General features: G+C 71.7%; 35 protein-coding genes and 6 pseudogenes. 27 read left to right on the forward strand and 14 right to left on the reverse strand.

Annotated features, from left to right (window positions below; genetic code table 11):
* Window positions 1–94: 94 nt before the first annotated feature.
* From ACFU5F_RS31940 to ACFU5F_RS31950, 3 genes and pseudogenes are all read left to right on the forward strand, one after another.
* Window positions 95–229 (forward strand): annotated as a pseudogene (locus ACFU5F_RS31940) (GntR family transcriptional regulator); the annotation flags it as partial.
* A gap of 193 nt (window positions 230–422) precedes the next feature.
* The gene (locus tag ACFU5F_RS31945) at window positions 423–551 is read left to right on the forward strand and encodes a hypothetical protein (RefSeq protein ID WP_383894870.1); all 129 of its coding nucleotides are present in this window, start codon (window positions 423–425) and stop codon (window positions 549–551) included.
* Window positions 552–743: a hypothetical protein gene (locus ACFU5F_RS31950; protein ID WP_383894782.1), complete on the forward strand. Its 192-nt coding sequence runs from the start codon at window positions 552–554 to the stop codon at window positions 741–743.
* A gap of 210 nt (window positions 744–953) precedes the next feature.
* Here the strand turns inward: ACFU5F_RS31950 and ACFU5F_RS31955 are convergent, their stop codons facing one another.
* Entirely contained in the window at window positions 954–2,594 is a 1,641-nt protein-coding gene (locus tag ACFU5F_RS31955; RefSeq protein ID WP_383894785.1) for an AMP-binding protein, read from the reverse strand.
* A gap of 373 nt (window positions 2,595–2,967) precedes the next feature.
* Between ACFU5F_RS31955 and ACFU5F_RS31960 the strand changes: the two genes are divergently transcribed.
* The 3 genes from ACFU5F_RS31960 to ACFU5F_RS31970 all read left to right on the forward strand — a co-directional run bounded on the left by ACFU5F_RS31960 (window position 2,968) and on the right by ACFU5F_RS31970 (window position 6,310).
* Window positions 2,968–4,623: an ATP-binding protein gene (locus ACFU5F_RS31960; RefSeq protein WP_383894788.1), complete on the forward strand. Its 1,656-nt coding sequence runs from the start codon at window positions 2,968–2,970 to the stop codon at window positions 4,621–4,623.
* A gap of 17 nt (window positions 4,624–4,640) precedes the next feature.
* Entirely contained in the window at window positions 4,641–5,258 is a 618-nt protein-coding gene (locus ACFU5F_RS31965) for a response regulator (RefSeq protein WP_383894791.1), read from the forward strand.
* 161 nt (window positions 5,259–5,419) lie between these two features.
* The gene (locus ACFU5F_RS31970) at window positions 5,420–6,310 is read left to right on the forward strand and encodes an SDR family NAD(P)-dependent oxidoreductase (protein WP_383894861.1); all 891 of its coding nucleotides are present in this window, start codon (window positions 5,420–5,422) and stop codon (window positions 6,308–6,310) included.
* A gap of 53 nt (window positions 6,311–6,363) precedes the next feature.
* On the opposite strand, the gene ACFU5F_RS31975 is transcribed toward ACFU5F_RS31970, so the two are convergent.
* Window positions 6,364–6,702, reverse strand: a complete 339-nt coding sequence (locus ACFU5F_RS31975; protein ID WP_383894793.1) for an IclR family transcriptional regulator C-terminal domain-containing protein — start codon at window positions 6,700–6,702, stop codon at window positions 6,364–6,366.
* On the opposite strand from ACFU5F_RS31975, the gene ACFU5F_RS31980 reads away from it, so the two are divergent.
* Window positions 6,588–7,988, forward strand: coding sequence for an aldehyde dehydrogenase family protein (locus ACFU5F_RS31980; RefSeq protein ID WP_383894796.1), 1,401 nt, complete (start codon window positions 6,588–6,590; stop codon window positions 7,986–7,988). The two genes, ACFU5F_RS31975 and ACFU5F_RS31980, sit on opposite strands and share 115 nt — an antisense overlap.
* Before the next feature lie 129 nt (window positions 7,989–8,117).
* On the opposite strand, the gene ACFU5F_RS31985 is transcribed toward ACFU5F_RS31980, so the two are convergent.
* Window positions 8,118–9,062: a superoxide dismutase gene (locus ACFU5F_RS31985; RefSeq protein WP_383894799.1), complete on the reverse strand. Its 945-nt coding sequence runs from the start codon at window positions 9,060–9,062 to the stop codon at window positions 8,118–8,120.
* Window positions 9,063–9,431: 369 nt separating this feature from the next.
* Here ACFU5F_RS31985 and ACFU5F_RS31990 point away from each other — a divergent pair, with 369 nt between their 5' ends.
* Both ACFU5F_RS31990 and ACFU5F_RS31995 read left to right on the forward strand, forming a co-directional pair.
* Complete coding sequence (locus tag ACFU5F_RS31990; protein ID WP_383894864.1) at window positions 9,432–10,892, forward strand: aldehyde dehydrogenase family protein; 1,461 nt, start codon at window positions 9,432–9,434, stop codon at window positions 10,890–10,892.
* 525 nt (window positions 10,893–11,417) lie between these two features.
* Window positions 11,418–12,224, forward strand: a complete 807-nt coding sequence (locus ACFU5F_RS31995; protein WP_383894802.1) for an SGNH/GDSL hydrolase family protein — start codon at window positions 11,418–11,420, stop codon at window positions 12,222–12,224.
* A 684-nt stretch (window positions 12,225–12,908) separates the two neighbouring features.
* Here ACFU5F_RS31995 and ACFU5F_RS32000 read toward each other — a convergent pair.
* A complete protein-coding gene (locus ACFU5F_RS32000; RefSeq protein ID WP_383894805.1) occupies window positions 12,909–13,484 on the reverse strand; it encodes a PadR family transcriptional regulator in 576 nt (191 codons plus the stop codon).
* 125 nt (window positions 13,485–13,609) lie between these two features.
* Here ACFU5F_RS32000 and ACFU5F_RS32005 point away from each other — a divergent pair.
* Together ACFU5F_RS32005 and ACFU5F_RS32010 are read left to right on the forward strand one after the other, a co-directional pair.
* A pseudogene (locus tag ACFU5F_RS32005) lies at window positions 13,610–13,849 on the forward strand (nuclear transport factor 2 family protein); the annotation flags it as partial.
* A gap of 59 nt (window positions 13,850–13,908) precedes the next feature.
* Window positions 13,909–14,457 (forward strand): hypothetical protein, encoded by a 549-nt coding sequence (locus ACFU5F_RS32010; RefSeq protein WP_383894808.1) that lies wholly within the window; start codon window positions 13,909–13,911, stop codon window positions 14,455–14,457.
* A gap of 58 nt (window positions 14,458–14,515) precedes the next feature.
* Here ACFU5F_RS32010 and ACFU5F_RS32015 read toward each other — a convergent pair.
* Window positions 14,516–14,780 (reverse strand): annotated as a pseudogene (locus tag ACFU5F_RS32015) (IS5/IS1182 family transposase); the annotation flags it as partial.
* Between the two features lie 45 nt (window positions 14,781–14,825).
* Here ACFU5F_RS32015 and ACFU5F_RS32020 point away from each other — a divergent pair.
* Window positions 14,826–16,460, forward strand: a complete 1,635-nt coding sequence (locus tag ACFU5F_RS32020; RefSeq protein ID WP_383894811.1) for a phytoene desaturase family protein — start codon at window positions 14,826–14,828, stop codon at window positions 16,458–16,460.
* A gap of 91 nt (window positions 16,461–16,551) precedes the next feature.
* On the opposite strand, the gene ACFU5F_RS32025 is transcribed toward ACFU5F_RS32020, so the two are convergent.
* Window positions 16,552–18,342 carry a serine hydrolase gene (locus ACFU5F_RS32025; RefSeq protein ID WP_383894814.1) on the reverse strand — a complete coding sequence of 597 codons (1,791 nt, stop codon included), beginning with the start codon at window positions 18,340–18,342 and terminating at the stop codon, window positions 16,552–16,554.
* A gap of 129 nt (window positions 18,343–18,471) precedes the next feature.
* On the opposite strand from ACFU5F_RS32025, the gene ACFU5F_RS32030 reads away from it, so the two are divergent.
* Entirely contained in the window at window positions 18,472–19,584 is a 1,113-nt protein-coding gene (locus tag ACFU5F_RS32030) for an NAD(P)H-dependent flavin oxidoreductase (protein WP_383894817.1), read from the forward strand.
* A gap of 17 nt (window positions 19,585–19,601) precedes the next feature.
* On the opposite strand, the pseudogene ACFU5F_RS32035 reads toward ACFU5F_RS32030, so the two are convergent.
* Window positions 19,602–19,922 (reverse strand): annotated as a pseudogene (locus ACFU5F_RS32035) (pentapeptide repeat-containing protein); the annotation flags it as partial.
* Between ACFU5F_RS32035 and ACFU5F_RS32040 the strand changes: the two are divergent.
* Window positions 19,803–21,344, forward strand: a pseudogene (locus ACFU5F_RS32040) (acyl-CoA synthetase); the annotation flags it as partial. The pseudogenes ACFU5F_RS32035 and ACFU5F_RS32040 overlap by 120 nt on opposite strands.
* Window positions 21,345–21,446: 102 nt before the next feature.
* On the opposite strand, the gene ACFU5F_RS32045 reads toward ACFU5F_RS32040, so the two are convergent.
* Complete coding sequence (locus ACFU5F_RS32045; protein ID WP_383894820.1) at window positions 21,447–22,220, reverse strand: SAM-dependent methyltransferase; 774 nt, start codon at window positions 22,218–22,220, stop codon at window positions 21,447–21,449.
* Window positions 22,221–22,361: 141 nt separating this feature from the next.
* Window positions 22,362–24,768, reverse strand: a pseudogene (locus ACFU5F_RS32050) (penicillin acylase family protein).
* Between the two features lie 250 nt (window positions 24,769–25,018).
* Here ACFU5F_RS32050 and ACFU5F_RS32055 point away from each other — a divergent pair.
* The 4 genes from ACFU5F_RS32055 (at window position 25,019) to ACFU5F_RS32070 (ending at window position 32,546) form a co-directional block, all read left to right on the forward strand.
* Complete coding sequence (locus ACFU5F_RS32055; protein ID WP_383894823.1) at window positions 25,019–26,518, forward strand: acyl-CoA synthetase; 1,500 nt, start codon at window positions 25,019–25,021, stop codon at window positions 26,516–26,518.
* A 60-nt stretch (window positions 26,519–26,578) separates the two neighbouring features.
* The gene (locus ACFU5F_RS32060; RefSeq protein ID WP_383894867.1) at window positions 26,579–27,418 is read left to right on the forward strand and encodes an alpha/beta fold hydrolase; all 840 of its coding nucleotides are present in this window, start codon (window positions 26,579–26,581) and stop codon (window positions 27,416–27,418) included.
* Window positions 27,419–27,650: 232 nt separating this feature from the next.
* Window positions 27,651–28,823 (forward strand): hypothetical protein, encoded by a 1,173-nt coding sequence (locus ACFU5F_RS32065; RefSeq protein ID WP_383894826.1) that lies wholly within the window; start codon window positions 27,651–27,653, stop codon window positions 28,821–28,823.
* A 234-nt stretch (window positions 28,824–29,057) separates the two neighbouring features.
* On the forward strand, window positions 29,058–32,546 hold the full coding sequence (locus tag ACFU5F_RS32070) for a BTAD domain-containing putative transcriptional regulator (RefSeq protein ID WP_383894829.1): 3,489 nt from the start codon (window positions 29,058–29,060) through the stop codon (window positions 32,544–32,546).
* A 25-nt stretch (window positions 32,547–32,571) separates the two neighbouring features.
* Here ACFU5F_RS32070 and ACFU5F_RS32075 read toward each other — a convergent pair whose 3' ends face one another.
* Window positions 32,572–34,191 (reverse strand): acyl-CoA synthetase, encoded by a 1,620-nt coding sequence (locus tag ACFU5F_RS32075; RefSeq protein WP_383894832.1) that lies wholly within the window; start codon window positions 34,189–34,191, stop codon window positions 32,572–32,574.
* Window positions 34,192–34,358: 167 nt separating this feature from the next.
* Between ACFU5F_RS32075 and ACFU5F_RS32080 the strand changes: the two genes are divergently transcribed.
* The 7 genes from ACFU5F_RS32080 (at window position 34,359) to ACFU5F_RS32110 (ending at window position 40,879) form a co-directional block, all read left to right on the forward strand.
* A complete protein-coding gene (locus tag ACFU5F_RS32080; protein ID WP_059083074.1) occupies window positions 34,359–35,159 on the forward strand; it encodes a crotonase/enoyl-CoA hydratase family protein in 801 nt (266 codons plus the stop codon).
* A 119-nt stretch (window positions 35,160–35,278) separates the two neighbouring features.
* Window positions 35,279–36,220: a Zn-ribbon domain-containing OB-fold protein gene (locus tag ACFU5F_RS32085; RefSeq protein WP_383894834.1), complete on the forward strand. Its 942-nt coding sequence runs from the start codon at window positions 35,279–35,281 to the stop codon at window positions 36,218–36,220.
* Complete coding sequence (locus ACFU5F_RS32090) at window positions 36,217–37,293, forward strand: thiolase domain-containing protein (protein ID WP_383894836.1); 1,077 nt, start codon at window positions 36,217–36,219, stop codon at window positions 37,291–37,293. The genes ACFU5F_RS32085 and ACFU5F_RS32090 overlap by 4 nt, the downstream gene beginning before the upstream one ends.
* Window positions 37,290–38,456 carry a thiolase domain-containing protein gene (locus ACFU5F_RS32095; protein ID WP_383894839.1) on the forward strand — a complete coding sequence of 389 codons (1,167 nt, stop codon included), beginning with the start codon at window positions 37,290–37,292 and terminating at the stop codon, window positions 38,454–38,456. The genes ACFU5F_RS32090 and ACFU5F_RS32095 overlap by 4 nt, the downstream gene beginning before the upstream one ends.
* Before the next feature lie 83 nt (window positions 38,457–38,539).
* Window positions 38,540–38,785: a DUF397 domain-containing protein gene (locus ACFU5F_RS32100; protein ID WP_383894842.1), complete on the forward strand. Its 246-nt coding sequence runs from the start codon at window positions 38,540–38,542 to the stop codon at window positions 38,783–38,785.
* A 171-nt stretch (window positions 38,786–38,956) separates the two neighbouring features.
* On the forward strand, window positions 38,957–40,207 hold the full coding sequence (locus ACFU5F_RS32105; RefSeq protein WP_383894845.1) for an MFS transporter: 1,251 nt from the start codon (window positions 38,957–38,959) through the stop codon (window positions 40,205–40,207).
* 174 nt (window positions 40,208–40,381) lie between these two features.
* A complete protein-coding gene (locus tag ACFU5F_RS32110) occupies window positions 40,382–40,879 on the forward strand; it encodes a hypothetical protein (RefSeq protein ID WP_318810263.1) in 498 nt (165 codons plus the stop codon).
* A gap of 69 nt (window positions 40,880–40,948) precedes the next feature.
* Here the strand turns inward: ACFU5F_RS32110 and ACFU5F_RS32115 are convergent, their stop codons facing one another.
* Together ACFU5F_RS32115 and ACFU5F_RS32120 are read right to left on the reverse strand one after the other, a co-directional pair.
* Window positions 40,949–42,925, reverse strand: a complete 1,977-nt coding sequence (locus tag ACFU5F_RS32115) for an N-acetylmuramoyl-L-alanine amidase (RefSeq protein WP_383894848.1) — start codon at window positions 42,923–42,925, stop codon at window positions 40,949–40,951.
* 250 nt (window positions 42,926–43,175) lie between these two features.
* Window positions 43,176–44,315 (reverse strand): aminoglycoside phosphotransferase family protein, encoded by a 1,140-nt coding sequence (locus ACFU5F_RS32120; RefSeq protein WP_383894850.1) that lies wholly within the window; start codon window positions 44,313–44,315, stop codon window positions 43,176–43,178.
* Window positions 44,316–44,549: 234 nt separating this feature from the next.
* Here ACFU5F_RS32120 and ACFU5F_RS32125 point away from each other — a divergent pair, with 234 nt between their 5' ends.
* Window positions 44,550–46,046 (forward strand): hypothetical protein, encoded by a 1,497-nt coding sequence (locus ACFU5F_RS32125; protein ID WP_383894852.1) that lies wholly within the window; start codon window positions 44,550–44,552, stop codon window positions 46,044–46,046.
* 48 nt (window positions 46,047–46,094) lie between these two features.
* Here the strand turns inward: ACFU5F_RS32125 and ACFU5F_RS32130 are convergent, their stop codons facing one another.
* The gene (locus ACFU5F_RS32130) at window positions 46,095–47,513 is read right to left on the reverse strand and encodes a PP2C family protein-serine/threonine phosphatase (RefSeq protein ID WP_383894855.1); all 1,419 of its coding nucleotides are present in this window, start codon (window positions 47,511–47,513) and stop codon (window positions 46,095–46,097) included.
* A gap of 419 nt (window positions 47,514–47,932) precedes the next feature.
* Between ACFU5F_RS32130 and ACFU5F_RS32135 the strand changes: the two genes are divergently transcribed.
* Complete coding sequence (locus ACFU5F_RS32135) at window positions 47,933–48,346, forward strand: SsgA family sporulation/cell division regulator (protein WP_383894858.1); 414 nt, start codon at window positions 47,933–47,935, stop codon at window positions 48,344–48,346.
* A 70-nt stretch (window positions 48,347–48,416) separates the two neighbouring features.
* Here ACFU5F_RS32135 and ACFU5F_RS32140 read toward each other — a convergent pair whose 3' ends face one another.
* Window positions 48,417–49,541 (reverse strand): chemotaxis protein, encoded by a 1,125-nt coding sequence (locus ACFU5F_RS32140; RefSeq protein WP_383894859.1) that lies wholly within the window; start codon window positions 49,539–49,541, stop codon window positions 48,417–48,419.
* Between the last annotated feature and the right edge of the window lie 102 nt (window positions 49,542–49,643).

Below are 49,643 nucleotides of genomic sequence, written 5' to 3' on the forward strand. Positions count from 1 at the left end.
GCCGGCGGCACAGCGCCGGCAGCGCGATGGACACGCGGCCGCTTCGGACCCGGACTTCCTGCCGTGAACCTGCTGAGAACGGCGAAGGAGCACCGTGAGCACGCCTGTTGAAACCGACGTCACCGGTGCGATCCGGGATGCGCTGCCGCAGGGTGAGTACGCACCGCGTCAGCGCCCGGTCGAGGCGGACCTCTGCGAACGGTTCGGCGCCGGCCGCGCCGACGTCAGGTCGGCTCTGCGGCGGGGGGCGGCGGAGGACCCGGTGGAGATCCGGCGCAACCGCGGCGCACGCGCCCGGGGCAGCGGCTTCGCCGAGGCCGTCCGGATCACCGAGGTGCGGATGGTCGTGGAAGACCTGATGGCCGCTCGTGCAGAGGGCCAGCCGAGCGCAGGCCGAGGAACTGCGCGGCATCGGCACGGACATGGCAAAGGCAGTCGCCGACGGCGAACCGATGACGTACAGCGACATCGACGCCCGTCCGCACGGCCGTGTGCGCGACATCGCCGGCGATGACACGGCCGAGCAGGTCCTCGAACGGCTGCGGGCGTAGATGGCCCGACACCGTTTCGTGCTCTCCCTGGTGCCGGGGCGGGCCCATGTGCCGTTGCCCCAGCACCAGCGGATCATCGCGGCGATCGTCACCGAGGACCCGGCGGTGGCCGAAGCCGCCGTGCGGGACCATGTGGACGGGGTGGTGGAGGCACTGCGGACGCGCGAAGCCCGCCAGGAACGCGCGAGCTGAGCCCGGCCGTGGCAGCAGACCACGGCGGACCCGCGGCACCCCCAGTGCCTTCCGCCTTCCGGGAGCGGGAACGAGGCCCTTCCGCCCATCGGCTCGGGACCGGGGCCGTACGCCTCCTGCGGACCGACGCTGCCGCTGGAACGCCGCGTGGACCGCCGTACGGGCCGCGCGGCGGCGTGATGGTCGGCCATGGCTGCTCGCACCCGACTGTCACACCCTGTCGCCCGCGTCGGACTCCTGGACGGTCTTCTTGGCCCAGGCGACTTCGAGCTTGCCGGTGGGGGTTCGGGGCAGGACGTCCGTCAGGACCACGGAGCGCGGCACCTTGTAGCCGGCGAGGCTCTGCCGAGCCCAGTCGCGCAGCTCCTCCCCGGTGACGGTCGTGTCCGCCCGGACCGCCACGACGGCGGCGACCCGCTCGCCCCAGGTCTCGTCAGGGACGCCGACGACGACACAGTCGGTCACACCGGGGTGGGAGAGCAGGGCATTCTCCACTTCCTGCGGGTGCACCTTCTCGCCGCCCGTGTTGATCACGCCCGAGCCGCGTCCGAGGAACCGGATCGCGCCGTCGGCCTCAAGACGGGCGAGGTCACCGGGGATGGCGTACCGGACTCCGTCGATGGTGCGGAACGTCGTCGCGCTCTTCTCGGTGTCCTTGTAGTAACCGAGCGGCATGGGCCCGCAGTAGGCGAGCATCCCGACGTCGTCACTGCCGGGTTCGACGAACCGGTCGTTGTCGCCGATCACCCTCGTCGCGGGCACGGGGAAGAATCGGGCGGGCAGGTCTTTGAGGGAGGAGGTGATCGCGAAGGCGAAAGGCCCCCCTTCGCTCGACGCGACGGCATCGATGACCGTGATCTCGGCTCGCTCGTGCAGTCGCCGCTTGAGTACGTCGCTGAGAGCCGTGCCGGAGCTGAGGACCCTGCGCACAGAGCGCAGAGCGTGCGGCGTCCCCGCCTGCTCCGCCCGCACGAGCTCGTCGACGAGCGGTCGGCACACGGCATTGCCCGCGACGATGACCGTCGCGACCCGCTGCTCGGCGACCGTGCGCCAGACGTGCTCCGGGTCGAGCCCGCCCTGCCGCGCGGTGACCGCCCTGCCGCCCACCATCAAAGCGCCCATGGTGTTGAACAGTCCGGTGGCGTGCATCAGCGGCACGACGGGCATCGTCGTCGGCGCGCTGCCTTCGCGGTGTGCCTCGACCGCGATGGCCACGGCCTCGTCTAGCGTCGCCGGCAGCTCGGTGACACCGAGCGGATGGAAGATCGGGACCACCAGGGAGTGCAGCAGATCGCTCTGTCGCCACACCACGCCCTTCGGCTTGCCGGTGGTCCCGCCGGTGTACATGAAGAGCCGGTCGGATCCGGGGCGTGGCTGCGGCTTACGCGGTTCATGCGCCGCCAGCAGTTCTTCCAGCTCGGGTACGACAGGCCCGGCCGGGCCGTCGGCAGGCTCAGCGCCGTCCCTCACGAGCAGCTTCAGCGTGCTCACATGGTCGGCGGCATGCGTGACCCGGGCGGCCAGGGCGCCGCTGAAGACGACCACTGCCGCGTCGGCGTCGGTCAGGAGTTCGGAGAGCTCCTCGCCGGTGTAGCGGTAGTTGGCGTTCACCGGTACGGCACCGAGCTTGAAGGCGGCGAAGACCGTCTCCAGGTAAGTGGCGCCGTTGTACAGGTAGCAGGCCACGGTGTCGCCCTCGCCGACCCCGGCCTCTTCCATCGCCGTGGCCAGCCGTGACGCCCGCTCGTCGAACTCACGGTAAGTGATCTCGCGCCCGGGCTCCGTGATGGCGACGGCATGGGGCAGCGCATGGCACACCGCCTCCCAGATCGTGCCGATGGACACGTCCACGTCTCGGACCTCCTCGTCCTCGATGGCTCGCGCGGACCACATGATCGAGCAGGCCGCTCGTGCGGCCCCGCGGACCTTTCGGGGGAGTGAAACGGTCTGCGGGGCGCTCTTCCAACCTAGGCAGCCGCCCTCAGCAGGGGGAACGCGAGCATTGACTGAACCTGATCGGCGCTTCGTCCCGCCGATGAACAGGTCGAATGACGTAGGACCGCCCGGAATCCGCCGGGCTACGATGCGGTGACCGGCCCTGAGTCGGCTTCGTCCCCAGGCCGACCGACGCCTCCCCCGGAGGCACCCGGTTCCACGCCGCGTCCGCCTGGCACAGCGGGCTTCCGGGCAGGTTCATCGTTCGTCGACCATGAGGAGATCGGTCATGTCCGCGTCGCCGCTCGTGGGCTGGGACGACATCGCCGCCGCCGCGCCGGACGGCCTCGCCGTTCTGGACTGCGTGGGCCGCTTCGTACGGCTGAACCCGGCGGCCGCCGCGCTGCTCGAGGCGGACTCGGAGGGTGAGCTGATCGGTGGGCCGTCTCCGTTCACGTCGGCGGAGGGGGTCGACGCATGCCGGGCCGGGCTGCTGGAAGCTCGATCGGACGAGCAGGTGGCCCACTGGGAGCCCGCATCCGGACCCCGCCGCGAGTTTGCCTACCGGAGCCGCAGTCTGCGGACCGACCCGAAGTTCACGGTGGTGTCGTTCCGCGACGTCACCGACGAATGGCATCGGCAGCGCAGGATCGCGGCGATCGCCCAGACGTCCATAGCGCTGGCTTCGGAAGGCTCGCTCGGCTCGACACTGGACGCCGTGGCCCAGCAGATCGTCCAGGCGGACGGCCTGGCCGGTGTGCAGATCCTCACCCTCGACAGCACCGGCCGAGAACTGAGGCTGATGGGTTCTGCAGGGCTGCGGCACTGGGACGGGTTCCTCGACCGTCTCCTGGAGTGTCGTGACCGGGGCGCCCGGCTGTGCATGCTGGACACCCTGAAGGAGCGCAAGCCGATCGTCGTGCCGCACCGATGGGCGCAGATCCTCGAGGACCCCGCCTGGGAACCGCTGCACGCGTACCTCGGGGAGCTGAACTGGGACTCTTTCGTCAGTGTGCCGCTGATGGCGCGCGGCCGTCCCGAAGGGGTGCTGAACGCCTACTTCGCCCCCGGCCAGGAGATCGGCAGCCGGACACTGGAGTTCCTCGCCGCCATGGCGGAACAGGCCGCCCTCGCCGTCGACCACGCCACCCTGCTCCAGACGGAGCGTGAGGGTGCCCGCCGCAACGAGCGTCAGCGCCTCGCCCGCGACCTGCACGACTCGATCGTGCAGCAGGTGTTCTCCATCGGCATGCAGGCCAACGCCGTGGGGGTGCTGGGTGCGCGGGGCGAAGCGGTTTCCGCGGTGGCGGTCCGGAACTTCGCGGACGAAGTCGGGTCCCTGTCGCGGACCGTCCTCGCCGATCTCCGGGCCATGGTGCACGAACTCCGTCCCTCCGCCTCCCTCCGGCTCGGGCTGGAGGACGCGGTGACCACGCTCGTCAAGAGCACCGAGAACCGGACGGGTCTCAGCATCCGGCTGGAGTGCGGGCAGGAAGTGGACGCGGTCGAATCCGAACTGGCCGAGGACATGTACCGGATCGTCGCCGAGGCCCTCCACAACGTGGTCAAGCATGCGGAGGCCACCGCCGTCACCATCCGCCTCGGCATACGCGACCACACACTGACCGCCATGATCCGCGATGACGGCTGCGGATTCGCGGACTCCGGCGGACGACGGGACGCGCCGGACGGCGAAGGGGGCCGAAGGACCGGTCCCCACCGGCACCACGGCTATGGACTGACGACCATGCGCGAAAGGGCGGAGCGATGGGGCGGCACCATGAGGATCAGATCCGGCGCGAGGAGCGGCACGACCGTACGGGTCGTCGTACCCCTTCCGGTACGAGTGCCCCAGACGCCGCCCGCGGACTCGGAGCGCGGCCGGAACGCTCCGACGGCAGTCCCGCTCAGGGAGGCGGAGCACTCCGCCCGGTCCGGGTCCTGATCGTCGACGACCACGCCGTGGTACGCCGCGGAATCCGCGCCTACCTCGAGGTCCTGGACGACATGGAGGTGGCTGCGGAGGCCGCGGACGGCCAGGAGGCGCTCACCAGACTGGACGCGATGGCCGCGCACCGGGAACTGCCGGACGTGGTGCTGATCGACCTGCTCATGCCCAGGATGGACGGGGCCACGGCGATCGGAGCGATCAAGCAGCGTCACCCCGGTGTCCGGGTCGTGGTGCTCACCAGCTTCGGCGAAATGGAACGCGTCCACACGGCGCTCGCCCAGGGAGCCGCCGGCTACCTGCTCAAGGACGCCGAAGCGGGTGAGGTGGTAGCCGCGATCCGCGCGGCCGCCCGGGGCGAGGTCTTCCTCGACCCCGCGGTGGCCAGGGGACTCACCCAGGAGATCGTTTCGCCACCGACCGGGCTCGCCTCGCTCACCGGGCGGGAACGCGACGTGCTCGTCCTGGTCGCCGAGGGGCGGTCGAACCAGGAGATCGCCGACGAGTTGGTGATCAGCGAGCGCACCGCCCGCACCCACGTGAGCAACGTCCTGCGCAAACTCCGGCTCACCTCCCGGACCCAGGCCGCGCTGCTCGCGGTGCGGCAAGGGCTGGTGCCCCCGAAGGGCTGACCGCTCCGCCGACCGCGACGGATGTCCCGGACCGGACGGGACGGAGGTCGGCCACAGGTGCCGTCATCAGCGGGATCCTCACGGGCCCCGGCGTTCCTACGATCGGAAGGACGCCGTGTCGACCAGCCCGGGAGGACATCACACTCGACGGCAAAGCCGCCATCGTCACAGGTGCGGGCCGAGGCCTGGGACGTGCCTACGCCCGTGCCATGGCGGCGGCGGGTGCCTCCGTCGTCGTGAACGACCTGGACGCCGACGTGGCCGAGGAGACGGTCGACCTGATCACGGACGCGGGCGGAGCGGCTGTCGCGCATGTCGGGGCGGTCGGCGGTTCCGAGTTCGCCGACGGGCTGGTGCGGCGCGCGGTCGACGCGTTCGGCCGGCTCGATGTGATGGTCACCAACGCCGGTGCGCTGCGTGACAGGACCCTGCGCAACACCACCGACGACGACTTCGACGTCGTCGTCAACAGCCGTCTGCGCGGTACGTTCACCTGTGGCCGCGCGGCGGCGGCCCACTTCCGGGAACAGGGCGAGGGCGGTCGGCTCATCCTGGTGGGATCGCCGGCGGGGCAGCGCGCCAGCTTCGGCCAGACCGCGTACTCGGCCTCCAAGGGCGCGATCGCCGCGATGACACGCACCTGGGCGCTCGAACTCGCGAAGATCGATGTCACCGTCAACGCCATCGTGCCCATCGCGCTGACCCGCATGGTGGCGACCATGCCCCGGGTCGGTGACCTCGTGGCGAAGGTCGACGCGGGGGAGCCCGTTCCCGACGCCGTCCGGCGGCAGGGGCTGGGATCGCCGGACGACGTGGCACCGGTCATCGTGTATCTGGCGTCGAAGGAGTCGGCCCACATCACCGGACAGGCCATCGCGGCGGGGGGCGACCGGATCGCTCTGTGGACGCACCCCGGCGAGGTCGAGGAGCGGTTCCGGCAGGACGGCTGGACCGCCGGATCAGTCGCGGAACTCTTCTCCGGCACCTATGCGGACCGGCTTCAGGACTTCAGGCCCACGCCCCTCGATCTGGCGGCCTTCGAGGAGGCGTGACGCGCACGCGCCCCCTCGGCGGCCCTCAGGTCCGTGCAGGGGGCAGTGGCTCCTCAGGCCTGCGGCACCGCGGCGACGCGGGCGAAATCCGCGCTGATGTCTCCCGCCGTCTGCAACAGCGGTGGCAGATGCTCCTCGACGAGTCGCTCGACCGATGTCTCGGCCGCGTGACAGTTGACATTGAGCGCCGCGATGACCTGGCCGGAACCGTCACGCAGCGGGGCCGCGACCGACCGGATACCGGGCGCCAACTGCTGGTCCGTCAGCGCCCATCCCCGTGCTCGCACCTCGCGCAGGACCGCGTCACGTTCGCCGAGGTCGGGCTGCCGGCACGGCGTCAGCCCCGAGCGGGAAGGCTCGGCGAGCACCTGCTTCAGCTCATCGGTCGGCAAGGCTGCCAGCAGTACCTTTCCCAGAGAGGTCGGCAGAGCCGGAAACCGTGTCCGGCCAGGCGCTCACCCTCCTCGACGGCAGTGAGGCCGAGCGGGCGGCCCTGATGACCAGGGAGAACGGCAAGGTCTCCTTCGAGAGCCAGGTGGAGATGGGGGTTTTCGTCGCACGCACCCGGGCGGCGATCGACCTGGCCGACTCCCTCGACCAGGTACGACGCCTCGACGGCCCGCCGCTGACCTCGCACATCCATCGGCTCCCCACGGGCGTGGTCACGATCATCGTGCCGTTCAACTGGCCGATCGCCATCCTCGGGGCGAGCCTGCCGTACGCGCTGCTCGCCGGGAACACGGCCGTGGTCAAGCCCCTGCCCATTGTGCCGCTGGCCATGGTGCGCACGCTGGAGCTGTTCGCCGCGGGGCTCCCGGCGAGGGTGCTGAACGTCGTGACGGGCAGCAACGACGCGGTCGCCCCACTGCTCACCGACCCTCGTGTCCGAAAGATCGTCTTCACTGGTAGCACGGCCGCCGGCAAGCACATCATGGCGGCCGCCGCACAGAACCTCGCCTCGGTGACGCTCGAACTCGGCGGCAACGACCCCGCGATCGTCCTCGACGACGCCGTACTCGACCAGGAGCACATCGGACGGCTCGTCCAGGGCGCTTTTCTGACCAGCGGCCAGGTCTGCATGGCGGTCAAACGGGTGTATGTCCATCGCTCCCGCTACGACGAGCTCGTCGACGCGCTGACCTCCGCCCTCGACACCCATTGCGTGGGCGCGGGAACCGATCCCGCCTCGACCATGGGCCCGCTCAACAGCGCCGCCCAGCGCGACAAAGTCACCGCCATGCTGGCCGAGGCCGCCGACGCCGGAGCCGAGGTGCGCGAACGGGGCACCCTGGCCCCCGGCGCCGCCACCTCCGCCGGCCACTTCCTGCGTCCCGCACTCGTCCTCGACCCCGACCCCCGCTTGCAGATCGTCACCGAGGAGCAGTTCGGCCCCGCCCTGCCGATCCTGCCTTTCGACGACGTCGATTCCGTGGTGGACCGGGTCAACAACGACTGGTCGGGACTGTGCTCCTCGGTCTGGAGCGGCGATCCCGCCCACGCGGGCAGGATCGCCGAAAGGCTGCGTACCGGCACCACCTGGATCAACCACGCCAACGCCGTCGCGTGCGACGACCGGGCTCCCTTCGGCGGCTTCCGCCAGAGTGGCATCGGACGGGAGATGGGCTCGGAGGGCCTGCTCTCCTTCACCGAAGCGCACACCATCACGACGCACGAATAGAAACGGCGCGTGTGGCTGCACCCCGCCGGCCTTGAGCGGGCGGGGCACAGCCGCACTCCGGCCGTACGTCAGAGCAACGGACCCCGGCCGCTTCGAGCGGACGGGGTTCAGCCGTACTCCGGCCGTACGTCACGCCAACGGCACGGACACCGCGTTGTAAGGGGTGTTCTCGTCCCGGCCCGGGGTGGTGAAGCGGGAGTTGGGCAGGTATAGCCGACCCTTGTACGCGGCGGCCGTGGTGGGCAGGTCGAAGCGGTCGTCCCTGATCACCCCGATCGCGGTGCCCCTTGTGCCGGACCGGTTGAGGCGGATCACGTCCACCTGGTTGGGGTTGGGCTGGACCACGTAGAGAGTGCGGCCGATGAGCACCAGCCCGTCGCCGCTGGGCAGCGCCGTGTCACCCAGGTCCACCTTGCGGGCCACGCCGGTGCGGGGGTTGACGCGCATCAGCGATCCGCCGTCCGCGGCCGCGTTGGTGACGAGCAGTGCGCTGCCGTCGGGGGTGAGCGAGATGCCGTTGGACGTGAAACCGGACTGCACCCAGTCACCGCTCAGCGTGAGGCTCTCCGGGGCGCCGATGCGGCCCTGCCTGCCCAGGGGCAGCTTGAACAGCTGTGCGCTGAACGACTCGGTGAACCAGGCGGCGTCGCGGGTGAGCAGGACGTCGTTGACGAAACTGTTCTCTCCGGCGACCACGTGGTTGGCGAGGAGCGCACCACTGTGGGCGTCGACGACCCGCAGTTCGCCACTGCTGCCGCCGGCCAGGAACAGTCGGCCCCAGGAGTCGACCTTCAGGCCGACCGTCATGCGCCCCAGGCCGCGGTGGACGACCTTGCCCTTGCCACTCGCGAGGTTCACCCGGTACACGCCGCCGGTGGCGATCGATCCGAAGTAGGCGTACGGCGCGGAGCCGATCGCGACTCCCTCCGGCCCCCAGCCGTTGGGCAGCGAGAACTCCCCGGGCCAGGATCCGGCCGTGCCCGGGGCGGCCTGTGCCGTACCACTGATCAGGGCCGTCGCTCCCAGGGCGATGCCCGCGCCGAGAAGCTGCCTGCGTGCGAGAGAACTTGTCATCGATCGTCCTTCCACGGAAAACAAGACGGGCCGTGCCGGTCCGGCTGGGCTCCTGGATCAATTCTTGAGAGTTCAAGTACCCATGCACAGCGACGAATGTCCTGACTCTCCTCGGCCCATCGGACGGCAAGCTGCCGGGCCGGTGGGAGCACGGACCGCGAAGGGGCGCCACTCGACAGCAGGCCGACCTGACAAGGCTGAACGTCGCGCACGAGATACGTCATTCGTCCTCACTTCCAGCGCTCGCCTCCCGGCTCTCTGTCCAGGCCGCCACCGCTGGGCCATCATCCGAAAACCTGCCGGCCGCAGTGGCGCGACCGGCGTGAGCACGGTGACGGCTGCGTGCCGCACCGGGAGGGCGAGCGGGCCATGGGCGTGCAGCGACCGCACATCGAACCGGGCAGGCTGTTCATCGGCGGAGAGTGGCGGGACGCGGAGTCCAAGGAGCGGCGCGACGTCATCGACCCGTCCACCGGCAAAGTCGTCACCACGGTCGCGGAGGCCGACGGGACCGATCTCGCCGTCGCGGTGGCCGCCGCCCGCGAGGCCTTCGACGCGGGGCCGTGGCCCCGGACGCCGGCCCGCGAGCGCGCCCGCGTGCTGCACCGGGTGGCCGATCTGGTGCGCGAACGGGCGGACGAGCTCGCCGCCGTCGAGAGCCTCGACGTCGGCAAGCCCGTCTCGCTCAGCCGAGCGGTCGACGTGGAGACCGTGGCCGAGACGTACGAGTACTACTCGGCGCTGGCACAGTCGGTCGACGGGGCCACGCGAGAAATCCCCATACCCTCCCACGCCTACACCCGCAGGGAGCCCATCGGCGTGGTGGGAGCGATCACCCCGTTCAATTTCCCGTTGATCCTGAGCACGTCGAAGTTCGCCCCCGCCCTGGCGGCCGGCAACACCATCGTCCACAAACCGGCCGACGAGACCCCTCTCAGCGCGCTGCTGATGGCGGAGATCCTCGCCGACGCCGGCGTTCCCGCGGGTGTGGTGAACGTCGTCACCGGCAGCGGCCCCGTCCTGGGTGAGGCACTGGTGCGTCACCCAGGCGTCGACAAGATCGCCTTCACCGGGTCGACGAGGGTCGGTCGCCTGGCGGCGAGCACGGCCGGCGAACAACTCAAGCCCGTCACCATGGAGTTGGGCGGCAACGCGCCGCACATCGTCTTCGAGGACGCCGACGTCGGGAAGGCGATCGGCGCGATCATCAAGGCCTTCGTCTTCAACACCGGACAGTTCTGCATGGGCGGGCCCCGGCTCCTGGTCCACCGGTCCCTGTACGACACCATCCTGGGCATCCTCGCCGACGCGGTTCCGGCCGTCCCCGTCGGCGACCCCTTCGACCCGGCCACCGTCGTCGGGCCGATGGCCGGCGAGCGGCACGTGGAGAACGTAGAGCGCTTCGTGAGAGCGGCCGTCGAGGACGGCGGCCGCGTCGTCGTCGGCGGCGAGCGCCTGGAACTCAACGGCGGCTACTACTACAAGCCCACCGTCATCGCCGGCCTGGACAACGACGCCCGCACCGTCCAGGAGGAGATCTTCGGCCCGGTACTGACCGTCCAGCCCTTCGGCACCGAGGAAGAGGCGATCGCGCTGGCGAACAGCACGCCGTACGGACTCGCCGCCGGTCTGCAGACCTCCGACCTGGCGCGCGCCCATCGGGTCGCCGCGCGACTGGACGCCGGCATCGTCTGGGTCAACGACTGGGCCATGCTCGATCCCGCCGTGCCCTTCGGCGGCGTCAAGCAGTCCGGCTACGGGCGCGAATCCGGGCCGGAGGCGCTGCAGGCGTACACGAGGACCAAGTCGGTCGTTATTTCCCTTGTCTGACCCCTCGTCTGACCCCTTGTCTGCCCCCTCGACAGGGCCCGCTACGAGCGACCGGCTGCCGTCGGCGGGCCCTCCCGGCCGGATCGGCCGGGAGAACTCCGGTCCCCGGCTCTTAAGAGCCGGGGGCATGGCGGCCTGGCAGTAGGCGTTGCCGCCCGGGCCGTGGACGCCCCATTGAAGGTGACCCGGTACGGGCGGTTCGACACGAAACGGCGGGCGGTGGTGGAGCCGACCGCGTCCTCTTGTGCATGCCGTTGATGACCCGGGCGCTCAGGTGCCGGCTCAGACCGTGGTCGGTGTGCAGGTCTGAGGAGGGAATGGGCCGTGAGGTCGGCGCGGCCAAGGCGGTGGACTGCGGCGGTGGACCGCCCTTGACGGCCTCGGCTCCTGCCTGAGCGGCGTCACTTTGCAGGAAGGTGAGCCCGCAGCTATCGTCATATTCAACAATGCGACTAGGTGTCTAGTTGTTGAGCGATGGCCGTGCGCCACTTCCATCAGCAGCGTTGACGAGAGGCGGTCGGCCCCGTGTCGAGCAGTGGGTATCTGCGCTATGTCGCCCTGGGCGACAGCCATACGGAGGGGCTCGGGGACGGCGACGACGTCCGTGGTTTTCGGGGCTGGGCGGACCGGCTCGCCGAGCAGGTCGCCCGCCACAGCCCCGGCCTGCTCTACGCCAACCTCGCGGTGCGCGGACGTAAGGCCGGTCAGGTGCGCGCCGAGCAGCTGGCTCCGGCCCTCGCGATGCGGCCCGACCTCGCCACCGTGGTGGCTGGGGTCAACGATGCGTTGCGCCCGGGCTGCGACCTCGACGAGGTGGCCGGCCATGTTGAGGCGATGTTCGCCGCCCTCACCGCGCAGGGCGCCACCGTCGCGACCCTCATGTTTCCCGATGTCGGGCGTATCACGCCGTTGGCCCGCCCGATCGGTCACCGTGTTCTCGCACTCAACGCGCGCATCCGGGAGGCCGCCGACCGCCACGGCGTGGTGGTGGCGGAGACGGCCGCGTACGCGGCGGCGACCGATCCGCGGTTGTGGAGTGCTGACCGGCTGCACGCCGGCCCGCTGGGACACACGCGCATCGCGGCTGCCGTGGCCCAGGCGCTCGGTCTGCCGGGCAGCGACGACAAGTGGACCCTTCCCCTTCCGGCCGAGGGGGCAGATATCTCTGTCTGGAGGACCGTGGGTGCCGAACTGCGCTGGGCCGGCACCTTTCTCGGCCCTTGGGTCGGCCGCCGCCTGTGTGGCCGTTCCTCCGGCGACGGCCGCCAGGCCAAGCGGCCGGCGCTGCTTCCGGTGGCCGCGCCCGCTGGGGACGCCTCCCCATCGGTGTGATGCGCCGGCTTGCGACGACGCCGGCGGTTCCTCGTGCTGAACTGCTCTCCACCGGACGGGAGCTGGAAATGAGTGACATCCATCCCCGCGCGTACTGCGCGCGAAGCGTCGGCGGATCGTCAGCGACGTGGTCGTAGGCGTCGTGGCACTGCTGTTCACCGTGTTCTACGTCAGTCCAACATCGACCCTGCCAGTCACCTCCACAAGCTGCTCATCGGCCGGCCGTCGCGGACGAGGGGGCGAAGGCCGGTGGCAGCAGACCGACCTCGGAGTGCGGATCGTCCAGTCGATCAAAAGTCCTCCCAGGGTGGGGACAGGATCGACTGGAAGGCGGTGGAGGAGAAGGAGATGACGGAGGAGCTCGGCAAGGGCAAGCTGTTCGGCGCGCTCGTCGCCCCGCGACACTTTCACCGTCGCCGCACTCACCAGCCCCGAGGCGGCGCGCAACGCCGTCCGCCCGACACTCGCCGTGCTGGCCGGTCGGCCTATGCGCAGGAAGGCAGGGAGCTGACCGCTCAGGCAGAGCTGGCCGTTGCCCCAAGGGACTGCGTCGCAATCCCGCCGACAAGAAGCCGCAGCCGGTCCTCGCTCGGACACAGACCGACGACCCGCGAGAGGCCGGGCTGCTCACGACCGTCCAGGTATTCACTTTGTTGACTAACGGGATGGGTGGAACCGCCGCTGTCAGCCGTCGGCCCGGAGCGCGGCCGTGCGCTGTTCGAGCCTGCGTAGCGCCATGTCCCCCCACTGGAGGTTCTCCCGCTCGAACGACATCCCGCGCAGCAGGGTGAGATACGGGCCGATGCGCTCGGCCTCGGCGAAGTACGCCTCCTCGGAGCGCCCGTCGAGCAGGCGCTGCCGGTGCCGCTCGTAGCGGGCCGGCTTGGCGGTGGCCCACTCCATGCGCTCGGTGACGGCGGTCCGGACCGCTTCCATGTCGCCCGCGTCCAGGCACTGCGCCTTGACAAGCAACTCGTCCCGGATCACCGCCGGTTTACCCAAGGGCTCGGCGGTGTGGGCGTGGACGGCCTTCCGCCCGGCCTCCGTCAAGGAGAACAGTCGCTTGTCGGGGCGGCGCTTCTGCTCGACGACGCGGGCCGCGACGAGTCCTTCGGCCTCCATGCGATCCAGCTCCCGGTAGAGCTGCTGAGGCGTCGACATCCAGAAGTTGGCGACCGTCGCGTCGAACGCCTTCGCGAGGTCGTACCCGGACGCCTCGCCCTCCAACAGTGCGGCCATGACCGCGTTCCGCAAAGCCATGGCGCACGCTAGCAGATTAATCAATAACTTGACTAATAGGCCACTCCTTCCCTGTGCACAAGCCCTAACGGGCCTTCGACGCTCCACCACGTCTATTCACATTTCTGAGTATCAGAGGTGGGCTCATGCATCCCTTCCGCAAGGCCGTCGGGAGCGGCGACCTGGACGCCGTGGCCGCTCTGCTGGCCGCCGACGTCGTCTTCACCAGCCCCGTCACCTTCAAGCCGTACCCGGGCAAGGCCATCGCCGCCGCGATCCTGCGCGGCGCGCTCCGGGTCGTCGAGGACTTCACCTACATCCGTGAGATCGCCAATTCCGACGGCCGCGATCACGCCTTCGTCTACCGCACAAAGCCGGCGGCTAGGACCTGTCCGGCGGATCTTGCAGCCGGTGGCCGGGGTTCCGTGGCGCTGCCGTAGCCTCCGTGGTCATGTTCAAGTGGTGGCATGTGCTGGCGGATGATGAACGGCAGCAATGGACTTTGGACCCGTTCGTGAGCGTGGGGCCGCTGGCGTTTGGTATGCGGCCCAGTGAGGCGTCGGAGGCACTGAGCGGTGTCACACGGGAAGCTCAGCGGCACAGGCTTAGCCGTCGTGCAAACGAGACCGTCGACGTCGTGGAGGAAGGCGAGTACCGGGAGTTCGGTCTAAGGCTCTACTATCGGGAGGAACGGCTGGCCGGCGTCGTGATCGATGCACTTGGAGGGCCCCAGGTCTTCGTGGAGGGTGTGGCCTTGGTCGGCCGGGTCCCCTCCGTTCTGGAGCAGTGGATGCTCGACCGTGCCGAAGCCCGTGAGCCGTATTCGGAGCTTTCTTACATGGGTGCTGGGGTTCCTGGGTCGGACTCACTGGGTGTCGTTCTGGATGTGCAACGCGCAGGCGATCACCTCCTCACGCGGCCGGTGTTCGTCCCTCGTGAGGCCCTGGACGACCTCCCCCACTTCTTGCCCCGGGAAGCCTGGTCGCGTTGCTGAGCACGCCAGCCAGACAGACCGAGACGACTCCGTGGTCGTTCCCGTGATTGCCGGCCGATCACGGCCGTTGCCACAGGCGGATCGAAACCACGGTCACGGTGCCGTGGAAGACGTAGGCGCGCTTGTCGTAGCGCGTGGCTACGGCCCGGAAGTTTTTAAGCCGGTTGATCGTGCGCTCGACTTCATTGCGGCGCTTGTACAACTGCTTGTCGAACCCGGTGGGACGGCCGCCGTTGGGGCCCCGGCGTCGGCGGTTGGCACGGGTCCTTCGGCTCAGGAATAGTGTGCTCAATCTGCTGTCTACGCAGGTAGCGGCGATTCTGTGCGTCCCCCTGGCCGACCTCGATCATCGCGTGTTACCAAGAGCCATGGCTGCCACCCCCGCACACCCCGCGCACCCCGACCGCCCCGGACGCCCGGACGGACCCCGGCCGCACGACTCGTACGACGCGGTGATCGTCGGAGGCGGTCACAACGGCTTGGTCGCCGCCGCCTACCTGGCCCGTGCCGGTCGTTCCGTGCTCGTGCTGGAACGGCTGGACCACACCGGCGGCGCCGCCGTGTCCACCCGGCCCTTCGCGGGGGTGGACGCGCGGCTGTCGCGGTACTCCTACCTGGTCAGCCTGCTGCCCCGGAAGATCGTGCGGGACCTGGACCTCGACTTCCGTGTCCGTGGCCGCACGATCTCGTCGTACACCCCCGTCGAACGCGACGGTCACTCCACCGGCCTCCTCGTCGGCGGAGGAGAGCGCCGTACCCGCGAGGCGTTCGCGCGGCTGACGGGCTCGGGCCGCGAGTACGAGGCATGGCAGCGCTTCTACGCGATGACCGGCCGTGTCGCCGAACGGGTGTTCCCGACGCTCACCGAGCCCCTGCCCACCCGCGACGACCTGCGCGCGCGTATCGACGACGACGAGGCGTGGCGGGTCCTGTTCGAGGAGCCGATCGGCGTGGCCGTCGAAGCGCGGTTCGCCGACGACCTCGTGCGCGGTGTCGTCCTCACCGACGCGCTCATCGGCACCTTCGCGGACGCCCACGACCCCTCGCTGCGGCAGAACCGCTGCTTCCTCTACCACGTGATCGGCGGCGGTACGGGCGCTTGGGACGTGCCCGTCGGCGGCATGGGCGCGCTCACGGACGCGCTGGCCACGGCAGCGCGCGCGGCGGGTGCCGTGATCGCCACCGGCCACGAGGCACGCCGGATCGCGACGGACGGCCGGTCCGCCGAGATCACCTACCGGACCGCCGACGCGGAAGGCACCGTCGCCGCCCGGCACGTCCTGGTGAACGCCTCGCCCCAGGAACTGGCCGCGCTGACCGGTGACGAACCGCCCGCCCCCGCCGAGGGCGCCCAGCTCAAGGTGAACATGCTGCTCAAGCGGCTGCCGGCCCTTCGTGACGAGTCCGTCGACCCGCGCGAGGCCTTCTCGGGCACCTTCCACATCGCCGAGGGCTACGACCAACTGGCCGCCGCCCACGCCCAGGCCGCCTCCGGCAGACTCCCCGAGGCTCCGCCCTCCGAGATCTACTGCCATTCCCTCACCGACCCGACCATCCTCGGCCCGGAGCTGGTCGAACAGGGCTACCAGACGCTCACCCTGTTCGGCCTGCACACGCCCGCGCGACTGTTCGAGACCGACAACGACGCCGTACGCGAGGACCTTCTCAAGGCCACGCTCGCCCAGCTGGACGCCCACCTCGCCGAACCCCTCGCCGACTGCCTGGCCACCGACGCCGACGGCCGTCCCTGTATCGAGGCCCGGACCCCTCTCGACCTCGAACGCGACCTGGGCCTCCCCGGCGGCAACATCTTCCACCGCGACCTCGCCTGGCCCTACACCCAGGAAGGCACCGGCCGCTGGGGCGTCGAGACCCGCCATGCCAACATCCTGCTGTGCGGGGCCGGTGCCGTGCGGGGCGGCGGGGTGAGCGGGGTCCCCGGCCACAACGCGGCCATGGTGGTCCTGGAGGGGACCGGGGCAGGCGGTTCGGGCCTGTCGTAGGGACGGGCCCGGTCGGGCATCGTCCGGTGGCCGCGCCACCCCTGCCGCCCTGGCCCGCGATCAGCAGGGCCGCAGCCCGCGCCTCGCGCTTCTAGTCGGCGGCAGCCGTCCAGCCCACCGCGGCGATGCGTCCCGCGTCCGCCGGCCGCGACTCGACGAACAGGGTCCTGCCTCCCGCCGTGACCCGCAGCCGGTCGACGTACACGCCACGGCCGACGTAATTCCGGTCGGTCGTGTACCGCCAGCGCACGGTGAGCCCGTCGGCCTCCGGCAACTCCGCGGTGACCCGGTGCCATGCCCGGCCCGACCACCCCGTGACCGACCCGGACGGATGTTCTCCGGGGGCCTCCCCGCCCCGTACGGTCGTGAAGGCCGCCGGCCGCCAGGTTCCGCCGCCGTCGGTGGAGGTCTCCAGGAAGAGGGCGTCGGCCTGCGGCTCGGTGTCCCACCACAGGGCGCAGCGCAGGCGGGGCCGCCCGGCTTTGGCGGTGTCGAGCGGCGGGAGCGTGAGGGTCGCCGTGGTGGCGGTGCCCATGCCGGAGAACCAGGACGTGCGGCCCCGGGCGGGGCGTACGGGAACGGCCCGGGCCAGGTTGTTCGCCGCGGCGACCCGGGGCGCGGATCCGGACCGCCAGCCGCGCACCGGGTGGACGGAGTTGCCGAGCACCACGAGGAAGGAGTCGGTGGTCGGGTCCAGCACGAGGGAGGTGCCGGTGAAGCCGGTGTGTCCCGCCGTGCGCGGGGTGGCCATCGCACCCATGTACCAGTGCTGGTAGAGCTCGAAGCCCAGCCCGTGCTCGTCGCCGGGGAACGAGGTGTTGAAGTCGGTGAACATCAGCTCCACCGACTCGGGGGTCAGGATGCGGGTCGTGCCGTACACACCTCCGTTGAGCAGCGTGCGGCAGAGGACGGCCAGGTCCCAGGCGCACGAGAAGACACCGGCGTGGCCCGCGACCCCGCCGAGGCCGAAGGCGTTCTCGTCGTGCACCTCTCCCCACACCAGCCCCCGGTCCAGACCCGACCAGGGGAGACGGGCGTCCTCGGTCGCCGCGATGCGCGGCTTCCAGGAGGCCGGGGGATTGAAGCGCGTACGGTCCATCCCGAGGGGAGCGGTGATCTCGTTCCGGAGCTGCTGATCCAGACCGTGACCGGTGATCTCCTCCAGGACGAGCTGCAGCGAGATCAGGTTCAGGTCCGAGTACAGGTACGTCGAGCCGGGCGGGTTCAGCGGCGCCTCGTTCCACACGAGCCGGAGCTTTCCCTCGTACGTCGGCTCCTTGTAGAGGGGGAGCCAGGAGCGGAACCCGGAGGTGTGCGTGAGCAGGTGGCGGACGGTGATGTCCTGTTTGCCCGCAGCCCCGAACTCGGGCAGGTACGAGGAGACCTTCCCCTCCAGGGCCAGCGCACCCCGTTCGATCTGCTGCACCGCGAGGATCGACGTGAACAGCTTCGACACGGAGGCGAGGTCGAAGACGGTGTCCCGTGCCATCGGAATCCGCTGCTCCGCCGGGAACTCCACCCCCGTGTCGGTCTTCTCGTCGTACGCCGAGTACCGCACCGCCATCCCGAGCGCCCGGTGCAGGGCGACGGTTCCGCCCCGTCCGGCGAGCAGCACGGCACCCGCGTACCAGGGGTGCCGGGGTGAAGGTCCCAGGAACGCCTCCGCGTCGGTGACGAGCCGCTCCAGATGCTCGGCGAGCAGCCCGGCCCGCGCGGGCGAACCGTGGCGCAGGGTCGGACGGCCGGCCCTGGAGGAGGGGGCGGCGACGACCGGCGCGGCGGGAAAGGGCAGCGCGGCGAGACCCCCACCGACCGCCAGCACCCGCCGGCCGAGCTGCCGACGGCTCAACCCGGACCCGGAGCCCTCCACGCCTTCACTCATGACGCCCAGTCAAGCACCCGTCCCCCAGGGGCGCGAGACCCTCATCAGGGCCTCGAGGACCCCACAAAATCTGACGGTGCATCAGAAAAACTCTTCCCTCGTCCACAGGACTGCGGCATCCTGCGCACCATGCAGACGGAGCTGAGCAACACACTCGGAGTCCGGTACGCCGTCTTCGGCTTCACGCCGTTCCCCGCGGTCGCGGCGGCCATCAGCCGGGCCGGCGGCTTCGGGGTGCTGGGCGCGGTCCGCTACACGGCCCCCGACGACCTCAAGCGCGATCTCGACTGGATCGAGACCCACGTCGACGGCATGCCGTACGGCCTGGACGTCGTCATGCCGGCCAAGAAGGTCGAGGGGGTGACGGAGGCCGACGTCGAGGCCATGATCCCCGCATCGCACCGGCAGTTCGTCCAGGACACCCTCGCCAAGTACGGCGTACCCGAGCTGGCCGAGGGCGAGGCGTCCGGCTGGCGCATCACCGGCTGGATGGAACAGGTCGCCCGCAGCCAGCTCGACGTCGCCTTCGACTACCCGATCAAGTTGCTGGCCAACGCCCTCGGCTCACCGCCCGCCGACGTCATCGACCGCGCCCACGAGCGGGGTGTCCTCGTCGCCGCGCTCGCCGGCAGCGCCCGCCACGCCCGCAAGCACGCCGAGGCGGGCATCGACATCGTGGTGGCCCAGGGCTACGAGGCCGGCGGCCACACTGGTGAGATCGGCTCCATGGTGCTCACCCCCGACGTGGTCGACGCCGTGGCCCCGTTGCCCGTCCTCGCCGCCGGAGGCATCGGCAGCGGACAGCAGGTGGCCGCCGCCCTCGCGCTCGGCGCCCAGGGCGTCTGGCTCGGCTCGCTGTGGCTGACCACCACCGAGGCCGAACTGCCCTCGCCCCGGCTGATAGAGAAGCTGCTCGCCGCCGACTCCGGCGACACCGTCCGCTCCCGCGCGCTCACCGGTAAACCCGCGCGTCAGCTGCGCACCGAATGGACCGACGCCTGGGACGACCCCGCCGGGCCCGGGACCCTGCCCATGCCTCTCCAGGGGCTGCTCGTCGCCGAGGCGGTCTCCCGCATCCAGAAGTACGAGGTGGAGCCGCTGCTCGGCACACCGGTCGGACAGATCGTCGGCCGGATGAACAGCGAACGCAGCGTCCAGGCCGTCTTCGACGACCTCACCCGGGGTTTCGAGCGGGCCGTGGACCACATCAACCGGATCGCCGGAAGGAGCGGGGGACAGTGAGCCGAGCCTCTCAGGACCGACCCGCGGAGGACCGACCCGCGGAGGACCGACCCGCGGAGGACCGACCCGCGGAGGACCGACCCGCGGAGGACCGACCCGCGCAGGAGCGTGGCGCTCAGGAGCGGCCCGCGCAGGACCGTGGTGCTGAGGACCGGCCCGCCCCAGACCGGGCCCCGCAAGCCGCCCGGGCCCCCCGGAACGGAGCCCCCCAGGCCCAGCCTCCCCAGGGTTTCTGGGCGCAGGCCGCCGCCGACCCCGACCGTGCGGTGCTGGTCGCGCCCGACGGGGAGGAGTGGACCGCCGGACGTCTGCACGCCGAGACCAACCGCCTCGTGCACGGACTGCGGGCCGCCGGGCTGGAACGCGGCGACGCCTTCGCGGTCGTCCTGCCCAACGGCGTCGAATTCCTCACCGCCTACCTCGCCGCCACCCAGGCCGGCTTCTACCTGGTCCCCGTCAACCACCACCTGGTGGGCCCCGAGATCGCCTGGATCGTGTCCGACTCGGGCGCCAAGGTGCTCATCGCGCACGAGCGCTTCGCCGAGGCCGCCCGCGACGCCGCCGACGAGGCGAAGCTCCCCGCGAGCCACCGGTACGCGGTCGGCCCGGCCGATGGCTTCCGCCCGTACGCCGAACTCCTCGACGGACAGCCCGAGTCGGCGCCCGGCGACCGCACCCTCGGCTGGGTCATGAACTACACCTCCGGCACCACCGGCCGCCCGCGCGGGATCCGTCGCCCGCTGCCCGGCAAGCTCCCCGAGGAGTCCTACCTCGGCGGCTTCCTCGGCATCTTCGGCATCAGGCCGTTCGACGACAACGTCCACCTGGTCTGCTCGCCGCTCTACCACACGGCCGTCCTGCAGTTCGCCGGCGCGTCCCTGCACATCGGGCACCGGCTGGTGATCATGGACAAGTGGACGCCCGAGGAGATGCTCCGCGCCATCGACGCCCACCGCTGCACGCACACCCACATGGTGCCCACCCAGTTCCACCGGCTCCTCGCCCTTCCCGAGGAGGTGCGCGCCCGCTACGACGTGTCGTCCATGCGGCACGCCATCCACGGGGCCGCGCCCTGCCCGGACCATGTGAAGCGGGCCATGATCGAGTGGTGGGGCGCCTGCGTGGAGGAGTACTACGCGGCCAGCGAGGGCGGTGGCGCCTTCGCCACCGCCGAGGACTGGCTGAAGAAACCCGGCACGGTCGGCAGGGCCTGGCCCATCAGCGAACTCGCCGTCTTCGACGACGACGGCAACCGGCTGCCGCCGGGCGAACTCGGCACCGTCTACATGAAGATGAGCACCGGCGGTTTCTCGTACCACAAGGACGAGGGCAAGACGCGCAAGAACCGCATCGGTGACTTCTTCACCGTGGGCGACCTCGGTCTCCTCGACGAGGACGGCTATCTCTTCCTCCGCGACCGCAAGATCGACCTCATCATCTCCGGAGGCGTCAACATCTACCCCGCCGAGATCGAGGCCGCCCTGCTCACCCACCCCGCCGTCGCCGACGCCGCCGCCTTCGGCATCCCGCACGACGACTGGGGCGAGGAGGTCAAGGCCGTGGTCGAGCCCGCCCCCGGCTTCACTGCGGGGCCGGCGCTCGCCGAGGAGATCCTCGCCCACTGTGCCCGTCGGCTCGCCGGGTACAAGCGCCCGAAGAGCGTCGACTTCACCGCGGCGATGCCCCGCGACCCCAACGGCAAGCTCTACAAACGCCGGTTGCGCGAGCCGTACTGGGAGGGGCGGCAGAAGGCCGTCTGAGGACCGGGGCCGTGCGCGGCACTCATGGCGTGAGCGCCCCTCTCACGGCCTGAGCGCCGTTCTGATGGCTCGAACGCCGCTGTCACGGCTTGCGCGCGGCCCTCACGGCTTGCGCGCGACCCCGCCCACCGCGATCACCTCGCCGGATCCGCCGGCCGCCGACGGGTCCGGCCGCCAGTCGTTCAGCGGCACCACGCCCGGGGCCAGCAGCTCCAGGCCGTCGAAGAATCCGGCGAGTTCGGCGGGGCTGCGCAGACGGTAGGGGGCCGCGCCGCTCTCGTTGTAGCGGCGGGTGGCCTCGGCGTTGGCCTCGTGGGTGTCCACGCTGTCGTTGAACGCGAGGAAGCTCCCGGACGGCAGGGCGGCCATCAGGGCGCCGATGATGGAACGCGCCTCGTCGTAGTCGGCTATGTGCCCGCTGACCTGCATCATCGTCAGCCCGACCGGCTGGGAGAGATTCAGCGTCCTGGCCGCCTCCCGCAGCACGGTGTGCGGGTCGTGCAGGTCGGAGTCGATGTAGTCGGTCATGCCCTGCGGTGTGCTGGTGAGCAGCGCCCGTGCGTGGGTCAGGACCAGCGGGTCGTTGTCCACGTAGACGATCCGCGCGTCCGGCGCCACCCGCTGGGCGATCTCGTGCGTGTTGTCGGCGGTCGGCAGGCCGGTGCCGATGTCCAGGAACTGCCGGATGCCCGCCTCGGCGGCGAGATGGGTGACCGCGCGCCCGAGGAAGGCCCGGGAGTCGCGGGCCAGGTCGGTGATCCCGGGGAACACCGCACGGAAGGCGTCGCCCGCCGCGTGGTCGACGGGGTAGTTGTCCTTGCCGCCCAGCCAGTAGTTCCAGATACGGGCCGAGTGCGGCACCGTCGTATCGATCATGGCGGTCGAATCCGTCTCGGGGCGTAACGAGTCCTGCGCCACCGGGCGGCCTCCTCGATAAGAGTGGTGATATGCCAATGGCATGCTGCTGACACAGGAATGGTGCCGCCCCGACCGGGGGCGGCACCACAATCCTTCGGCTCATTGGCTCACACGGACCACCTTCAGTTTCGGCGAGGACAGGATGTCCTTCTCGCAGAAGCGGGACGTCACCCACTTCTCCGCCGAGAACAGCCGCGTCTGGTCCAGGTAGTGGGGCGAATTCGGGTTGGAGGACTGCGAGTACGTCAGCAGCGTGCGGGCCACGGGGCAGCGGCCACCGTCCCAGCCGACCGCCTGAATGTGGCTGGAACCCGACGAGACCTCCGAGTAGACGCCCTTGCCGGAGTCCCACGGCGACTCGATCTTGTTCCACACGCCCAGCGCCTCCGTACCGCCCGACACCGGGATGCGCCGGGCGTCGCGTACGACGAACTGGTGGTCACCGAGCCTCGCGTCCAGGGCCACGCCCGCCGCTCGCAGGTCGCGGACCGTGTCGGCGAGGGCCGTGGCGAAGCCGGGCGCGTCCGTGTTCAGCGTGTTCGGGGTGCCGACCGGGTCGGCCGCCGAGAACGGCACCTTCCAGAACTGCGCACGCGGCACCACCGCGTTCAGCCGACGCCAGAACCGGTCGAACAGCAGCGCGCCCGCGCTGTCGCTGTCCGCGGTCCGGTCCCAGGCCCGGAACACACCGCACGCCCCGGACACGTCGACGGCCGTGCCGTCACTGTCCGTCGCCGTGCCGCCCGGCAGCGCGGCGCACGCCCGCGTCACGTCCTCGACGGCGAGGTCGGCCGCGGGCACCCGGTTCGCGAACTGCTGCCGCTGCAGGTCCCGTACGGTCAGGCCACCCCTGTCGGCCATCGCCGCCACGTCCTCGACCGCGCCCCGCGTCCGCAGCGAGCGCTGCGTCCCGACGTTGCCGAAGACCCGCTCGTACCCGGTCAGCGGCCGGTCCGCGTTGGCCAGCCACGCGCTGTCGTTGGAGTTCTCCGCGTACGGCGCGTCCTTCAGCGTCGGCATCCTCGCGGGCCCGAAGATCCCCGGCTGCACCGCGTCGCCGTCGCTGCCGAGCGCGCAGTCGGCGCGGGAGCCGTCCAGGATCGCGACGCCCGCCGCCGGATAGGTGGCCCGGCCCAGGGGCGTCGAGCAGCGGGCCGCCAGCTCGTCGGTGATCCGGGGCAGGGTCTGCGACTGGGTGAACAGGGTGTGCCCGGCGGAGTCCGCGGCCACGGTGTTCACCCACGGCAGGCCCTGGTGCCGGGCGAGGGACGCGAGCACGTCCGCCGTGCCGCCCGCCCTGGCGAAGCCCAGCGAGGTGTCGGTGAAGCGGAGGTTCGCCGTGTTGGGGTCGTTCAGGGCGTAGGCGGTGCCGGCCGTCCACGGCAGGGGGAGGTCGGAGCCGAGCGAGGTGACGACCGGACCGTACCGGGTCCACCACTGGGTGCGGGTGACGGGAGAGCCGTCCTTCACGCCGACGGTCACGGTCCGCTTCGTCATCCGCTCCGCCCGGCCGTCCACGAGGTACGTGGTCGGGTCGGCCGGGTCCAGGGTCAGCTGATGGACGTTCATGGGGACGCCGGTCGCCACGGTGTGGCTCCAGGCGACCTTCGCGTTGTAGCCGATCTGGGTGATCGGCGAGCCGAGCAGCGACCCTCCCGAGACGTTCAGTTCGCCGGGGATCGTCTGCTGCGCCTGCCAGAAGCGGCGGCCGCCGGCCCACGGGTAGTGCGGGTTGCCCAGCAGCAGACCGCGGCCGTTCGCCGTGGTGTCACCGGCGAAGGCGACGGCGTTGGACCCCATGTCCGCGTTCGCGGCGCCGAACAGCTCGCTCGCGGCGCGGGCCGCGGCCCTGGCGTCCGGCGCGGCGGCCTTGCCCGAGGTGCCGGGGGCCGGCGGTCGCGCGGTGGTGATCGCGTCCACCAGGCGCCCTTCGCCGCCGAGCACGGCGAGGGCGTACGCGCGGGAGAACACGTCGAGCGTGGAGACCGGCCGGACCCACGCGGCGCCCTTGCACGCGGGGTCGGTGATCCGGTTCTTCCTCAGCCCCGGCCGCCCAGCCCCGCATCAGGTCCTTGACCGCGCGGCTGGGGCCGAGCGGTTCGGGCCGTTCCAGCAGCCGCTGGACGGTACCCGCGTCCCGGACACCCTGGAAGTACAGGTCGCTGGTGAGGTTGACGGTGGCGGAGGAGAGCGAGAAGTCGGGTGCCGCGTCGGGCCCGAAGTGGCGGGAGCGCTCCCCCTTCACGGTGACGAACCCGTCGGCGAGCACGCACACCTGGTCGGCGGCCTGCGCCCAGCCGGTGCCGAAGCCGAGGTTCGCGTAGTCCTTCGCCACGATGTGCGGAACGCCGTACTCGGTGTAGCGGATCACGGCGGACAGACCACCGTGAGACGTACGGTGGTCTTCGGTCCGCGCGCCGTCGGCGGCGGTGGCCGAGGGCAGGACGGCCGAGGCGATGAACAGGGCGACGGCCGAGACCGCCAGCCGTCTGAGGCGGGTGCGCATACAGCTCCCAACATCGGTCAGGAAAGGGATGGTTGAGCATGTCGACACGTGTCTGCGTAGTCCATACGGATGAGGGGTTCTCCCTCAAGGTGACTCGCCGCCCGACGGCCGGAGTTGAGCGACTTCCCGCCAGGTGTGCCGGGATCCGGTCGCGGGTGAGGGAGCCCGGACGCGGGGCGGCGCGCTTGACCTCGCTCGCGGGACGGAACGAGGATCAGGCGTCGGAAACGTGGACGAAGGAGCGGGAAACATGACGGCAGGCCGCAGTGTGACGGTCGACGGGACCCTGCGGCGCAGTGCCCGGCGCATGCCCGCCCGCGTCGCGCTCCACTACGGCGACCGGTCATGGACCTACGCCGAGCTGGACGACGCCGTCTCCCGCGCGGCCCGCGCCCTGCGCGACACCGGACTGCGGCCCGGCGACCGTGTCGCCGCCTACGGCCACAACTCCGACGCCTACCTCATCGCCTTCCTGGCCGCCGCCCGCGCCGGCCTGGTGCACGTCCCCGTCAACCAGCACCTCACCGGCGACGACCTCTCCTACCTCCTCGACCAGTCCGGCAGCACGCTCGTGCTCACCGACCCCGGCCTGGCCGGGAACCTCCCCGAGGGCACCCGCGCGCTGCCGCTGCGCGACGCGGACGACTCGCTCCTCGCCCGGCTCGCCGTCACCGAGCCGTACGACGGTGAGGAGCCCCGCGCCGAGGACCTCGTCCAGCTCCTGTACACCTCGGGCACCACCGCGCTCCCCAAGGGCGCGATGATGACGCACCGGGCGCTGGTGCACGAGTACCTCAGCGCCATCGCCGCCCTCGACCTCCAGGCGGGCGACCTGCCCGTGCACGCCCTGCCGCTGTACCACTCCGCGCAGATGCACGTCTTCCTGGTGCCGTACCTCGCGGTCGGCGCCACGAACACGATCCTCGACGCACCCGACGGCGACCGCATCCTCGACCTCGTGGAAGAGGGCCGCGCCGACAGCTTCTTCGCCCCGCCCACGGTGTGGATCGCCCTCGCGAACCGCCCCGACTTCGCCACCCGTGACCTCGCCGGCCTGCGCAAGGCGTACTACGGGGCGTCGGTCATGCCGGTGCCCGTCCTGGAACGGCTCAGGGAACGCCTGCCGAAGCTCGCCTTCCACAACTGCTTCGGGCAGAGCGAGATCGGTCCGCTGGCGATGGTCCTCGGACCGCACGAGCACAAGGGGCGCCTGGACTCCTGCGGGCGGCCCGTCATGTTCGTCGAGGCGAAGGTCGTCGACGAGGACGGCGCGGAGGTGCCCGACGGCACCCCCGGCGAGATCGTCTACCAGTCGCAGCAACTCTGCGAGGGCTACTGGGAGAAGCCGCAGGAGACGGCCGAGGCGTTCCGCGACGGCTGGTTCCGCTCCGGGGACCTCGCCGTGCGCGACGCCCACGGCTTCTTCACCGTCGTCGACCGCGTGAAGGACGTCATCAACTCCGGCGGGGTCCTCATCGCGTCCCGCCAGGTCGAGGACGCGCTCCACACCCATGACGCGGTCGCGGAGGTCGCGGTGATCGCCCTGCCTGACGACCACTGGATCGAGGCCGTCACGGCGGTCGTCGTACGCCGGGGAGAGGTCACGGCGGACGAACTCCTCGCCCACGCGCGCGAGAAGCTGCCCCACTTCAAGGCGCCGAAGACGGTCCACTTCGTGGACGAACTGCCGCGCAACGCGAGCGGGAAGATCCTCAAGCGGGAGCTGCGGGACCGCTTCACGCGGGTGTGAGCGCGGTCGTGCCGTGAACTCCGTTGCGGCGTACGGCGCCCGCCCGTGAAGATCGGCACCATGCCGACCTTCACCGCACCCGACGGAACCGAACTCGCCTGCCACCTGCGCGGCGAGGGCGAGCCGCTGATCGTCCTCCCCGGCGGAGCGATGCGCGCCTCCGCCTACCTGGGCGACCTCGGGGGCCTGACGGCCCACCGGCGCTTGGTCCTGCTCGACCTGCGCGGCACGGGAGACTCGGCCGTCCCTGCCGATCCCGCGACCTACCGCTGCGACCGCCAGGTCGACGACGTGGAGGCACTCCGCGTCCACCTGGGCCTGGACCGGATGGATCTGCTGGCCCACTCGGCCGGGGGCAACCTGGCCACGCTCTACGCGGCCCGCTTCCCCGAGCGGGTCTCCCGCCTGGCGCTGATCACCGCCACGCCCTGGGCGCTGGGTCTGCCGGTGACCGTCGAGGACCGCCTCCGCGCCGCCCGTCTGCGCGCGGCCGAACCGTGGTTCGCCGAGGCGTACGCGGCCTTCGAGGCGGCCTGGACGGGCCGCGGCCCCTTCGACGACGCCATGATGCCGCTGTTCTACGGCCGCTGGGACGACACCGCCCGCGCCCACATGGCCGCCGAGGAGGAACAGACGAACGACGAGGCGTCCGCCGTCTACGGCTCCGCGGGCGCCTACGACCCGCCCGCCACCCGTGCCGCGCTCGCCGCACTGACGGCGCCGGTCCTGGTGTACGCGGGCGAACTCGACACCGGCCCGACGCCCGACCTCGCCCGCCGCGCGGCCGACCTCTTCCCGAACGCGCGGTTCACGGTCCAGCCCGGCGGCGGGCACTTCCCGTGGCTCGACGACCCGGAGTCCTTCGCCGGCAGTGTGACGGCCTTCCTGGACGGGCGGTGAGCACCCGTCCCGGAGCGTCGCGACATCCGCTCCGGGCGAGCGTCGTGGCGTTCGCTCACACGGTTGCCCCTCTTCTGCCGCCCCGCCTTCCCGTTCTTGCCGGTCGGGAACGTCTGTGCAGGTCGGAGGGGGCCTGACGGGTACAGAACGGCTCCAGCGGCGCTGATCCACCCGATTCCTAACGTGGGGACCACAGCCGGCACCCGCCGGCCCCCACGACCAAGGAGACGACATGGCCCTCAGGAACCGGATGGCACGACTGCGTCCCGCACTCGCCCCCGTGACCCTCGCGATGCTGACCGCCTGCCTCATGGCACCCGCACCGGCGAGCGCCGGCGACGTGAACTTCAAGCAGGGCAGACAGGTCGGACTGGCTACCGTCACCAGCGAAGACGGCGTGCGGCGGCCCGTCGAGTTCGCCATCGACGACAGCGGCGACATGTGGGAGTTCGACCGACTGGGCTCCTACTGGACCAGGACGAACCGAGGCACGCCGACCAAGGCGAACGGCGATCGCATCGACATCCGGGCGGGCGCCGGCGTGATGGGCGTCGATCGGGGCGTCCGGGCCTACGTCGTCGCGGAGGACGGCAATCTGTGGGAGTTCCAGCACGACGGCAGGTCCTCCGGGTGGACGAAGCTCGCGCGCCCGCAAGGCTCCGGGGAACTGCGAGGCGCCCTCGGTACCGAGGTGGACGGCGACGGAGCGCGGCTGGTGGTGGTGAGGGACAAGAACAACCGGCTGTGGCAGTACAAGAACGTCAAGGGCGTCTGGGAGACTGAGGACATGGGCAAGATGCCCGCCGTCGGCGATCAGGCGCTGGAGAAGGAGGCCGGACTCGGGACCTTCCGCGGCGGTGCCTACGCCTTCACCATCAGCAACCGCAACGTCCTGTGGTCCGTGCACAAGACGCTCGACGACAGGTGGACCTGGTTCTCCTGGGGCACGCCGCTCCAGGACGACGATCCCGAATGGTCCTCCCTGGGCGTCATCTCGTACCGGGAGCAGAACGACCTGCATGTCTTGATGCAGGCCAACAACGGACGTGTCTGGCGGGTCTCCTGGGACGAGGCGGTGAAGAGCGGGGCGTGGAAGGAATTCGGGGCACCGGCCTCCCCGCTGGCCGTCAGGAACGGAGGCGGCGCGGCGGCGATCCCCGGTGGCGAGCAGGTCACCGTACTCGGTCAGGACGGCAAGTTGAGGAACACGATCAACGGCCACATGCCCTCCGCTTCCTGGTACGGGACGAACACTCCGCACAACGTCACCCTGCTCAAGGAACTGGGTTCCCGGAACGTGGCGAACGACAGCTACACCTTCACCGTGGACGGCGACGGGGACGTGTGGGTCGCCAGATTCACCCCCGGCAGCCTCGAGTGGAAGTGGACGGAGATCGCCGACTGATCCACCCCGCCGTGGCACCCCGGTGACCCACCGCCCCGGCCCGACACCGCCACGACCCGCGACGGAATCACCCGTCGCGGGTCGTCGCCACGCGACATGCCCCCGAGCGCTTCGCACGCCCGTGCTGTTCGTCCTATGATGTGGCGTCAACATCACTGCCGGCGGGGCGAGTTGAGCGCTCGACCGGCGTTCTCACCCCCGTGGTCGGCAGCGCACCGGAGGGGGACGGGCGCAGTGGGGCGTACTCCTGAGCAGCTGGGGAAGTGGCTTCGCGACCACCGTGTGCGTCTGGGGCTGAGCCAGCTCCAGCTCGCCGAACGCGCCGGGGTCAGCACACGCAGCATCCGCGAGATCGAACACGGCCGGGCCCCGTCACGGGGCAGCCGGTCGGCGCAGCGCGTCGCCGCCGCGCTGGGACTGGAAGCCGCGATGGAAACCGATGAGGCGCCACGCGGCGGTGACGCCCTCCGGGTCGGGGTGCTCGGGCCGCTGACGCTCCGGGTCTCGGGAGAGCCCGTTGACGTGGCGGCGGCCAAACAGCGGGACCTCCTCGGCCTGTTGGCCCTGCAGCCCGGAGTGTCCGTCGGCCAGGACGAGCTGGTCGACGTCCTCTGGGAGGGGAGTCCGCCCGCCACCTGCGTCAACCTGGTCCACACCTACGTGGCCCGGCTACGCCGACTGCTCGACCCGGCGGGAGACGCGCGCAGGGCGTCGGAGGGGGTGCTGCGCCGCACCCGGACCGGCTATCTGCTGCACCTCGACCAAGGCCAGTCGGACGCCACGGAGTTCACCGAGATCGCGCTGCGGATGTCGGACGACACCCCCCAGGAGACGGTTCGCCGGAGCGGGGCGGGGCTGAGCCTGTGGCGGGGGGCCGTCCTCGGGGACGCGCCGCACCCCGTGCGCGAGCACCCGGCCGCGGTGTCGCTCACCCGGCTGCGGATGTCCCTCGTCCAGTCGTACGCGGACGGGGCCCTGATGCTGGGCAGACCCGCGGACGCCCTCCACGAACTGCAGAAGGCCGCCGGCCTCGACCCGATGCACGAAGGCGTCCACGCACGGATGATGCTGGCGCTCGCCGCCTCGGGCCAGCAGGCCGCCGCGCTCGGACTGTTCGGGATGCTGCGCACCCGCCTCGACGACCAGCTCGGGGTCACCCCCGGACCCGAGGTCACGGAGGCCCACCTGCGCGTCCTGCGGATGGACCTGCCCCGCCCGGCCGACGCTGCGTCGGCCACCGTCGCGTCGCCCGTGGTGCCCGCCCTGCTGCCGTACGACATCCCGTTCTTCACCGGTCGTGACGAGCAACTGGCCCGGCTCGACGCCCTGTTCTCGGGATCGGGCACCCGGACCTGCGTGCTCTCAGGCGCCGCCGGTATCGGCAAGACCGCCCTCGCGGTGCACTGGGCGCACCGGGTCCGCGACCGCTTCCCGGACGGGCAGCTCTTCGTGGACCTGCGCGGACACTCGCCGGGGGTGGCGCCACTGCGTCCCGTCGAGGCGCTGGCCCGGTTCCTGATGGCACTCGGTGTGGCGGGAGAACGGATCCCGGGCACCCCCGGGGCCGCCGCCGACATGTACCGGACGCTCGTCGCCGGGCGCCGCATGCTGGTCGTCCTCGACAACGCCGTCGACGTGGACCAGGTCAGACCGCTGCTGCCCGGCGGTCGTGACTGTGTGGTCCTGGTGACCAGCCGCGACCGGCTGGACGGACTGTCGGTCCGCGACGGCGCCGACCGCCTCGCCGTGGACCTCCTGGCGGCCCGGGAGTCCCGGCTGCTGCTGGCCCGTACCCTCGGCAGGGCCCGCGTCGAGGCCGAGTCCGACGCCGCGGCCGCGCTCGCCGACGCCTGCGGCCACCTTCCGCTCGCCCTGCGGATCTGCGCCGCCAACCTGGACCACACACCCCGACGCACGCTCCAGGACCAGGCCGACGAACTGTCCGGGGGCGACCGGCTGGGCCTGCTGTCCGTGGAGGGGGACGCCGCGTCCGCCGTACGCACCGCCTTCAGTCTCTCCTACCACGCCCTGCCGGACGCGGTCCGACGGGCGTTCCGGCTGCTGGCCCTGATGCCCGGCCCCGACATCGGCGTCGAGACGGTGGCCGTCCTCACCGGCACCACCCGACGCGAGGCGTCCCGGCTGCTGGACCGGCTCGGCACGGCCCACCTGCTGCACGAGCACCGGCCCGGACGGTACCGCTGCCACGACCTGCTGACGCTCTACGCGGCCGAGCGGCTGCGCCTGGAAGAGAGCACCACCGAGCGGGAGTCGGCAGCCGCCAGGCTCTACACATGGCTGCTGGCCGCGGTGAACCGATGTGCGCGCCTGCTCTACCCCGGCACGCAGCGCATGCCCGACGTGTCCGACGAGACGGCGGGGACCGCTTCGGCCGCAGCCCCGCCGGTTCTGGAGAGCGCCACCGCCGCCGCGCGCTGGCTCGACGCCGAACTGCCGGGCCTCGCCGCGACGGTCCACCGGGCCGCGGCCGAGGGGCATCCGGCGGCCTGGCGCATCGCCGACGGACTGCGCGGCTGTTCGTGGACCCGGCGGCACACCGTGGACTGGGTGGCGCTGGGGGAGGCCACGCTGGCCGCCGCCCGGGCCGCGAAACAGCCGCTCGCCGAGGCCGCCGTGCACAACCTGCTCGGTGACGCCCACCTTCAGCAGGGGCATGCGGACGAGTCGATCGCCCACTACGAGCTGCTGCTGACGGCGGCCGAAGCCGCGGACTGGCTGGAGGGCGCCGCCACCGCGCACAACAACATCAGTACCGTCGCCCAGACCAGTGGTCGGCTGCGGCTGGCCGCCGAGCACCTGGACCGGGCCATGGACATCGACCGGCGCAACGGTCTGCCGCAGGGGCACCCGGTGGTGCTGGACAACCTCGGCCACACGTTCCGCGAGCTGGGCCGGCTGTCCGATGCCCTGGACTGCCACCGCAGAGCGGCGGACCTCCACCCGGAACTCGGCTCACGGATCAACCAGTTGCTGAACGCGACGAACCTGCTCCAGGTGCGCCACCTGTTGGGGGACACGGGGTGGGCGAGGCAGCAACTGGACGGCCTCCTGCGCAGGGCCCACGACGTGGGGGACCCCGACACCGAGGCGTTCGTCCTGCGCCTGACGGCCTGGATCCGCGGGGACACGGGAGACCTCGCGGGCGCGCTGGAGGCGGCCACCGCCTCCGTCGACCTGAGTGACGAGACCGCCGACGAGCACAACAGCGCCAGTTCCCGGATCGTGCTCGGTGGCACACTGCAGGCCGTCGGTCGTCGTGCGGAGGCGGCGACGGCCTACCAGGAGGCCCTGGTGCTGGCGCGGGGGCGCGACGCCCGTGACCTGGAGGCACGCTCCCTGCTCGGACTGGCGTCCGTCCCCGTTCCCGTCGACCGCGGACGGGCGGCCGCCGCACTCGAACTGGCCCACCGTTCGGAGTACCGCCTGGTCGAGGACCAGGCACTGACGGTGCTCGCCCGCTGCGGACTGGAGCACGGGGAGCCCGACTCCGCCATGGAGTACGGAACCCGGGCCCTCACCGCGCACCGGGCGAGCGGCTACCGCAGAGGTCAGGCGGAGGCCCTGGAGATCCTCGGCCGGGCCGCGGCGACGACCTCCGGCGCCGACCCGTCGCCGTACTGGACCGAGGCCCTGGAGATCTTCGACGCCCTCGGCGCCCCGGCGGCCACGGCCCTGCGGCACCGGCTGGCCGGGCGGGCCTGACCCGTCAGGGGGGAGCCGCACACGGTCAGTGGTCGGCCGCCGTCGCCACCGAGCGCGCCCAGCGGTAGTCCGCCTTGCCGCTGGGGGAGCGCTGGATCGCGTCGGCCAGGACCAGCTGGCGGGGGATCTTGTAGCCGGCGAGGCGGGTGCGGCAGTGGGTCTGGATCTCCTCCAGGGACGGCTGGGCCGCGCCCTCGCGCAGCTGCACCACGGCGGCCACATGACTGCCCCAGCGGGCGTCCGGCACCCCGGCGACCAGCGCGTCGTACACGTCGGGGTGCGCCTTGAGGGCCTGCTCGACCTCCTCCGGGTACACCTTCTCCCCGCCGGTGTTGATGCACTGCGAACCCCGGCCGAGGACCGTGACGACGCCCTCCTCGTCGACGGTCGCCATGTCGCCCAGGAGCACCCAGCGTTCGCCGTCCCGCTCGAAGAAGGTCTCGGCGGTCTTGCGCGGGTCGTTGTAGTAACCGAGGGGCACATGCCCGCGCTGGGCGACCCGCCCCGGCACGCCGACCGGTACGGGTTCGTACGTCGCCGGATCCACGACCCGCGTACGGGAGTGGACCCGGATGCGGAAGCCGTCGCCCGCGCCCGAGTCCGCTGTCGCCGTGCCGTTGAAGCCGGACTCCGAGGAACCGAAGTTGTTCAGCAGCATCGCGTTCGGCACCAGGGCCTGGAACTGCTGCCGGACCGTCTCCGACATGATCGCCCCGGACGACGACACACTGAACAGGGACGAGCAGTCGGTGCCCTTCATCGGGCCGTTCAACGCGTCGATGAGCGGGCGCAGCATGGCGTCGCCGACCAGCGACACACTGGTGACCTTCTCCCTCTCGATCGTCCGCAGGGTCTCCTCGGGCACGAACTTGCGGTGGATCACGACCCGTTGGCCGAAGTTGAACCCGATGAACGCGGTGAGCGTGGAGGTGCCGTGCATCAGCGGGGCCGTGGGGAAGAACGTGATCCCGTCGCCGCCGGCCGCGACGCGCTCGGCCAGTTCCTCGGGTGACTTCACCGGCTCGCCGGTGGGGGCCCCACCGCCCAGCCCCGAGAAGAACAGGTCCTCCTGACGCCACATCACACCCTTGGGCATGCCCGTGGTGCCGCCGGTGTAGATGATGAACTGGTCGTCTCCCGAGCGGGCCGGGAAGTCCCGCCCGTCGGACGCGGCCGCCACCGCCTCGGCGAAGCCGGTCACGTCGAGGGCGGGCGCGTCCGGCGCGGGGGTCCCCACCCGCACCAGATGCCGCAGCTTCTCCGTCCGCGGCAGCGCGGCCGCCACCCGCCGCGTGAACTCCGCGTCGAAGACCAGTCCCGCCAGGTCCGCGTCTCGGTAGAGGTAGACCAACTCCTCTTCCACATAGCGGTAGTTGACGTTCACCGGGACGATCCGGGCCTTGAGGCACCCGAGCGCGGTCTGCAGGTACTCGATGCCGTTGTACAGGTGCAGCCCCACGTGCTCGCCCGGCTGTATCCCGCTGGCCAGCAGATGGTGCCCGATCCGGTTGGCCGCCGCGTCCAACTCGGCGTACGTGAGGCGGTGTTCCGCGCCGGTGCCGGGGATGTCGAGATACGCGAGCGCCGCCCGGTCGGGAACCACGTCGACCACCGACTCGAACAGGTCGGCAAGGTTGTACTCCACCGCGCTCCTCCTGACCTCGCTGCCCCTCGGTTGCCGGTCATCAGAGCAAAGGGCGGCACAACTGTGAAGAGTCCTCGCGCAGAAATCTGACTGACTGTCAGAAAACCCTTGAAGTGCCGACCCGTCTCCTGCAACCTGTTCTCGTTTCCTGTGGAGGGAGAACCCCGATGGGCGGCACCGAACACCTCACCGTGCGGCGCGAAGGCGGCACACTGGTGCTCACGCTCAACAGGCCCGAAGCCAAGAACGCGCTCTCGCTGCCGATGCTCGTCGGCCTGTACGACGGCTGGATCCGGGCCGACGAGGACGAGGAGATCCGCTCGATCGTCCTCACCGGAGCGGGCGGCGCCTTCTGCGCGGGCATGGACCTCAAGGCCCTCGCGGGCAAGGGGATGGAGGGGCAGCAGTACCGGGATCGGCTCAAGGCCGACCCCGACCTGCACTGGAAGGCCATGCTCCGCCATCACCGGCCCCGCAAGCCGGTGATCGCCGCCGTCGAGGGACACTGCGTCGCCGGCGGCACCGAGATCCTCCAGGGCACCGACATCCGGGTCGCGGGCGAGTCGGCGACGTTCGGCCTCTTCGAGGTCCGGCGCGGGCTGTTCCCGATCGGCGGCTCCACGGTCCGGCTCCAGCGGCAGATCCCGCGCACGCACGCGCTGGAGATGCTGCTCACCGGGCGGCCCTACAGCGCGCGCGAGGCCGCCGCGATCGGGCTGATCGGGCAGGTCGTGCCCGAAGGCACGGCCCTGGCCAAGGCCCTGGAGATCGCCGAACGGATCAACGCGTGCGGGCCGCTGGCCGTCGAGGCCGTGAAGGCGTCCGTCTACGAGACGGCCGAGATGACCGAGGCGGAGGGGCTGGCGGCCGAGCTGAAGCGGGGGTGGCCGGTCTTCGACACGGCCGACGCGAAGGAAGGGGCCAGGGCCTTCGCCGAGAAGCGGGCCCCTGTGTACAAGCGGGCGTAGGTGTCGTGCTCGGCGCGGTCGTGCTCCGGCTGCGGGTCGGCCGTGGCCGGTCGCGCAGTTCACCGCGCCCCCGAAAGCGGGGCGTGTCCCTGCCCCTCTGCTGAAGGAGGCAACCTTCGATGTCGGCAATCCTCAAAGCACCCCTCACCCTGGAGTTCCCGTTCACCCGGTCCCTGGGGCCCGTGCAGAGCGCCTTCCTCACCGGACTGCGCGAACGTGTCCTCCTCGGTGTACGCACCGGCGACGGCCGGGTGCTGGTCCCGCCCGTCGAGTACGACCCCGTCACCGCCGAGGAGATCCGCGACCTGGTCGAGGTCGCGCCGACCGGCACCGTGACCACCTGGGCCTGGAACCACGAGCCACGCCGGGGCCAGCCCCTGGCCACCCCCTTCGCCTGGGTGCTGGTGCGGCTCGACGGCGCCGACACGGCCCTGCTCCACGCCCTCGACGCGCCCGGCCCCGACGCCGTACGGACCGGGATGCGCGTCCGCGTGCGCTGGGCCGAGGAGCGGTCCGGTGCCATCACGGACATCGCCTGCTTCGAGCCGTACGACGGGGAGGCGGAGGAACCGGCCGGACACAGCGGCGCCTTCGACGACGCCGTCACCGGCATCGTCGCCCCCGCCCGCCTCGACTACACCTACTCGCCCGGCCGCGCCCAGACCGGCTACATCAACGCCCTCGGCGGCCGCCGCACGGTCGGCGAACGCTGCCCCTCCTGCTCGAAGGTGTACGTCCCGCCGAGGGGCGCCTGCCCGACCTGCGGGGTGGCCACGGCGGAACAGGTGGAGGTCGGGCCGGGCGGGACGGTCACCACGTTCTGCATCGTCAACATCAAGGCGAAGAACCTGGACATCGAAGTCCCCTACGTCTACGCCCACATCGCCCTCGACGGCGCCGGGCTCGCCCTGCACGGCCGGATCGCGGGCATCCCCTACGACCAGGTGCGCATGGGGCTGCGCGTCGAACCGGTGTGGACCGAGGGGGCCCGCTATCCCGACCACTACCGGCCCACCGGCGAACCCGACGCGGACTACGAGACGTACAGGGAGACGCTATGACGCGCGAGGCACGACCAGGCACGGGGGCACGGGACATCGCCGTCGTCGCCTTCGCCCAGACCGACCACCGGCGCACCAGCGACGACGTCTCCGAGGTGGAGATGCTCATGCCGGTGCTCCACGAGGTCATGCAGGCCACCGGGCTGAAGACCTCCGACATCGGCTTCACCTGCTCCGGCTCCAGCGACTACCTCGCGGGGCGCGCCTTCTCCTTCACCCTGGCCCTCGACGGCGTCGGCGCCTGGCCGCCGATCTCCGAGTCGCACGTCGAGATGGACGGGGCCTGGGCGCTGTACGAGGCATGGGTGAAGCTGCGGACGGGGGACGCCGACACCGCCCTCGTCTACTCCTACGGCAAGTCCTCGCCCGGATCGGTGCGGGACGTCCTGACCCGGCAGCTGGACCCGTACTACATGGCCCCGCTGTGGCCCGACTCCGTCGCGCTGGCCGCCCTCCAGGCCCGGGCGCTCATCGACGCGGGTGCCACGGACGAGCCGGCGCTCGCGACGGTCGGGGCCCGCAGCCGCGCGGACGCCGCCGCCAACTCCCACGCCCAGCTGCGGGGTCCGGTGCCGCAGGGGGACTACCTCGTACGGCCGCTGCGCACCGGGGACTGCCCGCCCATCGGCGACGGCGCCGCCGCCGTGGTCCTCGCCGCGGGGGAGCGGGCCCGGGAGCTGTGCGAGCGGCCCGCCTGGATCCGAGGCATCGACCACCGCATCGAGGCACACGGCATCGGCGTGCGCGATCTCACCGACTCACCGTCCACCCGGCTCGCCGCCGAACGGGCCGGGGTGTTCGAACGCCCCGTGGACACCGCGGAGCTGCACGCGCCGTTCAGCTCGCAGGAGGTGATCCTGCGCGAGGTGCTGGGGCTCGACGACGGGGTGCGCGTCAATCCGTCGGGCGGGGCCCTGGCCGCCAACCCGGTCATGGCCGCCGGGCTCATCAGGATCGGCGAGGCCGCCGCTCGCATCCACCGCGGCGAGTCCGACCGGGCGCTGGCACACGCCACGTCCGGCCCCTGTCTGCAGCAGAACCTGGTCGCCGTACTCGAAGGGGATCCGCGATGAGCAAGGAGCCCGTGGCCGTCGTGGGAGTCGGCCAGACCAAGCACGTGGCGGCGCGCCGTGACGTGTCCATCGCCGGGCTCGTCCGCGAGGCCGCCCGACGGGCCCTGGACGACGCCGAGCTGACATGGGCCGACGTCGAGGCCGTCGTCATCGGCAAGGCGCCCGACTTCTTCGAGGGCGTCATGATGCCCGAGCTGTATCTCGCGGACGCGCTCGGCGCCGTCGGCAAACCCATGATGCGGGTGCACACGGCGGGCTCGGTCGGCGGCTCGACCGCGCTGGTCGCCGCGAGCCTGGTCGCCTCCCGCGTCCACGGCACGGTGCTGACCCTCGCCTTCGAGAAGCAGTCCGAGTCCAACGCCATGTGGGGCCTGTCCCTGCCGATCCCGTTCCAGCAACCGCTGCTGGCCGGCGCCGGAGGCTTCTTCGCCCCGCACGTGCGGGCGTACATGCGACGCAGCGGCGCCCCCGACACCGTCGGCTCCCTCGTCGCGTACAAGAACCGCCGCAACGCGCTGAAGAACCCCTACGCCCACCTCCACGAGCACGACATCACGCTGGAGAAGGTGCAGGCCTCGCCCATGCTGTGGGACCCGATCCGCTACTCCGAGACCTGCCCGTCCTCCGACGGGGCCGTCGCGATGGTCCTCACCGACCGGGCGGGGGCCGCCCGCGCGCCCCGGCCCGCCGCGTGGATGCACGGCGGCGCGATGCGCAGCGAACCGACGCTGTTCGCGGGCAAGGACAGCGTGTCGCCGCGCGCGGGACGGGACTGCGCGGCCGACGTGTACCGGCAGGCGGGCATCGCCGATCCCCGCCGGGAGATCGACGCGGTGGAGATGTACGTGCCGTTCTCCTGGTACGAGCCGATGTGGCTGGAGAACCTGGGCTTCGCCGCGGAGGGGGAGGGCTGGAAGCTCACCGAGTCCGGGGTCACCGAGCTGGACGGGGACCTCCCGGTCGACATGTCCGGCGGTGTCCTGTCGACCAATCCCATCGGCGCCTCCGGCATGATCCGTTTCGCGGAGGCCGCGCTGCAGGTGCGGGGCCTCGCGGGAGAACACCAGGTGGAGGGTGCCCGCCGGGTGCTCGGACACGCCTACGGCGGCGGATCGCAGTTCTTCTCGATGTGGCTGGTGGGCGCCGAGCCGCCCACGACCTGAACCCGCCCCTCACGTGGGCCTGTCGGCGGTGGGGGCCGATCGCTAGTCTGGCGGGCGGACGACGAACCGGGAGGAGCACGGACGTGGCCGAGACCACCATGCAGCAGCGATCCCTCGACGGCTGGCACAAGCCGGCGGAACTGGACCTGACCGACGCGGACTGGCGGTCCAGCAGCCAGGGGCGGGGAGATGTCCAGATCGCCTTCGTCGAGGGCTTCATCGCCATGCGCAACAGCGGCAGCCCCGAGAGCCCCTCGCTGATCTTCACCCCCGCCGAATGGGGCGCCTTCGTGTCGGGGGCCCGCGAGGGCGAGTTCGACCTGACCTGAGCGGGTGAACGCGCGGTGTCGGTGGGCGGCCGGAGCCCGTCGGCACCCCTCGGCGCGGAGGAGACGGACCCGGCGCCCGAACCCCGGAACAGGAGAGGCCTGTACATTTGTTCGGCCAGGGGGTGCCGCAGGGGGCCCGCAGTGGCTCCGCTCCCTAGGAGAAGCAGTCTCATGGACGACGCCGTGCGCCGACGCCGGCAGGCGTTGTTCCTCGTCTTCCTGCTCGCCGGCATCTCGATGTCGTCGTGGGTGACGCGCACGCCCGCGATCAGGGACCGGCTGGACGTCTCCACCGCGCAGATGGGACTGGTCCTGTTCGGGCTGTCGCTCGGCTCCATGCTGGGGATCAGCTGTTCGGGGCGGCTGGTGTCCCGGTACGGCACCCGCCCCGTGATCGCCTGGGGGACATGGCTGCTGCTGGCCGGGATGGTCACGATCTGCTGGGGCGGCTTCGCCGCGTCGGTGCCCCTGGTGACCCTGGGCCTGTGCGCCTTCGGCGCCGGCATGGGCGTCGGTGACGTGGCGGTGAACGTCGACGGTGCCGACGTCGAGCGGATCAGCGGGCGGACCACGCTCCCCCCGCTGCACGGCTTCTTCAGCCTGGGCACGGTGTGCGGTGCCGGCGCGGGCATGGCGGCGACGGCGGCCGACGTCCCGGTGCACTGGCATCTCGCGGCGGTCGTCGCGGTCTGCGTCGGCCTCCTGCTCCACGCGGTGCGCTCCATCCCGGCGGGCACCGGCCGTACCGCCCCCACCGGGACCCGGGACGGCGGCGCCGAGGAACACCACCCGGCGGTGTGGAAGGACGGCAGACTCCTCCTCATCGGCGCGATCGTCCTGGCCATGGCGTTGGCCGAGGGCTCGGCCAACGACTGGCTGCCCCTGCTCATGGTCGACGGACACGGAATGGACCCCACCGCGGGCTCCCTCGTCTACGCCGCATTCGCCGCCGCCATGACGGTCGGCCGCTTCACCGGCACCTACGTCCTCGACCGCTACGGCCGCATCACCGTGGTGCGCGCCAGTGCCGCCTCCGGCGCACTCGGCCTGCTCCTCGTCGTCGTCTCCGACAGCCCCGCCGTAGCGGGGGCCGCCGTGCTGTTCTGGGGTCTCGGCGCCTCGCTCGGCTTCCCGCTGGCGCTCTCCGCCGCCGGCGAGTCCGGCCCCGACGAGACGGCCCGCGTCAGCCTCGTCGCCGTCATCGGCTACGTCGCCTTCCTCGTCGGCCCGCCGGGGCTCGGCCTCCTCGGCGAGCACATCGGTCTGCGGCCCGCCATGCTCGTCGTCCTCGCCTGCGTGGTCTGCGCGGCCTTCCTGGCCCCCGCGGTCGACACCTCCCGCCGGAGCACCGTCGCGGGCGCGGCACCCCTGCCCGACGGCGAACCCACCGGCTCCGGCACACGGGGACGGCCGCAGCCCTGACGGACGGCCGCAGCCCTGACGGACGGCCTGGGACGCCGCCGAACGGGGAGTCGCCCCCGTTTCCCTGCTCCCGAGGCGGCACCGGGCACGGCAGCCACACCCGTCCCCCGGAACACCCCCGCCCCCGCGGCTCCCTCGGCCCCGCCGCCGGACGGCACGCCGTACCATTGCGGCATGTCCTTCCTCCGCCGCCGCAGCGCCACTCCCGCCGGTCCCGAATTCGACGTACTGGCCATGGATCCGGGCGACTGGCCGGGCAATCTCGGCGCCGGTCTGCTGCCCGCCCCCGACGGCAGTTGCCAGGGCGTCTTCCTGCGCTACGACCTCTACGGCGGCCGCGGCCCCGCGATGATCATCGGCAACCTTCCGGAGGGCTCCCCGGCGCGCGAGGTCTCCGACGGCGAGATCCCCTTCGAGGTCAGCCAGCTGCTGATCGCGCTGGAGAACGAGGAGGACATCACCGTCGTCGGTTCCGAGGACCTCCCGGTGATGCAGGGCGACAACCTCCTGATCGTCCGCCGCCTCAAGCTCTCCGAGTCCCGGATCTCCTGCGTCCAGTTCGACCGCAGCGACAACGTCCTGGTGACCATCGCCGCCTGGGACCGCCCCATCACCGACGACCTGTACGCCCTGCTCAAGCCGCTGCCCGCGGAGCTGTTCCAGCAGGGCTGAGGGCGGCAGAGGACGAAGACGGCAAGGGCCGGGTGCGCGCACCCGGCCCTTCCTCGCGCCTCGTCGTCCTCACGCGGCGGGCAGCACCCGCACGTCAGCCGCCCGCACGAACGCCACCCGGTGGCCGAACTGGATCTCGTAGTAGAGGTCATCGCCGACCACGACCCGATGCCCGCTCGTGTCGAAGGAGACGGCGTAGTAGTACTCGCCGGGCACCTTGCCGCCGGCCACGTACCGCTGGCCCTTCAGGAGCTTGTACGGCAGCGGGGACACCTCCTGCACCGGCACGCCTGCCGGATACGCCGCCGCCTCCGGGTAGGCGCGGCCGTACACCGGGATGTCCGCGAGACCGTCGCGGGGCGTCACCAGCAGACCGGCAGCGCCGACCGCCGTCGGCTTGTCCTCGGGGTTCTTGAACCAGGCCTTCTGCCCCAGGTACCAGATCGCCGTCCAGTCGCCCTGCCGCTCGGCGACCGCGTACTGCTGCCCGGTGGAGACCCGTGATCCGAGGTCGTTCACCCCGGTCGTCGAGGCGCTGCCGTCCGGCCGCAGCCCGATGTCCTTGATCAGGGGCGAGGTCGTGTCGGGTCGGCTGTACAGGCGCACGGCGCTGGAGCCGTGCACCGCGCAGGCCGCGCCGCTGGACGCGCAGCCGGTGAACACGGGCCGGTTGGCGGCGTAGTCCGGGCGGATGGTGACCATGTCGCTGTCGCCGCCGGACGTCGCGCCGAGCGGTGCGCCCAGCAGCTCGAAGTAGTGCCGCCAGTCCCAGTAGGGGCCGGGGTCGGTGTGCATCCCCCGGACCGTCGCCGTCGTCGGTCCGGGCACGGTGTCATGGCCGAGGATGTGCTGCCGGTCCAGCGGGATGCCGTGCTTGTCGGCGAGGTACCGCACCAGCCGCGCCGACGCGCGGTACATCGCCTCCGTGTACCAGGCGTCCGGCGACGCGAGGAACCCCTCGTGCTCCAGGCCGATCGACGCCGCGTTGACGTACCAGTTGCCGGCGTGCCAGCCCACGTCCTCGGCCTTGATGTGCTGCGCGATGTGCCCGTCCGTGGAGCGCAGCGAGTACTGCCACGACACGTACGTCGGGTCCTGGACCAGTTCGAGGGCGCTGTCCCAGTAGCCCTCGATGTCATGGACGACGATGTACCGCACGGGCTGCGAGTTCGGCCGGTCGGCCAGGTCGTGGTTGCCGTAGTCGTGGTCGCCGAACTCCGCGTAGGCGGCCGGGATCCACTCGCAGGACACCGTCGCCGGACACTCCGTGGCGCCCGCGGCCGACTTGCGCAGCCCCGCCCGTGACAGCTGCCCGGCAGCGGGGACGAGACCCGGCTCGGCGCTCAGGGCCACCCGCTGGCCGGCGTCCGTGACGCGCTCGGCGCCCCCGCGGATCACCGCGAACACCTCGTCCGCGTACGCCGCGGCCGTCGCCCGGTCGTCGGCACCGGAGAAACGGGCCACGGCCCCGTACCAGTCCGCCGGATCGGCACTCGGCCGTGCGCGCAGCTCCCGCTGCGCGGCGGCCAGCAGGGCGGCGCCGCCCGCCACGTTCGCGGCGGGGTCCGTGCGCAAGCTCCGCTCGGGCAGCCCGGTCAGTTCGGCGGCCCGCGTCAACGTCCGCAGCCGGGACGGGAGTTCGGCCGGTTCGGGCCGGCCGGCCTCGGCGGCCAGGAGCGGCCGCGAGTCGTCGCCGCGCGGGTCCTCGTCGCCCTCGCTGTGGTGCGGGGCATCGGCGAGGGCGGTACGGGCGTCGGTGAGATGCATGGGGCCGTAGCCGCCGGTGACACTCGGCGCTCCGCCGTGCGTGTCCCAGCGGGACTGGAGATAGGAGACGCCGAGCAGTACCTCGCGCGGTACGCCGTACTCGGCGGCCGCGGCGCCGAACGCGCCCTGCAGACGGGCCGACGCGGCGGACGGCTGGCCGACGGGGGGAGCCGCGCCCAGCAGGGGCAGCAGCAGGACGGCGGGGGCTGCGGCGAACGCTGCTCTGCGGTTGCGTCCGGGGTGCGGGGTGGGCCTGCGGTCGGTGGGGGAACCTCGCAAGGCGGCCTCCTGTAACGGTGGGGCGTTGACGGGGGCGTGCGGGACCGGACGGCACCAGTGGTGCCGGTCGGCCGACGATCCGTCAATCATGCCCGCAGAAGGTCCGTTCCGCGGTGATTGCCGACCCCGTGACGACGGGGCCGTGCGCCCCGGCGGTCCGTGCCGTGTCGGCCGGGGGCCCGCCGGCACGGCAAAGGCCCGCGGCGCGCCACCCCCTTGCACAGGGGCGCACCGCGGGCCTTCGTTCCCGTCAGCGAGTGCCGACCGCCGCCCGGACGGCCTTGCGGGCCAACTGGCAGTCGTCGTGCAGTCGCCTGAGCAGCAACCGCTGTTCCTCACCGGCCGACGCGGCGGCCGGGTGGGCCGGGCCCGGTGCCGTCGGGGTCGCGTCGTGCATCGAACGCTGCACGGCCGTCTCGTAGGTACGGATCTCCCGGGTCAGCACGAGCATCAGGTTCACCAGGAAGGCGTCCCGCGAGGCCGGGCCCGCCGACTGCGCCAGCTGACTGATCTGCCGCCGCGCCACCGGCGCGTCCCCGAGCACCGCCCACAGTGTGGCCAGGTCGTACCCCGGCAGGTACCACCCCGCGTGCTCCCAGTCCACCAGCACTGGACCGGCCGGTGAGAGCAGGACGTTCGACAGGAGGGCGTCGCCGTGACAGAACTGGCCCATGCCCTGACGGCCCGACGCGTGCGCGATGCCGTGCAGGAGTTTCTGCAGGTCTCCCATGTCGCGGTCGGTGAGCAGACCCAGCTCATGGAAGCGGGAGATCCGCTCCGCGTAGTCCAGCGGGGCGTCGAACGTCCCCGCCGGCGGCCGCCACGCGTTCAGCCGGCAGATCGCGCCGAGCGCCGCCCGGATGTCGGCGCGCGGCGGCGCCTCCACCGGATGCCGCTGCAGGGCGGCGACCCGGCCGGGCATCCGCTCGATGACCAGCGTGCAGTTGTCCGGATCCGCCGCGATCAGCCGCGGCGCCCGCACTGGCGGACGGTGCCGGACGAACGAGCGGTATGCGGCTATTTCGTGCCGGAACCGCTCCTCCCAGATGGAGGAATGATCCAGTAAGCACTTGGCGACGGCCGTACTGCGCCCGGTCGTACCGACGAGCAGCACCGAGCGGCCGCTGCGGCGCAGCACCTGGACCGGAGTGAACTCCGGGCAGATGCGATGCACCGAGGCGATCGCCGTGCGGAGCTGCGCGCCCTGAGGACCCGACAGGTCGAGTCTGCCGCTGAGCGGCTGGGTGCCGAGCCCCGGCGCGCGCCGCGCCCGTCCGGCACCGAGTACCGGGGCCGCCGTGCGGGTGGGGTCGAGGTAGGGGCCGCCGCCCGGCTGACGGGGGTGCAGCGACCGGGGGGGAGCGGACACGGAGGACGATGCTGCGTACATGGGGGAGACAGATCCCTTCGTGTGCCGGCAATGTCACGCGCTGCCCGCCCCGGCCGTCCGGGGGCACCCTGGGGAGTGCCCGTCGGGGCGACCGGGTCGGGGTGGCGCTTTCCTACCTGACACCGGATGGGCCGTGGCACACCATCTAGCGCACCCTGGCGAAGCCTGGCGAATAGTCCCCGTGCAACTGACAGCGGGCTACATTCAACTCAGCCGAGAACCTGGGGGCTTGACGTGAGCGGACCATCCAACACTCGACTCGCAGACCTGTTCGGCCTGGCCGGCTGGTCCAAGGGAGAGCTCGCGAGACTGGTCAACCGGCAGGCGGCGGCCATGGGCCACCCCCAGCTGGCGACCGACACCTCACGGGTGCGGCGGTGGATCGACATGGGAGAGATCCCGCGCGATCCCGTGCCACGGGTGCTGGCGGCCCTGTTCACCGAGCGTCTCGGCCGTGTCGTGACCATCGAGGACCTCGGTCTGGTCCGGCACGGGCGTACGGGGAAACGGCGGGGCGACGGGAATGCGGAACATCCCGACGGCGTGCCGTGGGCGCCCGAACGGACTGCCGCGGTCCTCACCGAATTCACGGGAATGGACCTCATGCTCAACCGACGCGGCTTGGTGGGCGCGGGTGTCGCGCTCACCGCGGGACCTGCTCTCAGCAGCGCCATGCACGACTGGCTGCACACCGATCCGGCCTTCGCGGCCGACGCTCCCGACCTCGACGACCCCCTGCACGCCGACCCCGCCGGGTACGACCGCTACGAGGCCGCCCCCATCGGGGTGCAGGAGATCGAGGAACTGGAGCGCTCGGTCGAGGTGTTCCGGGCCTGGGACGCGGCCCGGGGCGGCGGGCTGCAACGCAAGGCTGTCGTGGGACAGCTCAACGAGGTGGGAGGCATGCTCTCCTACCACCACCCCGAACGCATCCAGCGGCGCCTGTGGGGCGTCGCCGCCAACCTCGCCGTCCTCGCGGGCTGGATGTCGCACGACATCGGCCTCGAACCCACCGCCCAGAAGTACTTCATCATCGCCGCCCACGCCGCCCGGGAGGGCGGTGACCGGCCCCGCGCCGGCGAGGCCCTCTCCCGGGCGGCCCGGCAGCTGGTGCACCTCGGCAAGCCCGACGAGGCGCTCGACCTCATGAAGCTCGCCCACTCCGGCTCCGGGGAGCAGGTGCTGCCCCGCACCCGGGCCATGCTCCACACCGTCGAGGCCTGGGCCCAGGCGTCCATGGGCAAGGGCCAGGCCATGCGCCGCACGCTCGGGCAGGCCGAGGACCTGTTCGTCTCCGACCGGTCGGACGTGCCGCCGCCCAGCTGGATGCAGATGTTCAAGGAGGAGGACCTCTACGGCATGCAGGCCCTGGCCTACCGCACCCTCGCGGAGCACGACCCGGCCGCGGCCAAGCAGGCCCAGCACTATGCGCAGAAGGCACTGGAGCTGCGCGTCGACGGCCGCCAGCGGTCCAAGATCTTCGACTTCCTGTCCATGGCCTCGGCCTGCTTCATCGGCGACGACCCCGAACAGGCCGACCGGTACGCGCGCCTCGCCCTGATGTCGATGGGCTCCAACTCCTCGCACCGCACGTGGGACCGGTTGCGGGAGATGTACCGGCTCACCGGTCAGTACTCCAGCTATCCGAAGATCCAGGAACTGCGGGAGGAGCTCAGACTCGCCCTGCCCAAGCCCCAGTCGAAGAACAAGGGCGACATCGCCCCGGCGTGAGCGCCGGGCACGGCCTCCGGGCCGTCCGGAGCCGGTACCGGTACGTCCTCAGGAGCTGACCCTCGCGACGAGTACACAGGCGTCGTCCGCACGCTCGGCCTCGCCGAACTCCTCCACGACCGTCCGTACACATTCCTGGGCCGTACGGGCCCCGCCGAACCGCGGGGCCAGGTCCAGCAGCCGTTCGACGGCCGCCTCTCCTCCGTGCCGGGGCACCAGTCCATCGGTGTGCAGGAGCAGCAGGTCGCCCTGTTCGAGCGTCACTTCGGCCTGCCCGTAGACGGCACCGGAGGTCGCTCCGAGCAGGACGCCGTCCGGCGCCGTCAGCACGTGCCCCGTCCCGTCGCGGAACAGCAGCGGGGCGGGGTGCCCCGCCTGTGCCCACACGAGGGTGCGGGTCGCCGGGCGGTAGCGGCAGCAGACGGCGCTGCCGAGGGCCGGTTGCACGGTGGTGTCCAGTAACTGGTTGAGGCAGGCCATCAGCCGGCCCGGCTCGGTGCCCGCCATCGCCATGCCGCGCAGGGCGCCGATCAGCATCGCCATGCCCGAGGCGACGGTCACGCCGTGTCCGGTGAGGTCCCCGACGCTCAACAGGCTCTCGCCGCCGGGAAGTTCTAGGGCGTCGTACCAGTCGCCGCCGATGAGCGCGCTGGTCGAGCAGGGCAGGTAGTGGGCGGCCAGGTCCAGCCTCTCGGGTCCCTGCCGGGGCAGCCGCAGGGAGGCGCGCCACGGCGGCAGCACGGCCTCCTGCAGTTCGACCGCGAGCCGGTGCTCGGTCTGCGCGATGTGCCGCTGACGCTGCAGCGAGTCACGGGTCTCGCTCTCCGCCCGCTGGCTGCGCCGCAGTTCGCTGACGTCCCGCAGGACGGCCCACATCGAGGCCGTGGCGCCGTCCTCGTCGAGAACGGGCTCGCCCATCATGTGCACGGTGCGCGCCCCGCCGTCGGGGAGCACGATCCGGAACTCCCCGTCGATGCGTCTGGCGTCGATCAGGCAGTCGGTGACCATCGCGGTCAGCGTCGGCCGGTCCTCGTCGAGCACCAGCGACGGCAGTTCGTCGAGGGTGAGTGGTGGGGAGGCGGGGTCGCGGCCGAGGATCTGGTACAGCTCCCCGGACCAGTCGGCCTCGTCCGTGAGCAGGTTCCACTCGGCGCTGCCGACCCGGCTGAGCAGGGAGGGGCGCGGGGACGCCGGGGGCGGTGCGGCCGGGGGCGCGGGGGCCGGTGGGGGGGCGGGGCCGTCGCGCAGCTGGGCCAAGTGCTCGTCGAGGTCGCTGAGTTGATGTAAGGCCAGGTCGTAGAGAGCGTGCTGCCAGCGGACCTCGGGGTCGGCCGGGTCGACGGGCGCGTCACGGCGTACGGCGTCCACGTCACCCCGCAGCCGCCGCGTCTGCGAGATGAGGGCGTCGACCGTGCCGCGACGGGGCGGCTGGGCGGCGGGACGATCCGCAGAGAGAGGGGACGGCATCACGTACTCCGATGGGGGACGGTACGACCAACGCTGACGTAAGGGCCGATTACGACTGTCGCACAGCCCGCGATGCGCTGTAAGGGATTTGGCAAGACACGATGCGGTGGTGCTTCCGGCATATGTCACCGTCCTTGCGGTCGGGATCGTCCCCTGCGTGTCGGTACGCCTGCGCGGGCCCCAAGTCGTGGGAATCGTACGTGACTTGACGGAGCGTCGACTCCCGTCACATGCCTTTCATTCCCGTGTTCGACGGGCATATGTACGAGCGCCCCGAAAGGGAATCGAGTGACATGGGTCACAGTGATGAATCCAGGGAGTCGCGCGCCACGAAAACCCTCCGCGAGGTCGAGAACGCACGTCGGCGCACGGGCCGGCCCGCGTCGCAGGAAGTGCTTCACCGAAACGGAGACCGTTCAATGACCGTCACGCTGGAACAGCCCGCCCGCGCTCTCCTCGTCACCGCCGAGGACCGGGAGGTGCCGGTGCCCGCGAGCCTGCGCTACTCCTCCGACGATCCGCTGGCCGTGCACCTCGACTTCCCGGCCGACATCTCGCTGAACGGCACCATGGTGACCTGGACCTTCTCCCGTGAGCTGCTGGAGAAGGGGGTGCGGGCGCCCGCCGGCAGCGGCGACGTGCACATCTGGCCCTGCGGCCGCCTGCGCACGGTGGTGGAACTGCACTCCCCGTACGGCACCGCCCTCCTCCGGTTCGAAAAGGTGGCGCTCCAGCGCTTCCTGCAGCGCAGCTACGGCGTCGTCCCCGCCGGGAGGGAGGAGCTGGGCCCGGCGCTCGACCGGGGGCTGACGTCACTCCTCGGCGGCGTGTGAGGGAGTGCCGTGCCGGCCGGGCCGACACCGGGACGCCGCGATACGGGACACGCGGGCCGGGTCCGCGCGCTCAGTAGCGCAGGACCCCCGCGATGCCCGGGGCGTCGCCGAGCATGCCGTCGGGGACGAAGAAGATCTCGGCGCCGGTGTCCAGGCAGCGCTCGACGATCTCGTCCACGATGTCCTCGCGGGCGTCGAGGTCGCCACTCTCGGCCGGCACGAGATGGCCGCCGCCCGCCCCGCCTGGTCCGGCGCCGCCACCGTCGGACCGCACGCGCGCGCGGTAGTTCTCCTCGACGGCCAGCAGCTGGACGCGGCCCTGCTGGGCGTTCTGCCAGATCTCGTCGAGACCGGCCGCGAACGCCTTGCTGCCGCGCGCCGTCTCCAGCCGCCCGGCCACGAGGTCGGCGTGCCTGCGCTCCTCGGCGGCGACCAGCGGCCGGACCGCCTGCCACACGGCGTCCGGGGTGCCGTGCGCCAGACCGCCGTGCGGGATGTGCGTGGCGTCCCGGGTGACCGTGCCCATCTCGTCGAACAGGGACAGCGCGGCCGGCGCCCCGGTGACGTACAGGGGCCGGTGTCGCGCGCGCATGACCCGCGCCAGCGCGGTGTCGGCGTCCCGTAGGAAGCGGCGGGTGTCCTCGTCGCGGAAGACGGACGGCAGGTCGCCGGTCCGCTCCTGGCGCTCGGCGTCGAAGTTGTCGCGCTCCCTGGTCAGCGGGAATCCGCCGGTGTGCGCCTCGGTGACCCGGTCGCCGCCCCCGTTCCACAGCGTGACCCGGTCCGAGGAGACGGAGAGCACCCAGAACGACCGCTCGGCGGCCCGCGCGGCCACCAGGTTCCGGGTGAGGAACGTGTCCGAGAGCACCACGCGTTCCGGCACCGGCCGGGCCAGGGACCAGACCTGGTGCTCACCGGGCGCCGCGAAGATCACCAGACCGTCCTCGGCGTGCGCCAGATCCACCTCGGCCACCGCCTGGTCCAGCTGCCGGACGACCTCGGCGCGCCGCTCGCGCGTCACGGCGGGGTCGTGCTCCAGCCGCTTCCTGGCCTCGGCGACGACATTGCGCAGCCGGACCGGATCCTGGGTTTTCTCGGGTTCCCTGCGATGCGTCGGAGTCAGCACCGACACTGCGGGGTACGGCCGCGGCCGGCGCAGTTCGGTGAGGGTCGCGGGACTGAGGGCATGCTCCATGACTTCACGATAGGACCGATTCGCGTGTAGGGCATTTGGGGCAATCCGGCCTTCGGGTGGGCGGTTCCGACGGTCGGCGGAGGACAGCGGCGAGCCCGTGGG

Origin of the sequence: Streptomyces sp. NPDC057438 (assembly GCF_042802995.1) — a bacterium.
In the GTDB taxonomy this organism is placed as follows: Bacteria; Actinomycetota; Actinomycetes; order Streptomycetales; family Streptomycetaceae; genus Streptomyces.

Coding starts and splice junctions, on each gene's coding strand:
- ACFU5F_RS31945 (WP_383894870.1), top strand. CDS start 423: ATGGCAAAGGCAGTCGCCGACGGCGAACCGATGACGTACAGCGACATC.
- ACFU5F_RS31950 (WP_383894782.1), top strand. CDS start 552: ATGGCCCGACACCGTTTCGTGCTCTCCCTGGTGCCGGGGCGGGCCCAT.
- ACFU5F_RS31960 (WP_383894788.1), top strand. CDS start 2,968: ATGTCCGCGTCGCCGCTCGTGGGCTGGGACGACATCGCCGCCGCCGCG.
- ACFU5F_RS31985 (WP_383894799.1), bottom strand. CDS start 9,062: ATGACAAGTTCTCTCGCACGCAGGCAGCTTCTCGGCGCGGGCATCGCC.
- ACFU5F_RS31990 (WP_383894864.1), top strand. CDS start 9,432: ATGGGCGTGCAGCGACCGCACATCGAACCGGGCAGGCTGTTCATCGGC.
- ACFU5F_RS32000 (WP_383894805.1), bottom strand. CDS start 13,484: ATGGCTTTGCGGAACGCGGTCATGGCCGCACTGTTGGAGGGCGAGGCG.
- ACFU5F_RS32020 (WP_383894811.1), top strand. CDS start 14,826: ATGGCTGCCACCCCCGCACACCCCGCGCACCCCGACCGCCCCGGACGC.
- ACFU5F_RS32025 (WP_383894814.1), bottom strand. CDS start 18,342: ATGAGTGAAGGCGTGGAGGGCTCCGGGTCCGGGTTGAGCCGTCGGCAG.
- ACFU5F_RS32030 (WP_383894817.1), top strand. CDS start 18,472: ATGCAGACGGAGCTGAGCAACACACTCGGAGTCCGGTACGCCGTCTTC.
- ACFU5F_RS32045 (WP_383894820.1), bottom strand. CDS start 22,220: ATGATCGATACGACGGTGCCGCACTCGGCCCGTATCTGGAACTACTGG.
- ACFU5F_RS32055 (WP_383894823.1), top strand. CDS start 25,019: ATGACGGCAGGCCGCAGTGTGACGGTCGACGGGACCCTGCGGCGCAGT.
- ACFU5F_RS32060 (WP_383894867.1), top strand. CDS start 26,579: ATGCCGACCTTCACCGCACCCGACGGAACCGAACTCGCCTGCCACCTG.
- ACFU5F_RS32065 (WP_383894826.1), top strand. CDS start 27,651: ATGGCCCTCAGGAACCGGATGGCACGACTGCGTCCCGCACTCGCCCCC.
- ACFU5F_RS32080 (WP_059083074.1), top strand. CDS start 34,359: ATGGGCGGCACCGAACACCTCACCGTGCGGCGCGAAGGCGGCACACTG.
- ACFU5F_RS32085 (WP_383894834.1), top strand. CDS start 35,279: ATGTCGGCAATCCTCAAAGCACCCCTCACCCTGGAGTTCCCGTTCACC.
- ACFU5F_RS32090 (WP_383894836.1), top strand. CDS start 36,217: ATGACGCGCGAGGCACGACCAGGCACGGGGGCACGGGACATCGCCGTC.
- ACFU5F_RS32095 (WP_383894839.1), top strand. CDS start 37,290: ATGAGCAAGGAGCCCGTGGCCGTCGTGGGAGTCGGCCAGACCAAGCAC.
- ACFU5F_RS32105 (WP_383894845.1), top strand. CDS start 38,957: ATGGACGACGCCGTGCGCCGACGCCGGCAGGCGTTGTTCCTCGTCTTC.
- ACFU5F_RS32110 (WP_318810263.1), top strand. CDS start 40,382: ATGTCCTTCCTCCGCCGCCGCAGCGCCACTCCCGCCGGTCCCGAATTC.
- ACFU5F_RS32120 (WP_383894850.1), bottom strand. CDS start 44,315: ATGTACGCAGCATCGTCCTCCGTGTCCGCTCCCCCCCGGTCGCTGCAC.
- ACFU5F_RS32130 (WP_383894855.1), bottom strand. CDS start 47,513: ATGCCGTCCCCTCTCTCTGCGGATCGTCCCGCCGCCCAGCCGCCCCGT.
- ACFU5F_RS32135 (WP_383894858.1), top strand. CDS start 47,933: ATGACCGTCACGCTGGAACAGCCCGCCCGCGCTCTCCTCGTCACCGCC.
- ACFU5F_RS32140 (WP_383894859.1), bottom strand. CDS start 49,541: ATGGAGCATGCCCTCAGTCCCGCGACCCTCACCGAACTGCGCCGGCCG.